The sequence below is a fragment of the Micromonospora sp. DT227 genome (assembly GCF_049841835.1).
Classification (GTDB): Bacteria; Actinomycetota; Actinomycetes; order Mycobacteriales; family Micromonosporaceae; genus Micromonospora.
Genome location: NZ_JBNCLA010000008.1, coordinates 186,913 through 244,583 on the forward strand (window position 1 = coordinate 186,913; position 57,671 = coordinate 244,583).

Annotated in this window: 47 protein-coding genes, 2 pseudogenes and 2 riboswitches (1 of these 51 running past the window's edge); of the genes and pseudogenes, 23 read left to right on the forward strand and 26 right to left on the reverse strand. The window is 70.2% G+C overall.

Annotation, left to right across the window (positions count from 1 at the left end):
- Positions 1–427 precede the first annotated feature (427 nt).
- Positions 428–2,185 (forward strand): hypothetical protein, encoded by a 1,758-nt coding sequence (locus ACLQ2W_RS25450; protein ID WP_425789271.1) that lies wholly within the window; start codon positions 428–430, stop codon positions 2,183–2,185.
- A gap of 303 nt (positions 2,186–2,488) precedes the next feature.
- Here ACLQ2W_RS25450 and ACLQ2W_RS25455 read toward each other — a convergent pair whose 3' ends face one another.
- The gene (locus ACLQ2W_RS25455; RefSeq protein ID WP_425789273.1) at positions 2,489–3,370 is read right to left on the reverse strand and encodes a LysR family transcriptional regulator; all 882 of its coding nucleotides are present in this window, start codon (positions 3,368–3,370) and stop codon (positions 2,489–2,491) included.
- 189 nt (positions 3,371–3,559) lie between these two features.
- On the opposite strand from ACLQ2W_RS25455, the gene ACLQ2W_RS25460 reads away from it, so the two are divergent.
- The 3 genes from ACLQ2W_RS25460 (at position 3,560) to ACLQ2W_RS25470 (ending at position 6,293) form a co-directional block, all read left to right on the forward strand.
- Positions 3,560–4,354, forward strand: a complete 795-nt coding sequence (locus ACLQ2W_RS25460; RefSeq protein ID WP_425789275.1) for a GNAT family N-acetyltransferase — start codon at positions 3,560–3,562, stop codon at positions 4,352–4,354.
- Positions 4,355–4,605: 251 nt separating this feature from the next.
- Positions 4,606–5,547: an ATP-binding cassette domain-containing protein gene (locus ACLQ2W_RS25465; RefSeq protein WP_425789277.1), complete on the forward strand. Its 942-nt coding sequence runs from the start codon at positions 4,606–4,608 to the stop codon at positions 5,545–5,547.
- 23 nt (positions 5,548–5,570) lie between these two features.
- Positions 5,571–6,293 carry an ABC transporter permease gene (locus tag ACLQ2W_RS25470; protein ID WP_425789517.1) on the forward strand — a complete coding sequence of 241 codons (723 nt, stop codon included), beginning with the start codon at positions 5,571–5,573 and terminating at the stop codon, positions 6,291–6,293.
- A 57-nt stretch (positions 6,294–6,350) separates the two neighbouring features.
- Here the strand turns inward: ACLQ2W_RS25470 and ACLQ2W_RS25475 are convergent, their stop codons facing one another.
- From ACLQ2W_RS25475 to ACLQ2W_RS25510, 8 genes are all read right to left on the reverse strand, one after another.
- On the reverse strand, positions 6,351–8,183 hold the full coding sequence (locus ACLQ2W_RS25475) for a VWD domain-containing protein (RefSeq protein WP_425789279.1): 1,833 nt from the start codon (positions 8,181–8,183) through the stop codon (positions 6,351–6,353).
- A 490-nt stretch (positions 8,184–8,673) separates the two neighbouring features.
- Positions 8,674–9,246 carry a hypothetical protein gene (locus tag ACLQ2W_RS25480; protein ID WP_425789281.1) on the reverse strand — a complete coding sequence of 191 codons (573 nt, stop codon included), beginning with the start codon at positions 9,244–9,246 and terminating at the stop codon, positions 8,674–8,676.
- A gap of 193 nt (positions 9,247–9,439) precedes the next feature.
- Positions 9,440–9,802, reverse strand: coding sequence for a SpoIIE family protein phosphatase (locus ACLQ2W_RS25485; RefSeq protein WP_425789283.1), 363 nt, complete (start codon positions 9,800–9,802; stop codon positions 9,440–9,442).
- A gap of 58 nt (positions 9,803–9,860) precedes the next feature.
- Positions 9,861–10,886, reverse strand: a complete 1,026-nt coding sequence (locus tag ACLQ2W_RS25490; protein ID WP_425789285.1) for an SDR family oxidoreductase — start codon at positions 10,884–10,886, stop codon at positions 9,861–9,863.
- A gap of 8 nt (positions 10,887–10,894) precedes the next feature.
- Complete coding sequence (locus ACLQ2W_RS25495) at positions 10,895–12,115, reverse strand: beta-ketoacyl-[acyl-carrier-protein] synthase family protein (RefSeq protein ID WP_425789287.1); 1,221 nt, start codon at positions 12,113–12,115, stop codon at positions 10,895–10,897.
- A complete protein-coding gene (locus tag ACLQ2W_RS25500; protein WP_425789289.1) occupies positions 12,112–12,363 on the reverse strand; it encodes an acyl carrier protein in 252 nt (83 codons plus the stop codon). The genes ACLQ2W_RS25495 and ACLQ2W_RS25500 overlap by 4 nt, the downstream gene beginning before the upstream one ends.
- 13 nt (positions 12,364–12,376) lie before the next feature.
- Complete coding sequence (locus ACLQ2W_RS25505) at positions 12,377–13,621, reverse strand: aspartate aminotransferase family protein (protein WP_425789291.1); 1,245 nt, start codon at positions 13,619–13,621, stop codon at positions 12,377–12,379.
- Positions 13,611–14,837, reverse strand: a complete 1,227-nt coding sequence (locus ACLQ2W_RS25510) for an acyl-CoA dehydrogenase family protein (RefSeq protein ID WP_425789293.1) — start codon at positions 14,835–14,837, stop codon at positions 13,611–13,613. Before ACLQ2W_RS25510 ends, ACLQ2W_RS25505 begins: the two co-directional genes overlap by 11 nt.
- Before the next feature lie 173 nt (positions 14,838–15,010).
- On the opposite strand from ACLQ2W_RS25510, the gene ACLQ2W_RS25515 reads away from it, so the two are divergent.
- Genes ACLQ2W_RS25515 through ACLQ2W_RS25540 form a run of 6 tightly spaced genes read left to right on the forward strand, consistent with a single transcriptional unit; the run spans position 15,011 to position 21,173 of the window.
- Positions 15,011–16,006 carry a hypothetical protein gene (locus ACLQ2W_RS25515; protein WP_425789295.1) on the forward strand — a complete coding sequence of 332 codons (996 nt, stop codon included), beginning with the start codon at positions 15,011–15,013 and terminating at the stop codon, positions 16,004–16,006.
- Positions 16,003–16,515 (forward strand): hypothetical protein, encoded by a 513-nt coding sequence (locus tag ACLQ2W_RS25520; protein ID WP_425789297.1) that lies wholly within the window; start codon positions 16,003–16,005, stop codon positions 16,513–16,515. Before ACLQ2W_RS25515 ends, ACLQ2W_RS25520 begins: the two co-directional genes overlap by 4 nt.
- A 43-nt stretch (positions 16,516–16,558) precedes the next feature.
- Entirely contained in the window at positions 16,559–16,996 is a 438-nt protein-coding gene (locus ACLQ2W_RS25525; RefSeq protein ID WP_425789299.1) for a type II toxin-antitoxin system RatA family toxin, read from the forward strand.
- Positions 16,989–17,825 carry a hypothetical protein gene (locus tag ACLQ2W_RS25530; protein WP_425789301.1) on the forward strand — a complete coding sequence of 279 codons (837 nt, stop codon included), beginning with the start codon at positions 16,989–16,991 and terminating at the stop codon, positions 17,823–17,825. The genes ACLQ2W_RS25525 and ACLQ2W_RS25530 overlap by 8 nt, the downstream gene beginning before the upstream one ends.
- A 20-nt stretch (positions 17,826–17,845) precedes the next feature.
- On the forward strand, positions 17,846–20,479 hold the full coding sequence (locus tag ACLQ2W_RS25535; RefSeq protein WP_425789303.1) for a phosphoenolpyruvate synthase: 2,634 nt from the start codon (positions 17,846–17,848) through the stop codon (positions 20,477–20,479).
- The gene (locus ACLQ2W_RS25540) at positions 20,472–21,173 is read left to right on the forward strand and encodes a dTMP kinase (protein ID WP_425789305.1); all 702 of its coding nucleotides are present in this window, start codon (positions 20,472–20,474) and stop codon (positions 21,171–21,173) included. The genes ACLQ2W_RS25535 and ACLQ2W_RS25540 overlap by 8 nt, the downstream gene beginning before the upstream one ends.
- 17 nt (positions 21,174–21,190) lie before the next feature.
- On the opposite strand, the gene ACLQ2W_RS25545 is transcribed toward ACLQ2W_RS25540, so the two are convergent.
- The 14 genes from ACLQ2W_RS25545 to ACLQ2W_RS25610 all read right to left on the reverse strand — a co-directional run bounded on the left by ACLQ2W_RS25545 (position 21,191) and on the right by ACLQ2W_RS25610 (position 37,250).
- A complete protein-coding gene (locus ACLQ2W_RS25545; protein WP_425789307.1) occupies positions 21,191–21,457 on the reverse strand; it encodes a LysR family transcriptional regulator in 267 nt (88 codons plus the stop codon).
- 831 nt (positions 21,458–22,288) lie between these two features.
- Complete coding sequence (locus ACLQ2W_RS25550) at positions 22,289–22,444, reverse strand: hypothetical protein (protein WP_425789309.1); 156 nt, start codon at positions 22,442–22,444, stop codon at positions 22,289–22,291.
- 340 nt (positions 22,445–22,784) lie between these two features.
- On the reverse strand, positions 22,785–25,586 hold the full coding sequence (locus ACLQ2W_RS25555) for an AfsR/SARP family transcriptional regulator (RefSeq protein ID WP_425789311.1): 2,802 nt from the start codon (positions 25,584–25,586) through the stop codon (positions 22,785–22,787).
- 224 nt (positions 25,587–25,810) lie between these two features.
- Positions 25,811–26,764: a hypothetical protein gene (locus ACLQ2W_RS25560; protein ID WP_425789313.1), complete on the reverse strand. Its 954-nt coding sequence runs from the start codon at positions 26,762–26,764 to the stop codon at positions 25,811–25,813.
- Between the two features lie 32 nt (positions 26,765–26,796).
- On the reverse strand, positions 26,797–27,651 hold the full coding sequence (locus ACLQ2W_RS25565) for a peptidoglycan-binding domain-containing protein (RefSeq protein ID WP_425789315.1): 855 nt from the start codon (positions 27,649–27,651) through the stop codon (positions 26,797–26,799).
- A gap of 234 nt (positions 27,652–27,885) precedes the next feature.
- Positions 27,886–29,382, reverse strand: a complete 1,497-nt coding sequence (locus ACLQ2W_RS25570; protein ID WP_425789317.1) for a sulfatase family protein — start codon at positions 29,380–29,382, stop codon at positions 27,886–27,888.
- 530 nt (positions 29,383–29,912) lie between these two features.
- Positions 29,913–31,340, reverse strand: a complete 1,428-nt coding sequence (locus ACLQ2W_RS25575) for an FAD-dependent oxidoreductase (RefSeq protein WP_425789319.1) — start codon at positions 31,338–31,340, stop codon at positions 29,913–29,915.
- The gene (locus ACLQ2W_RS25580) at positions 31,321–31,599 is read right to left on the reverse strand and encodes a (2Fe-2S)-binding protein (RefSeq protein WP_425789321.1); all 279 of its coding nucleotides are present in this window, start codon (positions 31,597–31,599) and stop codon (positions 31,321–31,323) included. The genes ACLQ2W_RS25575 and ACLQ2W_RS25580 overlap by 20 nt, the downstream gene beginning before the upstream one ends.
- Positions 31,596–32,744, reverse strand: a complete 1,149-nt coding sequence (locus ACLQ2W_RS25585; protein ID WP_425789323.1) for an NAD(P)/FAD-dependent oxidoreductase — start codon at positions 32,742–32,744, stop codon at positions 31,596–31,598. The genes ACLQ2W_RS25580 and ACLQ2W_RS25585 overlap by 4 nt, the downstream gene beginning before the upstream one ends.
- A complete protein-coding gene (locus ACLQ2W_RS25590) occupies positions 32,737–33,672 on the reverse strand; it encodes an ornithine cyclodeaminase family protein (RefSeq protein WP_425789325.1) in 936 nt (311 codons plus the stop codon). Before ACLQ2W_RS25590 ends, ACLQ2W_RS25585 begins: the two co-directional genes overlap by 8 nt.
- Positions 33,669–33,911 (reverse strand): hypothetical protein, encoded by a 243-nt coding sequence (locus ACLQ2W_RS25595; RefSeq protein ID WP_425789327.1) that lies wholly within the window; start codon positions 33,909–33,911, stop codon positions 33,669–33,671. The genes ACLQ2W_RS25590 and ACLQ2W_RS25595 overlap by 4 nt, the downstream gene beginning before the upstream one ends.
- Entirely contained in the window at positions 33,911–35,284 is a 1,374-nt protein-coding gene (locus tag ACLQ2W_RS25600) for an aldehyde dehydrogenase family protein (RefSeq protein WP_425789329.1), read from the reverse strand. The genes ACLQ2W_RS25595 and ACLQ2W_RS25600 overlap by 1 nt, the downstream gene beginning before the upstream one ends.
- A 49-nt stretch (positions 35,285–35,333) precedes the next feature.
- The gene (locus ACLQ2W_RS25605) at positions 35,334–36,338 is read right to left on the reverse strand and encodes a proline racemase family protein (RefSeq protein WP_425789331.1); all 1,005 of its coding nucleotides are present in this window, start codon (positions 36,336–36,338) and stop codon (positions 35,334–35,336) included.
- A gap of 3 nt (positions 36,339–36,341) precedes the next feature.
- Positions 36,342–37,250, reverse strand: coding sequence for a dihydrodipicolinate synthase family protein (locus ACLQ2W_RS25610; protein ID WP_425789333.1), 909 nt, complete (start codon positions 37,248–37,250; stop codon positions 36,342–36,344).
- Between the two features lie 424 nt (positions 37,251–37,674).
- Here ACLQ2W_RS25610 and ACLQ2W_RS25615 point away from each other — a divergent pair.
- Both ACLQ2W_RS25615 and ACLQ2W_RS25620 read left to right on the forward strand, forming a co-directional pair.
- Positions 37,675–37,812, forward strand: a pseudogene (locus tag ACLQ2W_RS25615) (proline racemase family protein); the annotation flags it as partial.
- Positions 37,813–37,839: 27 nt separating this feature from the next.
- The gene (locus ACLQ2W_RS25620; protein ID WP_425789519.1) at positions 37,840–38,541 is read left to right on the forward strand and encodes a GntR family transcriptional regulator; all 702 of its coding nucleotides are present in this window, start codon (positions 37,840–37,842) and stop codon (positions 38,539–38,541) included.
- A gap of 158 nt (positions 38,542–38,699) precedes the next feature.
- Here the strand turns inward: ACLQ2W_RS25620 and ACLQ2W_RS25625 are convergent, their stop codons facing one another.
- Both ACLQ2W_RS25625 and ACLQ2W_RS25630 read right to left on the reverse strand, forming a co-directional pair.
- Positions 38,700–39,449 carry a M24B family metallopeptidase gene (locus ACLQ2W_RS25625; RefSeq protein WP_425789335.1) on the reverse strand — a complete coding sequence of 250 codons (750 nt, stop codon included), beginning with the start codon at positions 39,447–39,449 and terminating at the stop codon, positions 38,700–38,702.
- Between the two features lie 131 nt (positions 39,450–39,580).
- On the reverse strand, positions 39,581–40,297 hold the full coding sequence (locus ACLQ2W_RS25630) for a response regulator transcription factor (protein WP_425789337.1): 717 nt from the start codon (positions 40,295–40,297) through the stop codon (positions 39,581–39,583).
- A 513-nt stretch (positions 40,298–40,810) separates the two neighbouring features.
- Here ACLQ2W_RS25630 and ACLQ2W_RS25635 point away from each other — a divergent pair.
- The 7 genes from ACLQ2W_RS25635 to ACLQ2W_RS25665 all read left to right on the forward strand — a co-directional run bounded on the left by ACLQ2W_RS25635 (position 40,811) and on the right by ACLQ2W_RS25665 (position 48,182).
- Positions 40,811–43,159 (forward strand): collagenase, encoded by a 2,349-nt coding sequence (locus tag ACLQ2W_RS25635; protein WP_425789339.1) that lies wholly within the window; start codon positions 40,811–40,813, stop codon positions 43,157–43,159.
- Positions 43,160–43,284: 125 nt separating this feature from the next.
- Complete coding sequence (locus ACLQ2W_RS25640; protein ID WP_425789341.1) at positions 43,285–44,247, forward strand: LysR family transcriptional regulator; 963 nt, start codon at positions 43,285–43,287, stop codon at positions 44,245–44,247.
- Between the two features lie 85 nt (positions 44,248–44,332).
- Positions 44,333–44,423, forward strand: a riboswitch (glycine riboswitch).
- Positions 44,424–44,516, forward strand: a riboswitch (glycine riboswitch). It begins immediately after the preceding riboswitch.
- 45 nt (positions 44,517–44,561) lie between these two features.
- Positions 44,562–45,410: a glycine cleavage system protein T gene (locus ACLQ2W_RS25645; RefSeq protein ID WP_425789343.1), complete on the forward strand. Its 849-nt coding sequence runs from the start codon at positions 44,562–44,564 to the stop codon at positions 45,408–45,410.
- Positions 45,389–45,520 carry a hypothetical protein gene (locus ACLQ2W_RS25650; RefSeq protein ID WP_425789345.1) on the forward strand — a complete coding sequence of 44 codons (132 nt, stop codon included), beginning with the start codon at positions 45,389–45,391 and terminating at the stop codon, positions 45,518–45,520. Before ACLQ2W_RS25645 ends, ACLQ2W_RS25650 begins: the two co-directional genes overlap by 22 nt.
- Positions 45,521–45,530: 10 nt before the next feature.
- The gene (locus tag ACLQ2W_RS25655) at positions 45,531–45,995 is read left to right on the forward strand and encodes a hypothetical protein (protein WP_425789347.1); all 465 of its coding nucleotides are present in this window, start codon (positions 45,531–45,533) and stop codon (positions 45,993–45,995) included.
- The gene (locus ACLQ2W_RS25660) at positions 45,881–46,765 is read left to right on the forward strand and encodes a proline dehydrogenase family protein (protein ID WP_425789521.1); all 885 of its coding nucleotides are present in this window, start codon (positions 45,881–45,883) and stop codon (positions 46,763–46,765) included. The genes ACLQ2W_RS25655 and ACLQ2W_RS25660 overlap by 115 nt, the downstream gene beginning before the upstream one ends.
- 46 nt (positions 46,766–46,811) lie before the next feature.
- Positions 46,812–48,182 carry an L-serine ammonia-lyase gene (locus ACLQ2W_RS25665; protein WP_425789349.1) on the forward strand — a complete coding sequence of 457 codons (1,371 nt, stop codon included), beginning with the start codon at positions 46,812–46,814 and terminating at the stop codon, positions 48,180–48,182.
- A gap of 173 nt (positions 48,183–48,355) precedes the next feature.
- Here the strand turns inward: ACLQ2W_RS25665 and ACLQ2W_RS25670 are convergent, their stop codons facing one another.
- Positions 48,356–49,771, reverse strand: coding sequence for an aminopeptidase P family protein (locus tag ACLQ2W_RS25670; RefSeq protein WP_425789351.1), 1,416 nt, complete (start codon positions 49,769–49,771; stop codon positions 48,356–48,358).
- A 649-nt stretch (positions 49,772–50,420) separates the two neighbouring features.
- Between ACLQ2W_RS25670 and ACLQ2W_RS25675 the strand changes: the two genes are divergently transcribed.
- The 4 genes and pseudogenes from ACLQ2W_RS25675 to ACLQ2W_RS25690 all read left to right on the forward strand — a co-directional run.
- Complete coding sequence (locus tag ACLQ2W_RS25675) at positions 50,421–50,789, forward strand: LppU/SCO3897 family protein (protein ID WP_425789353.1); 369 nt, start codon at positions 50,421–50,423, stop codon at positions 50,787–50,789.
- Positions 50,790–52,036: 1,247 nt separating this feature from the next.
- Positions 52,037–54,847 carry a BTAD domain-containing putative transcriptional regulator gene (locus ACLQ2W_RS25680; protein ID WP_425789355.1) on the forward strand — a complete coding sequence of 937 codons (2,811 nt, stop codon included), beginning with the start codon at positions 52,037–52,039 and terminating at the stop codon, positions 54,845–54,847.
- Between the two features lie 524 nt (positions 54,848–55,371).
- Positions 55,372–56,049: pseudogene (locus tag ACLQ2W_RS25685) on the forward strand (hypothetical protein); the annotation flags it as partial.
- Positions 56,050–57,323: 1,274 nt separating this feature from the next.
- Positions 57,324–57,671, forward strand: the 5' portion of a protein-coding gene (locus tag ACLQ2W_RS25690; RefSeq protein WP_425789357.1) for an ATP-grasp domain-containing protein. 192 nt of this gene lie beyond the right edge of the window; 348 of the gene's 540 nt are visible here — the first part of the coding sequence; its start codon is at positions 57,324–57,326; the stop codon falls past the right edge of the window.

A 57,671-nucleotide genomic window follows, 5' to 3' on the forward strand; every position in this document is an offset into this window, starting at 1 on the left:
GGTTTTTATTTTTTTCCCCCCCCCCCCCCCCCCGCGCGCCCGCGGGGGGCGCCCCCCCCCCCCCCCCCCCCCCCCGCCGGTCGGCCGTCGCCGCCCCGGACGCCGATAGGAACGCCCGGCACCCCGGTGCCCGCCGGCCTCGTTCTACTCAGGACGCTCTGCCGCCCGGTGGCCGTGGGCGGGTCGACGACTTCGACGCCGCTGTCCGGAAGGAGACCATCGCGCTGGCGGAACACGGGCGGCCCGAAGCCCTCGACGAGCTGCAGCGCCAATGGCGTGCCAACGGCAGACTCCCAGCCGAACCGGCTGCCGTTCCTTTCTCGCTCGGGGGTCGCAATGGTGACAGGACGTGTTCGGCTGTTCACCTACGCTCTGGTCAATGCCCGCGGTGGAGGTCACAGCGGGGCCGGCAGGAGGAGTGTGGGCAGTGCAGGCAGAGCGTACGGCTGGGCAGTTGCGCTACGACCAGACGGTGACGATCAAGGCGCTGCCGCGGCCGAAGGTGGAGCCGATCCAGCCGACCGACAGCGAGAACCGGGTCTGCGGCGATGACCTGGTCTCGGCGATGGACCGGCAGGTGTACAAGACGCCACTGTTCATGATCGAGACCTGGGCGCGGGGGCAGCAGGAGGCTTTCGGTCAGCAAGGCCCGGCGATCGCGATCGAGAAGTCGTACCGAAAGTGGGAAGGCACCGCGCACCTGGAGATCGAGTCGCCGGCGCTGCTGTCGAACGAGGGCCTGAAGCTGCACTTCAGCGTGACGGGCAACCCGCGGTACATGGCTCAGCCTCACGACCTGGTCCCGATCTACCTGGAGACGCCGACCGCGGACACGAAGAAGCCGGGCGAGCGGCAGTTGTTGGTGGTGGTGATCGAGCCGACGTGGGACTACAACCACTGGGAGATCCGGGTCGAGTACACGCTGCAGCAGTTGGCCACGATTCTCAAGATCAATCCGGGTGGCCCGGTGACCGCTCACACGATCATTCAGCGGTACCGTGAGCTGGGCCTGCGTGCGCAGTGGCTCGGCGTGGCCGACCAGCAGAAGGTCCAGGTCAACGGGGTACGCCACGAGAGCGGCGGGCTGGATCAGAAGGGGGGCTCCGGCAAGCTGCGGCTGGTCCCGTACACCCTGCTGGAGCTGGCCGGCACCGAGAACCGGCGCAACACGTCCTGGAACATGAGCGAGAAGCTCAACACCAGCCGTCCGGTGTTCAACACCTTCCAGGAGATCCTGCAGGGCGGCAAGGAGATGATGACCACCCTGGAGTGCGAGGCGGAGTACAGGCTCGCCCGCGAGGGCGACCTCGACCAGGTCATCGTGGCCATGAACAAGCTGCACGACGACGGCGAGATGCAGAAGCGGCTGGGCATCCTCAAAATGACCGGTGAGCAGAAGGTGTACGAGGACACCTACTTCGACCTGCCCACCCCATACGATCTGCTGGCCAACCGGATCGTGCTGCGCCGACGGCACCGCAGCAGTGACGCCGGGGGCACGTACCTGTTCGCGCTCAAGGGCAAGACGCACCAGGACGGCGAGGGCCGACGGCTGCGCCTGGCGGCGCAGTGCCAGTTGAAGACCACCGCACTGACGACCACGACCGGTCAGGCGCTGCTGCGGCGGCTCCTCACGGACGACTCGGCCGACAACGCGGTGGGCCGTACGATGCTGCACGCGCTGGACCACGTCAAGCCCGTGATCAACCGCCTGAAGCAGGAGGACGTCGTCCCGGCGTTGACGGTCGTGTCGAACCGGGACACGTTCACGATGACGCTGGCCAACGGCACGCAGATCGACTTCAGCGCGGACAAGGCCACCGGCCAGCTCGGCGACGGGCGTTCGGCGACCGTGTACAGCTTCGAGTTCGGGGTGGGCCACCCGGCCCTGACCCAGGCCGCGACGACCGGAGGCCCGACCACCGGAGGGGACGGCGAGACGACCAAGAAGGTCTCGGTCAAAGACAAGATCGGCCAGTTCGAGGGCGCCGCGCCGCAGATCGTACGGCCGTACCACGTGCCCGCCGACCTGGTGAACCCGGCGGTGTTCACGCAGCCCGACTACCAGCAGTTCGTCAACCTGCTGCACGCCGTCGTCACCGACGTGTTCCAGCTCGACATCAGGCGTCTCGAACTGGGCGGCAACAAGGCCCACGACCTTGCGAAACTTCTCGGTCTCATCTGACTCCTGGATCGACACCTCCGTGGACGTGTGACCGGGCGTGCTACCTACAGCCCACCACGAGGCCGCCACGCAGGGTTGACGCTGCCGCGCCTGAGCGGCTGGTGTCGACCTCGTGGCGGCGAGGCGGGTCGGGGTCCTCTCCGGCACTGGACATGTGGGAATCCTGGTTGTGGTGATGGCATGCAGTTCCGGGTGCTGGGTCCGCTGGAATCCTTCGGGACGGGCGACCGCCGGTCCGCGCGTCGCTTCCGGAGTCGCGCGACAGGGCGTCCCGGCCGCGGGCGGAACCGGCGTGCGGACGTTCTACCGAGGTGCCTCGGCGGCGGCCTGGACGAAGGCGCGTACCAGCGGGGTGCTCCCGCTGGTACGCCACACCGGCGCGAAGCGCATCACCGGTGCGTCGGTGATGGGCAGGAAGACGATGTCGTCCCGCTGCCGGGTGGACGCCACATCCGATCCGATCGGTGACACGATGCTGCCGCCGGCGATCGCCCGGAAGGCTTCCTCCAGCGTGAGGATGCCCAGTCCGCGCCGGACGGGTCGGCCGGTAGGTGTGGTGGACGGGGTGTGCGCCTCCCAGATGTAGTCCGGGATGGGTCCTTCGGGGTAGACGACCGGATGGTCGCCGAGATCCTCCAGTTCGGCCCGGCCCCGTTCGGCCAACGGGTGGCCGGCGGCGACCGCCAGGACCAGTTCCTCGCGGTGTACGACCGGCCCGACCGTGAGGTCGGGCTCGCGGACGGGTAGCCAGAGGATCCCGATGTCGACCGCGCCGGACCGCAGTGGTCCCAGCGGGTCGATCGGCAGGATTTCGCGTAGGCGCAGCTCACTCTGCGGGTGCCGCTGTCGGAACAGGTCGAGGATCGCCTCGATCGACTGGTAGTGGGTGGCCATCGTGCCGACCGTCAGCGTGCCGGTCTGGCCGCGGGCGGTTGCGGTGGCCTCCTCGATACCCGCGAGGATCTCGCCGTAGCCGGCGCGGAGGCGGTCGCGTAGCCGCTCCCCGAGCGGCGTGAGTCGGACGGCGCGGCTCGTGCGCTCGAACAGTCCGCCACCGATCCGGCGTTCCTGCTGTTTGATCGATTGGCTGACCCGTGACTGGGACACGTGCAGGCGCTCAGCCGTGCGACCGAAGTGAAGCTCTTCGGTCAGCGTCAGGAAGATCTCGATGTCACGCAGTTCCACCAGCCGGCCCCACCTTCGATCATCGCGGCCCCGGTTCGGCAGTGTAGGTGCACGACCGTCTCCGGTTGCGCGAGCGTGACCTGCGGCACGGGCCGTCGCGGCACCCGCTTCCGATCGATTACCGGTGGCTAATGCGGCGGTGCGATCTTCGGCGTTGTTCGGCGGGGGCGGCCGGACGATGGTGGACGCATGAGCGAACGCCTGATCGACGTCGTGGCGGAGCCGGGCCGTCCCGGGATCTCCCGCTGGCGTGCGGTGACGCCCTCCGGCGTGGTGGCCGGGGTCGTCGACCTGCGTCCGGTCCTGCCGTTCGACGACGAGTCGCCGGTGGCGGTGCGGGCGGGCGGCCTCGGGCTGGACCTGCACGTGGAGCCGCGATGGCGCCGACGAGGCATCGGTTCGACGCTGCTGACCGCGGTCGTGGAGAATGCGGTGGGACTTCGGCTGGTCGGGGACGTCGCCGCGGGTTCGGCCGGGGAGTCGTTCTGTCTGCGTCATGGCTTCCGGCGCGTCGGATCCTGGGGCCGTGACCTGCTCCCGTGCTGCGATGTCCACCGCGCCTGGCTGGGAGAGCTGGTCGACGTCGAGCATCCCAGGTACCGGCTGCGCCACTGGACCGGCGACCTGCGCGGCGCGGCCGGGGTCGAGCACCTGCTGCGACGCCCGAGCCACCCCGGTGAGGCGGTGGTAAGCGCCGCGGAGACGGACGGCGGCGTGGTCGCGTACGCGCTGGCGACGACGGGCTCGCCGCTGCGGCGCCGTGCCCGCCAGTACGGGCCGGTCGTGCTGGTCGGGCATCGCGGGCGGCGGCTGGGCGTCTGGGTCAACGCCGCGCTGATCCAGCGACTGTGTGACATCCACCCGCATGTCGAGGAGATTGAGACCCGAACCGCCGACGGTGACCTCGGCACGCTCGCCCTGCGTCGGCACCTGGGCTTCCACCCGGTCGGGCGCAGCGTCCGCTACGAACTCGCCCTGCCGTAACCGCCTTATCCGACCCGTACCCGACGGTACGGACGGCTGCGGCGTGCCACCGAAGAGAGGTTTGTCATGAAAGGTCCGGTCGACCAGCGAAAGTACGTCGGCTCCGCCGGAGACCGGGGTCCTCCGGATGATCACCACCGCCGTCCGGTTCCACTCACCTCAATGTTCAAGGAGTTCCCTGCTGTGTTTGCCAAACCTCCTGCTGCCGTCGCGGTGCGCGACGGTGCTGCGGCCCCCTCAGAGGTGATCCCGTGACACTCCCGGCGATATCGGTCTCGGGCCTGCGCAAGGCGTACAAGGACAAGGTCGTCCTCGACGGCGTCGACTTCGAGGTCCGGGCGGGAACGGTGTTCTCCCTGCTCGGACCCAACGGCGCGGGTAAGACGACGACGGTGAACGTGCTGACCACCCTGGCCGGCGCCGACGCCGGCACGGTTCGGGTGGCCGGCCACGACCTGGCCACCGACGCCAAGGGGGTCCGCGCGGCCATCGGCGTCACCGGCCAGTTCGCGGCCGTCGACGACCTGCTGACGGGCCGGGAGAACCTCCGGCTGATGGTGGACCTCAACCGGAGCGCCGTCGGTGACGGCGAGCGGATCGTCACGGACCTGCTGGACCGTTTCGAGCTGACCGCGGCGGCGGACAAGCTGGCCTCCACCTATTCGGGGGGCATGCGCCGCAAGCTCGATCTGGCGATGACGCTGGTCGGCAACCCGAAGATCATTTTCCTCGACGAGCCGACGACCGGGCTGGACCCGCGCAGCCGTCGCACCATGTGGTCGATCGTGCGTGACCTGGTCGCCGCCGGCGTGACCGTCTTCCTCACCACGCAGTACCTGGAGGAGGCCGACCAGTTGGCCGACCACGTGGCGGTGCTCGACCGGGGCCGCCTGGTCGCTCAGGGCACCCCGGAGGAGCTCAAACGCCTCATCCCCGGCACCTACGTACGACTGCGGTTCGCCACCGTAGCCGAACTCGACGCCGCCACGTGGCTCTTTCCCGGGGCGACCCGCGACGACGACGCGCTGGCCCTGCGGGTACCCGCCGACGGCGGCACGAAATCGCTGCGGGCACTTCTGGACCGGCTCGACGAGCACTCCCTCAGCGCCGAGGAGTGCTCGGTGCACACCCCGGACCTCGACGAGGTCTTCCTCGCCCTCACGGGCCACACCACGGAGGTGGACGCGAGGTGAGTGCCACGTCGCATTCGCTGGTCATGCTGCGTCGCAACGTCAAACACCTGATCCGCAACCCGACGTCGGTGTTCAACGCCGTCCTGATGCCGATCATCATCATGCTGATGTTCGTCTACATGTTCGGCGGCGCCTTCGACGTCGGCGTCGACTACATCGACTACGCGACGCCTGGCCTGATCCTGCTGGCGGTCTGCTACGGGCTGGGCGGTACCGCGACGGCGGTGAACTCCGACATGACCAAGGGCATCATCAACCGGTTCAAGGCTATGGACGTGTCCCGCGGTGCGGTGCTGACCGGCCACGTCGTCGCCAGCGTGCTGACCAACATGATCGCCATCGCGGCGCTCGTCGCGGTGGCCCTTCTGCTGGGCTTCGACCCGACGGCGAACGTGACCGACTGGCTCGCGGTGGGTGGCGTCGCGCTGCTGCTGGCGATCGCGGCCGGCTGGTTCACCGTCGCGCTGGGCCTGTTCGCGAAGTCGCCGGAGACGGCGGGTATGGCCGCCGTCCCACTGGTCATGCTGCCGTTCTTCAGCAGCGCCATCGTGCCGGCCGACAAGATGGGCCCGGGCCTGCGGCAGTTCGCCGAGTACCAACCCTTCACACCGATCATCGAAACCATCCGCGGACTGCTCGACAGCTCGCCCGACATCACCGACGCGGCGATCGCCGTCTCCTGGTGCGTGGCGATCGCGATCGTCGGCTACCTGTGGGCGCGCTCCAGCTTCATGAAGCGCGCATAGGAACGACAGCCCCGCCGGGGGCGGCCCGCGACCAGCGGGCCGCCCCCGGCGTCGCCGCTACCGGTTGCCGTTGACGACCGGAGGGACCAGGCCGACGTACGTCAGCGCGGCCCGGCCGCCGACCACCGCGACGTCCAGCGTGCAGGCGTCGAGCCACTCCTGGCGGACCCGGTACTGCAGGCAGGTGGCCTCCGCCCGCTTGCGGAGGTCCTCGTTGAGGTCGCGGGCGAAGAACGGCGCGGACGGGTTGCCCGAAGCGACCGCGCCGCAGGATGCCAGCAGGGTCCGGGTCGGAGTGACCCGCCAACTGGCGCCGAAGCGCTGGTAGAGGTCGTCGAAGGTGAGCGGGACGGCGAACTGGGTGCCGTCCTTGGCGGCGAGGCGCTTCGGGTCGCCGTCAGGGTTGCCGAGCAGGCCGACCACCGGGGTCGGATAGGTACCGAGGCCGACGGACACGTCGATGTAGCCGCTGTTGACCGTCACCCGGATGCTGTTGCCGCCGGCGTCCGTCACCACGTAGACGTTGCCGATCCGGTGGATGTCCACGCCGGATGGCAGATGCAGGGCGCCGTCGGACGGAAGGTCCCTGGTCCGGCCGTCCACCACGAGGCTCTTGCCGTCGCACAGGGCCACCTTGGTGCTGCCCATCCGCGCGGCGACCGAGCGGTCGACCGAGGCGTTGGGCCAGGTCGGTGCGCCGGACGCCTTGCGGGTCTGCACCTCGAAGCCGCTGCCGGCCTGCGCCTCGACGAAGTCGCCGGAGGCCTGGAAGTCGTACAGCAGGCCGGCGAACGTGTGCTGGTGGGTGTCGCCGATGACGGAGGCCGCCGCGCAGTTGGTCGCCGCGCCGCCGGCGGTGTTCTCCACGAAGACGACCGCCGGGCCGGGCGCGGTGGCGGCCGGCGCGGGTGAGCCGAAGTTGAGGTTGTTGGTCTCGCCGGTGAAGCCCTGGGCCGCGCAGATGGGCGCCGCCGTGCCCCCGTAGGTGATTCTCGTGCGGACGTTGAGCGACGCGCCAGCGTTGAAGGTGGCCGCGCCTCCGCCGTCGCTGTTGCCGCCGTAGCCGAACACGTTGAACTCCGACGTGGTCCAGCCGGCCGCCGCGTTGACCGAGTTGGAGCCCGCCGCGGTGTATGCGGTCGAGCCGACGAACAGGGTGGCGCTGTCACTGGTCGCGCTGACCGTGCCGGTCAGCCGCAGCGCGCCCAGGTTGGTGATCGGCTGATTGGGTACGGCGGTCGCGCCAGGGCTGTTGCGGTAGCAGTAGATGTCCGGGTCGCCGGTGAACGAGAACTGGGTCCAGCCGCCGGCCGGGCAGGCCGCGTTGTACTGCAGCAGCCAGTACTGGATGAACACCTGGCCGCTGGAGCCGTTGTTGGCGTAGACGAACTGCTCCCAGCCCCGGCACCCGAGGTTGGGTGATCCGGCACAGGCCGTGCTGGTGAAGAAGTCGGTGTTGATCTGGAGGGTGTAGGCGTCGGCGACGGGCGGCCCGGCGTTGGCGATGGGCGAGCTCTCGCTCGTCACGTTCACGATGTTCTCGAACGTGCCGGACGACTCGGAGATGAATCCACTCGGCGCCTGGGCGGAGATGTCGTTGCCGTTGCCCACCACCAGCGGGCGGATGCTGCGCCTGGGGGTCATGGGGATCGCCGGCGCGGCGACGCAGTCGGACTTCTGCCAGGCCAGTCGGGGGTAGCCGGCGGTGAAGCAGCCCTTCGCCGACGGGTGCGGGACGTTCGTGATCTCCGCCTGCCACGCCCTGAGGTTCGTGGCGGAGGGCGCCGCGTACGCAGTGGCGGCGGAACCGCCCACCGCGACCAGCAACGCCAGCGTCGATACGCAGGTCAACCTGCGGGTCGCCCCGCGTGTTCGCGCGAAAAGCCCCATCGCCGATCCCTTCGCCAGCCGGCAGTGACATCACCGGACGCGAATAGGCAACCATTGATGGGCGCCTGGATACGCGTAATGACGATGTTGTGACAGGCGGGAAGTGTGCACTCTGGTGATCGCGCCGGACGCGGTCGCCTGACTGCCGGTCACCGGTACACGCGCACGTGGTCGACGAGCATCCGCGCCGGGAACGGCGTCGACGCGTCCGGCGGGCCGGGCCAGTCGCCGCGGGGGCGAGCGTCACCGCCGGGAAGCGCGCCGGCACGCGGGGCAGGACGAGTCGGCCCTCCGTCCGGGCCAGCGCATCGAGCGACGGCCGATGTCCAGCACTGCGTCTAACGTGCGGACCAGGCCGTCCGGATCCGCCTCGTCCACCCGGTAGCCGGCCCGTTCCAGGGCTGCGCCTGGTCGCCGGGCGCGGCGTCCTCCTCGTGGAGCATCGACGCGCGGTGACCGTGAACTCACCGCGACCGATGTGTCCACGGCCTCACGGCGCGGCGGTCACCGGCGGTGGCTCCTGGCCGCGGACGGCAAGGACCTGACCGCCGTACTCCTCCTTGGTCGCCTCGAACGCGTCGCGGAAGGCACGGAACCGCCGCGTCAACTCGGGGGCGGGAAGCGGCCCGTCCGACTCGCTGTGGAACACGCGCAGCGTCTTCTGCAGCCGGACCGCCTCCTGGTGCCCGAGCAGCGACTGCTCCCAGTCCCGCAGAAGCTGCTGCCCGAGCTGCCCGGCGGCGGCCACGAACCCGAGCACCGCCGGCACCCAGGTCGGTGCCGCGACCGCGAGCGCCAACGGGACCGCCAGCGCTGACAGCCCGGACGTGAACGCCAGGCACCGGTGCCGGATCGCCCGGACACGGGCCGTGCGCACGACCCACGCGATGTGACCCTGCGCCCAGTCCAGGTAGTCGCGTTCGGCGCGGCTCAGCTCTACCGGCGGCTCGTAGCGCCGGAACGCGCGCGGATCGGGGCGGCTTTCCTCGGTCAGCAGGGTGCGGACCACGGTCAGGACCGCCGCCAGGGTCAGCAGCGGCACGGCCCGCCTCGGTCGCGGCATGCGTACCTCCAGACATTCCACCCTGCAAGGTAGGACACGCGCGCCATCGACCCACCTCCCACCAGGACGAGTTCCTCTACCTGTGGTGCGCCGCGTCGGCTGGCGCGGCCACCGAGCTGGTCGCGGCGAACGCGCGCTTCGTGTTTAGCGGCGGCGGGGTGTCGAGGGGAACCGGTGCTTCCGGCGACAGTGGTCAGGAGGTTCCAACGGCTGACGAGCCCAGGCGGGCGAGCAGGAGCGCGGCGTCGTCGTACCCGTCGTGGCGCTGCACGCGACGCAGGAGGTGGTCGGCGAGGGCACCGGGGACGGTGGCTGTCGCGTCGGTGAGCGTAGCGAGGCCGACGTCGATGTCCCGGGTGCGGTCCTCCATCAGGCCGTCGGTCTGGAGGGCCAGCACGCTGCCGGTCTCGATGGGCAGGACGGTCTGTTGCTGCGCGATGCCCGCGCCGAGGCGCGCGCCTACGGGCCCGTCGAGAATGTGGGCCGTGGCCCAGGGGCCGCATGTGGCCGCCAGGTAGCAGGCGAGACCACGCCGGGTGGGCAGGTGGATGCCCACGAGGTCGGCCAGATCCGGGACGACCGCCGCCGGCCCGGTTCCGCTGGGGCCGGGCGGGTTACGGGGCCATGAGCCAGCCCTCGGTGGGATGGCCCGCGCGGCGGGGCACCTGGTCCGCCCACCAACGGGTGGACGCGCGCACCACCTGGGCGGGGTCCGCCACCGGGAAGGTGGGCTCGAACGGTCGGCGCATCGCGGTGTACGCCTCGAACTGTTCGAGCAGGTCGGTGGCGCGCATCTGCATGGGGGAGAGGTGCTCGCGTACCAGCGGGAGATGCAGGCGTTTCCAGCGGTCCGGCGCGACGATCGGGGGGAAAGGCACCGGGTCGCGTCCGCGCCGGCGCCGCCACTCGTTGATCTCGTCGAGGAAGGCCGACAGGAACGCGCCCATGGTCAGGCAGTCCCTCCCGGCGGCGATCACCTCGGTCCGCCCGCCGCCGGGCCGGAGGCAGCACGTCCCGAGCGCCGCGGCCACCTCGTCGACCGGAGCCACCTCGACATATCCGTCGCCGGTGCCGACGACGGCCGGTGCCAGGCCCGACACGAGGGCCTGGAAGAGCGTGTACGGGCCGGTGAACGCCGAGATCATCCCGGTGGACCGTCGACCCAGGATCAGCGGTGGTCGGACGATCACGCAGTCTCCGACGGTCGAGTCGGTGACGATCCGCTCCCCGACGGCCTTGGACCACTCGTAGCCGTTGCGGAAGCCGTCGTACTCGGGTCGCCCCGGCGCGTCGGTGGGTCCGGGTCCGTCGGCGTAGGCGGTCGACACGTGCACGAACCGGGTCCGGCCGGTGGCCAGGGCCAGGGCCGCGCGCAGGGTGTCGATGTTCGCGCGGGTGGCCTCGGCGCGGTCCATGGTCCAGCGGGTGGACGCCGCGGTGTGCACGATGACGTCCCACGGGCCGCGTAGTCGCGCGGGTGGGTCCTCCGCACCCATCACCCAGCCGACGGTCGGCGGTCCGCCGTCGGGTTCCGGGCGGCGGCGCACCGTGCGCACCACGTCGAACCGCGGGTCCCGGGCAAGTAGCCGGGCCGTCTCACTGCCGACGATGCCCGCCGCTCCCGTCACCAGGATGCGCATCGATGTTCCTATCGCTCGGGGGAGAGGACGAGGGAGCTGTTGTGCCCGCCGAAGCCGTAGGAGTGGCTGAGCACCGGCGTCGGGTCGATCCGGCGGGTCGTTCCGGCGACGACGTCGATGTCGACATCGGGCTGTCGCAGGTTGCCCACCGGAAAGACCGTGCCCAGCCGGGCACACTCGAAGGCGACGATCGCCTCCATCGCCCCGGCCGCGCCGAAGAGGTGCCCGGTGACGCCCTTGCAGGTGGTGACCGGCGGGCAGGCGTCACCGAAGACTGTGCGGTAGGAGCGGGCCTCCGCGGCGTCGCCGGCCCGGGTGCCCGTGCCGTGTCCGTTGATGTGCCCGATCTCGGCGGGGTTCAGCTTCGCGTCGAGCAGGGCCGACTCGATCGCCTGGGCACCGCCCGCGCCGCTCGCGTCGGGAGCCAGCGGATGGTGGGCGTCGGAGGTGGTGCCGTACCCCAGGATCCGGCCGAGGACGGTGGCGCCCCGCGCCCGGGCACGGGTCTCCTCCTCCAGGACGAGGAACGCGGCCCCCTCGGCGAGGACGAGGCCGCTGCGGTCGGCGTCGAAGGGCCGGCAGGCCCGGCCGGGGTCGTCGGAGGCGGTGGCCATGACACCCAGTCGCGCCATCCCGGTCATGATGTGGGGGGTGACCGGCGCGTCCGTTCCGCCGGCCACAGCCACGTCGAGCTCGCCGTACTGGACCTTGCGGAACGCCTCGCCGATGGCGGTCGTGCCGCTGGCGCAGGCGGCGGCGTACGTCGTGGCGGAGCCGTGCGCGCCCAGCGTGAGGGCAAGGGCGGCGGCCGGGGAGTTGGGCATGGCCAGTGGCACCAGGAGGGCGGTGGTGCCGGTCGGGTCGCCCGCGGCCTCCCGCACGGCGAACTCCATCGGCGGCGCGCCCCCGCTGCCCACTCCCACGGCGACGCCGGCGCCGCGCAGGAGCGGGTCACCGCTGAGGCCGCTGTGGCTGACGGCGGCCAGCGCCGCGGTCACCGCCATTTCGGCGGAACGGCTGTAGTACTTGCGCCGCCGGTCGGTCAGCCCCGGCGCCGCGGCGAAGTCCGCCACGGTGGCGGCGAAGGGCACGGCGACGTTGTCGGCGACCAACTCGGGCACGACCGCGGCGACACCCCGGGCCCGGTCGAGTGCGGACAGGACGTCGCCCACCGTGTTTCCGATCGGCGTGACCAGACCGAAGCCGGTCACCACCACCGACCGGGTCACGATCGACCTTCCCGCAGGTGTTCCGTCAGCACCCGGACGAAGTCGTCGACGGAGACGATGTCGCGCAGGGTCTGCACCGGCAGCCGCCGCCCGAGCGACCGTTCGAGCCGGACACCCATCTCGGTCAGTTCCAGGCTGTCGACCTTGTAGGTCCGCACGAACGGCTCGTCGCCGGCGAGTTCGGTCGGGTCGATGCCGAGTACGGCGGCCACCTCGTGACGGACGATGCTGTCGATGGACGGTGACATGATGCGCGGCCTCCTATGTCTCGACGTCCCGCACCGCGCGGTCGAGCGCGGCGGAGATGAGGTGGTGGGCGGTGTCGATGTCGTCGAGGCCGGCGACCAGCGGCGGCATGAGTCGCAGGCACTCCGGTCGGCCCAGGCACGGCGAGACCAACAGCCCTTCCTGGGCGAGGTTCACCAGCACCTCGCCACCCAGGTGCGGGGTGGCGAACTCGATCGCCCACAGCAGCCCCCGCCCGCGCACCTGGCGGACCGCGTCCGGATGTCGGCCGCGTAGGGCGGTCAGGTGCCCGGCCAGCCGCTCGGCCAGGTCGACGGCGTGGCCGGCCAGCCGCTCGACCTCGTCCAGGGCGGCCACCAGGGCGGCGCATCCCAGGGGGTAGGCGCTGAACGTGGCCGTGTGCTTGTACGGGTCGGCCAGCAGCGGCCGGTAGAGGGCGTCGGTGCAGACGACAGCGGAGACCGGTACCACCCCGCCGCCGAGTCCCTTGCCGAACAGCACCGCGTCGACGGGCAGCTCGTCCGCGACGGCGACTGACGGCGCGAGGCAGCGGCGCAGCCCGCACTGGATCTCGTCGGAGATGGCGAAGGCGCCGGCGTCGTGCGCGGCGCCGCACCACTCGGCCAGCACGTCGCGATGCAGGGGGACGACGCCGCCCTCGCCCTGGACCGGCTCGAAGATCACCGCCGCGACGTCCCCGGCGCGTAGCCTGACCCGCAACGCGGCGGTGTCGGCCACGTCGAGGTGCTCGACGTGGCCCAGCAGCGCGTGCAGCCCCGCCCGGAACAGCGGCGTCGAGGTGGCCGACAGGGCGCCCAGCGTCTTGCCGTGGTAGCCGCCGCGGACCGCCAGCACGGTGGGGCGCCCGGTGGCCAGGCGGGCGAGTTTGAGTGCGGCCTCGACCGCGTCGCTGCCGTTGGCGCCGAGGTAGACCCGGGTGAGGCCGGCGCCGAGATAGGTGCCCAACCGGGTGGCGGCCGTGGCCGTGGCCGGGTTGGCCAGGGTCCGGGTGCTGACCGGCTGCTGGCCGAGTTGGCGGGTCACGGCCGCCAGCACCGCCGGGTTGCGGTGCCCCAGCAGGGCCACGCCGTACGAGCCGAAGTCCAACAGGGATCGGCCGTCGGAGGTCCGGACGCGGCATCCCGCCGCGGACTCCTCGACCGCCCCCTGACCGATCACCTTGCCGGTGAGCGCGGCGGCCGGGGTGAGGTGCCGGCGGACGGCGCCGAAGGTGTCCGCCGCCACCGGGTCACGGCGCATCGCGCACCTGCCCGGCCGCGCGCACCGGGGTGTCCGAGAGGTCCAGGCCCCCGTCGATGCCCAGGTGTCGTCGTCCCAGGTACTGCCGGACGGCCGCCCGGGTCGGCGGGTGGTACCGGCTGGCCTGGGCGTCGCGCCACAGTCGGGACAGCCGAGCACGCCGGCCGTACGACTGCCCGCCGCACACCTCGCCGAACGTGGCGACCGCCTCGGTGACGACGTCCACGGCCTCGCTCTTGAGCGCGAGCGCGAAGGGCAGCAACGCGGTGGCGTCGCGGCCGGCGTCCATCTGGGTGGCCAGGGCGAGGCACGACGCCTCCAGGGTCAGCAGCCGGCTGAGCGCGCCGCCGGCAACTCCCTGGTAGGTGGGAAGTTGCGCGCGGGACCCGCCGGTGTGCACGACCCGGCCGCGGTGCAGCATCTCACCGGCGGTATCGGCCGCCGCCTTCGCCACCCCGAGGTAGACGGCGGTGGCGGTGAGGCAGAACCAGACGAGCCCGGCGTCGATCGTGACGTCCTCGACGCCCGCCCGTCCTTCGGTGAAGACCAGGTCCTTGGGCAGGTGTACGTCGTCGAAGACGACGGTGTGTGACCCCGACGCCCGCATGCCCATCGCGTCCCAGGTGCGGTCGACGGTGATGCCGGGGGCGTGCCCGGGGAGCAGGCCGATGACGAGGTCGCCGTCGGCGCTCTGCGCCTGGGTGCAGTACAGGTCGGCGACGCCCGCGAGTGAGCAGGGTGTCTTGCGCCCCTTCACCGTCCAGCCGTCGGCGTGTCGAACCGCCGTCATGCCGGCCCGCGACACGCTGCCGGCCAGCCCGGGTTCGGCGAACGCCGAGGCCACCAGTCTGCCCTGGGACGCGATCGCCTCCAGCAGGAACCAGGAGGTGTCGGTGTTCCGCCGCCACTCCTCGACCATGATCCCGACGGAGAACACGTGCATGTTCACCGCGATGGCCAGACCGGGGTCGGCGCTGCCGAGAAGGCGCTGGGTGGCGCAGCACTCGACCAGCCCGGCCCCACGGCCCTCCATCTCCACCGGCACGGCCAGCCCGGGCCACCCGCATTCCCGGAGCGCGGCGAGGCTGTCGAGATTCAGCTCCCCGTCGTCGTCGGCCCGCGCGGCGCGACTCGCGATGTCGTCGAGCGTGCCGGCCGGCAGGAGCGCACTCACGTCCGGCCACAGGTAGTCGTAGTTCATTAGGGTATCGCTCACCCGGAACCCCTCCGATGATCACGCCTGCTCCATCGGAATATAGGGCAGCGGGCCATCGGCATTGCTGAATGTTTTTCAGCAATGCGTGTCGGCGGCGGTGTTACCGTCCAACCGATCACGGCGACACGCCGTCGAATCGTGGCCGACATGTCACCGCGGCGTCGGGAGCGGGGATGCTGAAACAGGACACCGATATACGTAGCGCGTTGTCGAAGGTGGGCATCACGCTCGCGCAATTGCGGGACACGGGTGGGAGTGTGCTGGCCGATGGCCGTGCCTATCTGGTCGGCTCGCTGGCTCAGGGGTTCGGCAACGGGGGAAGCGACGTCGATATCCACGTGTTCGACGAATCCGCGCACCCGAACAGTGCCCCCTATCTGTTCTTCGTCGATCAGGTGCCGGTCGACATCGAATTCTTTCCCGCGGTCCGGGTCGCCACGATGGTCGCCGAACTCGGTCGTGCGGCGGTGCACACGGAGGTCGGGCGGATCGCGCTCCACCCGGCGCCGCGTGGCCATCGCAAGATGTGCCTGTCCCGCTGGATGACGGCGGTTCCCCTCGACCCCGCACACGGCGCGCTGTTGACCACCGCCGACGCCGCGGTGATCCGGGCGCATCTGCTGCGCCACAGCGTCGAGCTGACCGTGCTGTACGCGGCGCTGGCCGAGTTGGCCGAGCTGGGTGGCGCGAACCCGGCGGGGCTGTGGGGACACAGCGGGCGGGCGCTGCTCGATCTGTTGTGCACCGAACGTGGCCTTGCCCCGATGGGCGCCAAGTGGCTCCCGGCGCGACTGCGTGCGGCCGGGGTCGACGACGCCGTACGCCGATCGTTCGACCCGGCCACCCTCGACGACTGGGTCGCGGCCGTCGCTCGACTGGTGTGGCCGATCGACGACCCCCTCGCCCTGGTCGAGTTGCAGGAGTGCACGATCGGCGAACCGGTCCCCCTCGGACGGCGGGCGATGACCGTGACGCGCTACCACCGGCTGCACGGCGGCGAGCCGCCGGTCGGCGGGTGCCTCCGGCAGGTCGTCGCGCAGGCCGGGGCCCGGCGGGTCCTGGCGTGGATACGGGCGGGGCTGGTGCGTCCCGCCGTCGACCCGGCCGCGCTCGACCACTCCGCCCGCCGGTCGCCGACCGACGCCGGGCCCGAAGGAGAACCGCGATGACCCAGGCGCCGGAGCGGGACACCTGGTGGGTGGCCAACCGGGCGGCCCCCGCGACCTATGTCTACTTCACGTACGTGCAGAGCTCACTGGGTGACATGGATGCCGCGACCGTCGACCGGGACTGGGAGACCGTCGTGGCGGCGGCGGCCGAGGCGGTGACGTCGATCGGGTACTGCCTGCTGGTGCTGCGGGGCCTGGAGGGCAACACCTACGACGGCGAGGTGGCGATCCACCTGGCCGACGCCCGCCCGGGGGATCCGATGGCGGAGGTCGAGTCGACCCGCCGGTCGCTGCCGGAGGCGGTGGGCGCGTCGCGGGAGCAGGCCGAGACGGCCCACGCGGCGGTGCGGAGGCTGACCGATCTCGTCGTGGCCGAACTGCCGTCGGCGCTGCCGACCGTACGCGCCTCCGACGGGTTCTTCCCCGGCGTCCGCATCGCCAAGGACTACGAGAACCTGCGTAAACGGCTCGGACTACCGCCTCTGGACTGGATCAGGTGGCTGCACTGAGAGCGTGTCCCGCCACGAGCCGCCGTCGATTGCGAGGAGTGTCATGCCGCATGTGATCACCCGGACCGTCTGCGCCGCAGGTGTCGACGCGGTCTGGGCCAAACTCAAGGACATCGAGTCCTATCCGACCTACATGACAGTGGTCCGGTCGGTGGAGATCGAACGGGAGCTGTCCGACGGACGCCGGGTCAGCTCGTGGTCGGTGCTGCTCAAGGGCTCGGTCCTGGAATGGCGTGAGGAGGAGGTCGTCGACGAGGCGAGCCGAACGTTGTCCTTCGCGCAACTCGACGGAGACATGGACGTGTTCACCGGGCAGTGGCGGGTGACCGCCGAGTCGGGCGGGACGGTGATCACGATGGAGGCCACGTTCGACATCGGCATCCCGCTGCTGGCCGAGATGCTGAACCCGGTCGCCGAGAAGGCGCTGCGGGACAGTTGCGTCCAGATCGCCTCGGCCGTGGGCGCGCAGGCGCATGCCTAGCGGGGCGGTGGGCCCGTACCTGGCCGCCCGGTTCCCCGTACCGCTGATGGTGGTGGCCGCGCTTCCCGGGGTCGCCGCGGGTCTCGCCCACGACGGTGCCACGCCCGCCACCCTCGCCGCCTGCGCCGCCGGCACGATGCTGCTGTTCCTGGCGCAGCGGCTGGTGGACGACATCGACGACTTCGACCGCGATCGCGCCCAGGGCCGGCTCCCGCAGCGGGTCACCCGGGCGGGCATGGTCGCCGGCCTGGTGCTGACCGGCGCACTGGCGCTGCTGCTCGGCCTGCCCGGACCCGCGGCCGTGCTGACCGCCGCCGTGGCGTTGACCGGCATGTGGGTGGGCCCCCTGGTGGCGCGTCACCGGGCGCTGCGGCGGCCGGTGCTGCTGTTCGTGCTCTACGAGAGCGTGCCCCTCGCGATCATGGTCTTCCCGTCCGCACGGGTCGCCGCCGACGCCCCGGTGGCGTGGGGCGCCGCGCTGACCGTCGGCGTCGTGCTGTGGTGCGCCTACGAGTTCTGGAAGTTCTCCCGTAAACCCGGCGACGCCGGCTACACGCCCTTCGACCTGACGCCCGAGGGCCGGGTCCGGGCTGCCGCCGTCATCGCCGCCGTCGGCGCGGTGGTCGCCGCCGTGGCCGGCCGTATCGGCCTGCTGAACGGTCCGGTGTCGGTCGCCACCGCGACGGTCGCGGGGCTGTTCTGCCTGGCCGCCGCCCACCAGGCCGGAATCCGCGACCGCCGCGGTCTCCCGCCGCGGTGGTGGCCGGGCCTGCCGTTGCTGGTGATCCTGCCGTCGGTGGTGGCGGTGACCGCCGCCGCCACGGTCTGAACCCACGAGAGCGAGCCGCGATGCGAATTCTCCACCCGGGCATGCCGGTCGCCGAGGTCGCCGCACTGGGCGGGCGCAAGGCCGCCGGACTCCGTGACCTGCGTGAACTCGGCCTCGCCGTGCCCGACTGGCGGGCGCTGCCGGTCGACGCCTTCACCGAGCACCTACGACGCTGCCAGCCCGCCCGGGGCGAAGGCGAGCCGAGCCCGCCCGGAGACCCCGAGGAGGCCCGGCGACTCCGGGAGGCCATTCTGACGCACGCGCCGGCCCCGCAGGTGCGGGCGGCGATCCGGCGGATCGAGGACGATCTGGGTGACGGTCCCCTCGCGGTCCGGTCCTCGGGGCTGGAGGAGGACGGCGACGTCACCTCCTTCGCCGGTCAGCACGAGAGCTTCCTCAACGTTCGCGGGACCGACGCCCTGCTGGACGCGGTCCTCGGGTGCTGGGCGTCGGCCTTCTCCGACCGCAGCGTCAGCTACCGCGCCCAGCACGGCATCCAGGCGTCCCCCCGAGGGCTGGCGGTGGTTCTCCAGCGTCTGGTGCCCGCCGAGGTCAGTGGCGTTCTGTTCACCGCCAACCCGCTCACCGGATCGCGGACGGAGCGGGTGGTCAGCGGCACCTGGGGTCTCGGTGAGGGTCTCGTGTCGGGAGCCGTCGACGCCGACACGGTGGTGCTGGACCGGGCGGGCTCGGTGCGGTCCGTCGTGCTGGGGGACAAGTCCGAGCGTTACGTGCCCGCCGCCGGCGGCGGCGTCTCACCGCACCCGGTGGCGCCGGCCGACGCCGCGCAGGCGTGCGTCGACGAGGACCTGCTCAGGCAGCTCGGCGCGGTGGCCGACGTCATCGACGAACGGTTGGACACGCCGCAGGACATCGAGTGGGCCGTCGCGGACGGCCAGCTCTGGGTCGTGCAGTGCCGGCCGATCACGAGCGCGCTGGACGCTCCGCCAGGACAGATCCGCACCTGGGACAACTCCAACATCATCGAGAGCTTCCGGGGTGTCACCTCGCCGCTGACCTACAGTTTCGCCCGGCGCGTCTACGGCGAGGTCTACCGGCACTACGCCGCGTCGCTCGGACTCGACCGCACCGCGTTGGACCAGGTCGAGCAGTGGACCCCGTACCTGTTGGGCTACTTCGACGGCCACGTCTACTACAACCTGCACAACTGGTACCGCCTGGTGGGCCTGGCGCCCTTCTACGACAACGGCCGACGCAACCTGGAACTCACCCTGGGCGTCCGCGAGGCGCTGCCGAGGGAGGTGGCGGAGTCACTGGTGCCGTACGAGCCGGGCGCGGGGCCGGCCCGCCTGCTCCGGATGGCACGGACCCGGACGGTCTTCGCCTGGCGCCTGCTGCGCCGCGACCGGATCGTCGCGCGCTTCCTCACCGGCTTCGACGCGGCGTTCGCGGCGTACGACGCGGTCGACTACGGCCGCCTGCCGGGCGACGAGGTGCTGCGCCGCTATCTCGCGCTGGAGCGCGACTTCGTCACCCGCTGGGGTCCGGTGTCCATCACGGACCAGGCCATCGGGGTCTTCTTCGGTCTGCTCGCCCACCTCACGCGTCGTTGGCTGCCCGACGCGCCGCCCTGGCTGGCCTGGGCCGCCGCCGGGCCCGGCAAGGTCGTCTCCGTCGAGCCCGCGGAACGGCTGGCCGAGTTGGCCGAGCAGGTTCGGACCGACCCCGCGCTGGAGGCGTTGGTGCGCGACACGGAGGGGACCGCGACCCGGCAGGCCCTCGCGGACGCCGGACACCACGCGTTCCTGGCCCGGATCGACGCGTACATCGACCGCTTCGGGTATCGCAGCGTCGACGAGCTGAAGCTGGAGGTGCCCGAACTCTCGCACGATCCCGCCTCGTTCTTCGCGCTGCTCACGACCGCGCTCGGCGGCGGCGAGAAGCGGGCCGCCGCGGACATCGCGCCCCATCTGCGGGGCCTCGGCCCGTTCCGCCGCCTGGCCTACCGCTGGGCCCGCACCCGGGCTCAGCGCGCCTTCGCCGCCCGGGAGAAGACCAGGTTCTCGCGCACGATGGCCTTCGGAGTGGTCAAGCGGATGTTCCGCGCGCTGGGTGCGGACCTCGCCCGGTCGGGCCGGCTGGCCGCCCCGGCCGACGTCTACCTGCTCACCCTGGACGAGGTCATCGGCGCCTACGAGGGCACGCTCGTGGAGTCCGACCTGGCCGGGATCGTCGCCCGTCGGTCGGCCGACCACGCCCGCGGCGCCACCGCCCCCGAGCGCTTCACCACGACGGGCGCGGTGTACCCGTCGTCGGGCGGGCAGCAGTGGCCCGAGGACGTCGACGACGCCCCGGCCATGGGTCCGCGGGACGAGATGGTCGGTGTGGCGGCCGGGCCGGGAACGGCCACCGGCCCCGCGATCGTGGTGGACACCCCGCACGGCGTCGACGGTCATGTGGTCGTCACGTACCGCACCGACCCCGGCTGGGTGGCGGTGCTGCCGTCCGCCGCCGCGCTGCTCATCGAGCGCGGCAGCCCGCTCACCCACGTCGCGATCGTCGCGCGGGAACTCGGTGTCCCCACCGTCGTGCAGATCAGGGACCTGACCAGGCGGGTCGCGGACGGAACCCTGCTGGAGGTCAACGGCTCCACCGGCCGGGTACGAGTGGTGGAGCCGGCCGATCATGGATGAACGGGGCGCGGCCGGCCGGTTCATCGCGTTCGAGGGGATCGACGGCAGCGGCAAGACGACCACGGCGGCGCATCTGGTGGAGCTGCTGCGTCGTTCCGGGGTGCCCGCCACCCTGGTCGCGCACAACAGCACCGATGTGGGTCAGCCGGCCGTGTCGCAGTACGTCGCCGAGTTGCTGTCGTTGAAGCAGCGGACGCACTCGTTCGACTACGCGTCTCTCGGCGCGGTGCACTGGGCGCTGATCCGGGCCAGCTACTACGCCCTGGTCGACCGTTTCGTCGTCGGTCCGGCGTTGGAGCGGGGTGAGGTGACGGTGGCCGACGGGTGGTACCACAAGTTCATCGCCCGGGTCACCGCGGCCGGGCACGCCGACCCGGAGGCGGTCCGATCGATCTTCGCCCCCGTCCGCCGGCCGGACACGGTGTTGCTGCTGGACACCGCGCCGGAGGTGGCCGCCGACCGGAAGAAGGACATCAACGACGCCGAGTACGGCCCCGCCCGCCGGGGCACGGGCACCCGCTCGGTGTTCGCCAGGTACCAGCGCCGGGTCCGTGGCGAGCTTCTGCGCATGGCCGATCCTCGGGTCTGGCAGGTGATTCCCACGGCGGACCTCGGACCCGGGCGGGTCGCCGCCGCCTGCCTCGACGCGCTGCGCGGGCAGGGCCTGCTGGCGGAGGGGTCTAGCGTACGGTGACGACGACGGGGTCGTCGCTAGGTGTGCGTCATGTCGGCGACCTTCTGCCGGGCCTCGACGAGCGCGACCTCGATCTTCTCCACCGCCGCCAACAGCGCCTCTCCGCCACGGGTCGTGGACACCCGCCGCGTCGTTCGGGTGAGCAGCGGGACGCCCCAGTCCTTCTCCAGACGCCTGATCCGGTGCGAGAGTGTGCTGGGGCTGACGAACAGCAGGGCCGCCGCGCGCGTGAAGGAGCGCTCCCGGGCGACGGTGCGGAAAGAGTGTAGGGCCTGCCAATCCATTGTGACCCCCGGAAAGAACGAAGACGGGCGTGTTCGTCAACTTGTAGAGTCGGAGGAACCAGGCCGCAGTCGGACGGCGACAATTGTTTCCACCGGCGGTGAAATCGTCCGGGCGCGCACTTCCGGTAGGAAGGTGTTCCGTTTGGGGATTGGTGCGGCGGCCGGGTGTGAAGATCGTGAAGGCGCTACGGTCAGCGACCGTATTCCTGGTTGACAGCCATCCTGGCACCACTTCCTCACCGGTTGTTCGACCCGCAGCGGGCATTGGCCCGTCGGCTGCGGACGTATCGCGAACAAGTGCGAGCAATTGCTGAGGCTGACCTGCCGCCTCGGTGTTTCGGCTGATCCGAGTCTTGCATGAATGGAAGGCGTCCGGCTATTCCAATTGCGTATTCATGTCGTGACGCACTGCAACACCGCCGGATTGCCGGGGTTGGGCGGGCGCCGTCCGCCGGGCAGCCGAGCTGCGCTGCCGGACGCCGTGACCGGCGCGTTCGCGGCGTCCCGGCCCGTGGATGGGCATGGTCGCGGAGTGGTGTGCCGCCAACCGTGGGCGGGGCGCAACGGCCTGCCGGATGCCGTGCCGGCAGCACCACTTGCCGACCGGAAATCGGGCGGGTCCGGAAAGCCGGGCGGATCCGGCCGGCGGGCCGGAGGGAAATGTCGCTTAGCGAAGTCGCCCAGGTGGCTGTGTCGTGCGTCGCGACCGGGAGGGGACCTTTCGCGGCGGTCGGGCGACGGGAGCGTGCCGACCGCCGGAAAGTCGAACGCGAGATTATCGGAGTTCGCAGAGCGGCGACCGGAAATCGCCGGATCCCGCAGATCGGCGGTTCATTGACACGTGCCGGACGGCGCCATCGCGATCACCAGACGGTGGCGGGCGTCGGTCACCTCCTGCGGCGTCGCGCTGGTCGTCCAGGCCGCCAGTTGCTCGGCGGACCGTGCCGTCAGGAGCACGAACTCGCCTTCCTCGCCCGGCACGGTCACTGGAACGCCGGCACCTCGGCGGTCCGCGCCGCTCCCGCCCCCGCGCAGCGGCTCTGGGACGGCAACGCCACGCCGGTGGCGGAGGGGCACGTGGTCGACCTGGGAGCTCGGAGCGTTCGACGAGGTGCCGGACTGACCGCCGTTGCTGCCGTTCGAGCGGCCACTCTGCGTACCGCCGCCCGTCGACCCGCCGCCCGGATGTGCTCGCCGCGGTGGCACCAGCGCGGAGGCTCGTCCACCGCACCCGACTCCGCCAGCTCAGGACGCACCGACCGCATCGTCTCGACCGAGGCGACAGCGCCGCCGAACTCGGGCCCCCGGGGGCGGGGCGGGGGCCGGGTCAGCGCGGGCCGGCCGCTCGCCGGGGCGTGGCGGGAACGCGGAGCGCGGTCAGCGCCCGGCGTACCTCGTCGGCGCCGATGGAGTCGCCGGTCTGCTCGGAGATGGCGAGCGCGAGGTGCAGGTCGTCGCGGGCCGTGAGCTGCTGGCCCGTCTCGCGGTGCACCTTTGCCCGCACGGTGAGCACCCGCCACTCCGCCTCGCGGTTGCCGGTGTCCCGGGCGGCGGTGAGGGCCCGGTCGAGCCATCCGTACGCCTGCCGGTACCGGCCACTGCGGGCGTACGCCTGGCCGATGGTCAGGATGGTGATGCCGAGGCCCAGTTCGTCGCCGATCTCCCGGCGCAGCCGCAGGCTCTCCTGAAGGTGGACGAGCGCCGCGTCGGACTGGTCGAGTTGCAGCAGCACGTCGGCGAGGTTGTTGAGGGTCACGCCCATCCGCCGGCGGTCGGCGCGGCGGCGGTGCAGGTCGAGGGCTCGCAGGAAGGCAGCCCGGGCCTCGTCGAGGCGGCCGGCGGCAGCGAGTAGGACGCCGAGGTGGTCGAGGGTCACCGCCACCGCCTGAGTGTCGTCGTCGGCCTCGCGCAGCGCGAGCGCGATCCGGAGGTTGTCGACCCCCTGGTCGGTCTCGCCCAGCCGGGACTGGGCCACCGCGAAGTAGGTCAGCGCGGTCGCCTCGTCCGGGCGGCTGCCCAGTCGCCGGGCGCACCGCAGCGCCCCCTGGGCCACCTCGCGCAGCTCGCGGTAGTACCCCCGCATGGGGAGGAAGGGGTACATCTCCGCGCACAGTCGGACCGCGAACAGGTCGCCCTCGGTGGTGCCGTCCCGGGCCGCCACGCGTGCGGCGGCGACCAGATTCTCCCGCTCCCGGTCCAGCCATCGCAGGGCCTCCCGCTGGTCGGCGAAGGTCACGACGGGCCGCGCCTCGACGAACCCGTCGGCGGGTCGGTCGGGAACGCGCCGAAGGTGGTCGCCGGCCCGTCGCGTGGTGCCGAGCCAGTAGCAGCGGGCCGCGTGGATCGCCGCCGCCCGGGTCGTCGGGTCGCGCCGGCCGCGCTCCATCGCGTAGAGCCGGACGAGATCGTGCAGGCGGTAGCGGTCCGTGCCGCACGCCTCGACGAGGCCGGCGGCAGCCAGCCGGTCCAGCAGCGCGCGCACCTCACGGGCATCGGCTCCGGTGAGCACCTGGGCCAGTTCGAGACCGATCGCCGGGGGACAGACCATGCCCCAACGGTCGAACAGGGCCATCGCCTCGGGCCCGCCGGGGCGTTCGGCGAGGACGTCGGTGGTGACCGCGAGGCTGGCGCGGACGGCCAGGTCGTCGCAGCTCAGCTCGTCCAGTCGGAACTGCTCGTCGGCGAGCCGGGCGACCATGTCGGCGAGGGCCCACTCCGGACGACCGGCCAGCCGGGCCCCGACGATCCGCAGCGCGAGCGGAAGATGGTCGCACAGGTCGGCCAGCACCTCCGCCTGCTCCGGGGCCGCGAGAATCCGTTCTGGCCCCGCGTGCCGGGCGAGCAGCGCCACCGACTCGTCGGGAGCGAGCGCGCCGACGGCGAGGTGGGTCACGTCCAGCGTCGGCAACGCCGTGCGGCTGGTCACGATCACGGTGGCGGCGCCGAGCACCGACAGCAGCCGGCGCACCTGGCCGGCGTCGACCACGTTGTCCAGGAGCAGGAGCATCCGCCCGTCGCCGACCCGAGTCTGCAACTCGGCCGCCTCCGCGGCCGCGGTGCCGCCCGAGCGTTCGCCGTCGAGCGCGCGGAGCAGGCTGCCGGTGGCCTCCTCGACCGTCATCGGGGTCAGCCCGGGGCTGCCGCAGAAGTCGAGGTAGAGCTGGCCCCGCGGGTAGGACGGGGCGAGCCGGGCGGCGACGGCGCCGGCCAGCGCCGACTTGCCGACCCCGGCCGGACCGTGCAGCACGATCGCGCCGGCCCTGCCGAGGGTGGCCTCGATCTGGCTCAGCAGGCACTCCCGGCCGAGGAGGACGACCGGCGGCGGGAGGCTGGACGGCGCGGTGCGCGGCGACAAGTCGCCAGCGGCGGCATCGGGACGGCCGGGCGCCGTCGGTACCCCTTCGCGCAGGCCCCGCCCGATCTCCCGCAGCACCAACCCCGGGCCCCGGCCGGTGCCGGCGCGTAGCGCGGCGTCCGCCGCGGCCAGGGCGGTCAGGGCCTCGGCCCGCTCGCCCAGCCGGACCAGGGCCTGAGTCAGGGCCTCCCAGGCGGACTCGCGGGCCGGTCGGTCGGCGAGCAGCGACCGCAGCGCGGCGACCGCGGCGTGGTGCTGGCCGGCCTCGGCGCAGGCGGCGGCGTACCGCTCCACCGACACCCATCGACTCTCGTCGAGCGCGTCGAGGCTGTGGCCGAACGCCCCGAAGCGGGGCAGCCCCTCGGCCGCCTCGCCCCGCCAGTGCCGCAGCCCGGCCGCGAGGGCCTGCGCGGACTGTTCGGGGCGTCCGCGACGGACCGCGTCCAGGGCGTCCCGGATGTCGACCTCGAATCCGTCGAGGTCCAGCTCGCCCGACTCGACGGCCAGGGCGTAGCCGGCGTTCACCCAGACCAGCCGGTCCCGGTGGGGACCCAGCAGGCCGCGCAGCCGCGTCACGTACGTCCTGAGGTTGACCGGCGCCGACGGCGGCGGCTCGTCCCACAGGTCGCCCAGCAGTCGCTTGGTGGAGACCCGCCGCCCGCGGCTCAGCAGCAGCGCGGCCAGCAGGAGCTGGGTCCGGCCGGCCGGCAGCGCGACCGCGCTCCCGTCCAGGTGCAGGGTCACCGGCCCCAGCAGGCCGAATGCGACTGTCATAACCCGCGACCCCCCATGCCCTCGGAGATCCGATTGCCGGCCGTGAGAGCCTAGCTTGATCTTCGGCCGGTTCGGGATGGGCGGGATTCAAAGTCTTCGCTTCCTGGTGCCCGTCGGTGGAGGCGCGACGCACCGCCGGGTGCCGCGGCGATGCTCGTAGGGAGCATCGCCGGCGACACCCGGCGGGTGAAGGTCGACCGGTCCTCTCGGGTGGACCGGCCGCCTCAGTAGTTGACGTAGGCGGTGACGGCGATGTGCTCGGAGTACGCGCCGCCGGTCGCCGTCGGGCTGATGTGGGCGGCGTTGCTGAAGCCGCCGCCGCTCTTGGCCAACAGGAAGTCGATCCGCCGGGAGCCGTTGGTGTCGTACGCCGAGGAGCAGTCGCGGCTACCGCACTTCTCCGCGATCGGGTCCCGGTAGCCGAGCGCCTTGGCGTCGTCCCACCAACCCCTGGTCTTGGCCTCGGTGTTCATGTCACCTGCGACGATCTTGAGGTCGCCACCGAGGCGGCCCATCGCCTCCTCGGCCTCGGACATGTTCTCGTCGGCGCAGTCAGGGCCGTTCCAGGTGTTGGTGGGCCAGTGGATGGAGGCGACCGAGACGTCCTCGTTGCGGACGTTGTCGTGCAGCCGGACGCCGATGTTCTCCACCCGGTCCTGGCTGCTTGAGGTCGGCTCCAGGTTCTTGCACCCGCCGGTCTTGTTCTCGGGGGCGTCGGAGCGCCAGCGGGTCTCAGCCTCGGGGGTGAACCGGTCCGAGCGCCAGATCACCGCGTTGGTCTGCTGGTTCTTCAGCTTGCCGCAGGTGCTGGTGTAGCCCATGGAGCCCGGGCTCGCAATGGCGATCTTGCCGGCGTAGGTGCCCGGCAGGTCGGCGGAGAGCCGCTGGAGGAGGGTGTTGAGCTGCGTCTGGTTCGAGATCTGCTGGATGGTGAAGATGTCCGGGCTCAGCGGCCGGCCCTTGAGGTAGGTGAGCAGCCGGTCCCAGATGTAGCCGTCGGCGCACGACGCCGGCAGCCAGTTCTCGATGTTGTTGTTGTAGACCACCAGGTAGTTCGGCGACGTGTTGACGGCGGCCTGGGCGGGGGTGGCGCCGGTGAGGCCGGCCGCCGCGGTCATCAGGGCCGTGCTGAGCACGGCGATGGCGCCGCGTACGAGGCGGTGGTGACGAATGGGCATGGATCCTCCTGGTCGTGCCGGTGTGACAGCGGTCAGCGGGACCGCTGGTATTCCTCCCAGGTCCGCTTGCCGACCACCGGGCCGTCGTCGGGGCCCTGGTTGGCCAGGCCGTTGCGGCCGAGGTAGTAGTCGCCGGCCTGGTTCTGCGCGCCGGTCGACTGGTCGGTGTCGGCGAGCGCGACGGCGTGGATGTGGTAGCCCCAGTCCCCCTGGGCGGGGGTGCGCAGCCAGGCGGCGAAGCCCACCGTGCGCAGCCGGCGCAGCACGTCCGTCCGGGTGGCCGAGGAGAGGCCGCTGACCGACAGGTCGAGCGCGCCGCCGCCGTCGTGGGTGCCCGCGGACGCGTCGACGCCCGAGTTGTACGAGCCCTGGGTGATGCCGAGTTGGCGACCGAGCAGGCGCTCGGCCTCCAGCAGCATGGCCCTGGTCCGCGTGTTGACCTGCACGCCGCGCAGGGTCACGACGCTTCCTGGCGAGAGGGCCCGGACGACGGTGAAGCGCCCGTCGCCGAGCGCCCGCAGCGATGACGGACCGGGCAGGCCGGTCGCGTCGAGGCCGGTGTAGCCGAGAGAGCGCTGGTACGCCGCGTACGCGGCGACGGTGCTGGTGCCGAAGTGCCCGTCCACGTAGGAGGTCGACAGCAGCCCTCTGGCCTGGAGCGCGCGCTCCACCAGCAGCACGCTGTCCTTCGCGCCCTCGGTGAGGGCGGTGTCCGCGCGTCGCGGGTCGATCTGGGCCGCCTTGATGAGCGCCTCCATGTCGACCTCGGGCAGGGCGGCGGATGCCGGGCTGACGGCCGCCGGTCCGGTGGTCGCCACGGCGAGGCCGAGGGCGCCGGCGACGGCGAGGAGCCCCACCGCGAGCAGGCGTACGAGACGTCGGTTCATCCGACCCGGCCGGCGGGGCGAGCGCATATAGATAGATGTGGGCGCATGCCGCACGACTATTGGCGGGCGTCCGATCGGGGTCAAGGCGCCTGCCCCCGATGAGCGCGGAATGTGCCGGGAATGTGCGGGAGGGCGTCGGAAGGGCCAGCGACGACGAGCATCTCGATTTCGAGGGCCGACCGCGCCGTGACGGGTCCGCGGGTGGACGGACCGGTCACGGCGCGGCTGGGCAGGTCAGGCCGGCACGTCGCCGGCCGTCCAGCAGGACGAGTGGCCGTGGCAGCCGGTGTAACCGGCGAGCGCCTGGTGCAGCGCGGCCAGCCGCGTCGCCGGAAGGTCGCCGGCGATGTTGGTGAGCTGGTCGGGGTCGGTCGTGCGGTCGTAGTACTCGCGCTCACCGTTCGCGTACTCGACGTAGGTGTAAGCCGCGGTCCGCAGCGCGTTGTAGGTGGTCGGGCTGCCGTTGCGTTGGTCCTGGGCGTCCGGGTCGTCGGCGGCTTGGCCGGGTCCGTGGTGTTCGATGAGGGCTCCGCTGCGCCAGCCCGGGGCCGCACCGCCCTGGACGAGGCCGAGCAGGCTGCGGCCGTCGACGTCCGCGCCGACCTCCGCGCCGGCGATCCGCTGGAAGGTTGGCGCCAGGTCGATGTTCTGGACGACCTCCTGCCGGGTCAGGCCCCGGGCGACGGCCGGCCCGGCGACGACGAGCGGTACGCGCACGTCGGTGTCGAAAGCGGTCTGCTTGCCGCCCGTCAGTCGGTACTCGCCCATGTGGAAGCCGTTGTCGGAGCTGAACACCAGGTAGGTGTTGTCGGCGACGCCACTGGCCGTCAACTGCTCGCGGAGGTTGGCGATCAGCCGGTCCACCGCCTGCACCGCCTGCGCACGCTTGCGGAAGTTCCGGTCCAGGTTGTCCTTCTCCGCAGCGGTCAGGGGTCCGTTGCCGGCGAGCCAGGAGGGCGCCTGGCGGGGTAGGCGGTCGTAGGCCGGGCCGCGTGGGGCGGTGAGACCGGGGAACTTGTCGAGGTCCTGGTCGGCCGGGGTGAACGGACTGTGCGGTGCGAACGTCGAGACCTCCAGCAGGAACGGCGTCCCGGCCGCCGCGGCGCGCTGGATGAAGGACCTGCCCTTACGGGCCAGAACGTTGGTGAGGTAGTCGGCCGGCGCGTCGCCGTAGTGCTTGATCACCCGGTTCTCGTTGAGGTCGTAGTTGTACTCCGGGTATCCGTTTCCCGCCACGTACCATTCGGACCAGCCCGGCGGAACGTAGGGCTGCGTCCCGCCCTGGGTGTCGGCCGGCAGGTAGCCGTTGAGGTACTTGCCCATGAAGGCCGTCGTGTAGCCCCGGCCCTGCAGGGAGGTGGCGAAGGTACGGCTCTCGTTGCCCCGGCCCTTGAAGACCGCGAATCCGCCGTCGCTGCCGCCGTTGGTGAACACGCCCGTGTCGTGGGGGAACTTGCCGGTCAGGATGGATGAGCGCGACGGGCAGCAGAGCGAGTCCGTCACGGTGTAGTTGGTGAAGGTGACTCCTTCCGTCTGCAACTGCCGTACCTGCGACAGGTACGGCACCAGGTTCCAGGCCAGATCGTCGGTGAGCACGAAGACGATGTTGGGCGCGGCGGCGGCGGCGGACTCGGGCGCGGACTCCGCGCCCCGTGCCGGCGCCCAGGCGGCGACGGCGGCCAGTGTGACGACGGACATCGCGGCGAGGCGGATCCGGAGAGTGGTTGCCATGCGGCCGAGCCTTCCAGAAATCCACTCGCATCTATTTAACAAACGGTAATGATCCGGTCAACGGCCGGCTGACGGCACCGATGGCGTAGGTCGGAGGTGGGACGGTGGCCCGCGTCAGGGAGTCACGGCGATGTTGGTGTGTTGGCCCGCCACACGTTGCCGCAGCCGTTCGTGAACGCGGGCGTGGTGGTGGGATTGCGCGTCTCGTACCCGTTGGCGAACGTGCCCGGGGTGGCGAACGTACCGGTGTTGTCCTCGATGGTGTAACCGATGCCCCCCGGTACAAGCGCACCGCACGTTCACGCAGCTCATCGGGGTACTTCTTCGGTGTTGCCACGGATAACTCCGTTCAGCTCCATCAGAGCATGATCGAAAGCCTCCGAGCTACCGGGGGAACCTCACACACGTAGTCGACGGTGTTCTCTGTGGCGAGCAACCACGGATGCCTCTCACCCTTCGGTGAAGACCACCGAAGACCCCCAGCACATGGCCGACAACAAGGGCTTCGACGAAGGAACCCTGCCAGCCCCTTACTCAGTCGGCAGTGGGTGGTTCTCCGTGGCGAGGGACGTCGCCAACGCGCCGAGGGTGAGGGGAGACGAGACGGGGCGTTCGGCCAGACCGGAGGCGCGGGATGCCTCCTGACCGAGAATGCAGCCGACGGCGTACCCGCATGTGCGTGCCTGGCAATAACCCATGCCGGCTCGGGTGAGCATCTTCGCCGAGCGGCCGTCTTGCGCGTCGAGATCCTGCTGCATGGACCGCAGTGCCCCGAAGGGAACCTCCTCGCAGCGGCAGACGGTCGTGTCGTCGGACAGCCGGTCCACCCATCCTGGGGGCACCGGATGAGACCGGTGCATCGCCTGCGCGAAGCGGCGGAGCGCCGCCCGCGAGCGGCGCAGCCGAGGTGCGATCGACGAGGAGCCCGCCGCGACGGTACCGGCGATCTCGCCTTCCACGGCCGCGAGCGCGGCGCCACCCACGCCGCAGGCTTCGCCAGCGACAAAGACGCCCTCGACCGATGAGCGCTGCTCGTCGTCGACCTCGCACACCAGCGACCCGTCGACATCCACGCGCGTCGCGCAGCCGAGCGCCAGCGGCAGTTCCAGTTGCGGGGTGAAACCCCACCCCACGGCCAGCACATCGACCGCGACTGTACGTTCGCTCCCGGGTACCACCTGGCCCATATGGCCCAACCGCATGGTGGTGACCCGTTGCACGACGTCCGTGCCGTGGGCGGAGACCACGACGGACCGGGTGATGATCGGAATGCGGTGCCGCGCCAGCACCCGGGCGTAGCTGGCGCCCTCACCGAGTTTGCTCACATTACGGATCACGGCGCCGAGCTCACTCAGCCACGCCAGCGGGGAGGCGGCCTCGTGAACACCCACGACGCGTGCTCCCGACTCGGCCAGTCCGGCCGCGACCGGAAGCAGGAAGGGACCGGTTCCGGCTACCAGCACCCGCTGTCCGGCGATGACGCCGTGGCCCTTGAGCAGCGCCTGCACACCCCCCACCGTCATCACGCCCGGAAGGTCCCACCCGGGAAACGGGATCTGACGGTCGTACGCCCCCGGGGCCAGGATCAGTCGACGGCTGCGGAACTCGGCGACTCGTTCGGCCCCACCGGCCCGGTCGACCACGTGGACGACGAAGGTATTCCCCTCGCGGGTGACCGTCCACACGTGGTGCTGGGAGAACTGGGTGACGGCCGGGAGCCCGGCCACAAGACGGTGATAGGTCGCCAGGTCATGATGAAGGTGGGCCACCTCGGCGGCGGACACCCCACGCTCGCTCGGTGCCGGGTGGCGCCAGTACTGGCCACCGGGCGCCGTGCCGGCGTCCACGATGGCTGTGTACGCGCCGGCCCGGGCGGCGCTGGTCGCGGCGGCCAGCCCCGCCGGCCCGGCGCCGACCACCAGGACGTCGAAGACTCGCTCAGACTTCGAGGTCGCCATGACCGGTTCCTTCCTGCGTGCTGACCCTCATGTCCGGTTCGGCGAGCCGGAGGCAGGCGCGTTCGTTCGGGCGTCCGTTGATGACGACGAGACAGTCGAAGCACACGCCGATACCGCAGAACAAACCCCGCGGCCGGCCCTCGCGTCGGGTGCTGCGCCAGGACCGCACCCCGGCTGCGGTCAACGCGGCGCCCACGCTCTGCCCGGGTCGGAAGGGGATCTGGCCGCCGTCGAAGAAGAGGTGTGGCCGGCTCGTCATGCGGTCACCTGCGCGAACCTCGATGGGGCGAACGCCGAGGGATCGATGCCCGGCTGGCCGTTGGTCAACATCTGGCTGATCAACTTTCCGGTCGCCGGGGCGAGGCCGATGCCGGCGCCCTCGTGCCCGCAGGCGTGGAACACGCCGGGAATGCGTGGGTCTGAACCGATGACCGGCAGGTGGTCTGGGCAGTAGGGGCGGAACCCGCGATAGGTCCGCATCAGCCGCACGTCGGCGAGGAAGGGGAAGATGCGTACCGCCAGCGAGGCCAGCCGCCGCAGCACCTCCACAGACATGGTCTCGTCGAAGCCCACCCGCTCCCGACTCGCGCCGATGAGCACCGTTCCGCCCCGGGTGCCTTCGACGACGGTTGAGGTCTCCAGCCCGGCGCCGTCGGACGCGACGTTCTCGACGTAGTCAGCGGAGTACACCTTGTGCCGGACCACCCGGGGAAGCGGCTCGGTCACCAGGATGAACCCGCGGCGGGGGAGGATCGGGATCGGCGCACCGAGCCGCTCGCCGACCTGACCCCCCCAGGTTCCGGCGGCATTGACGACCGCGTTGGTGGGATAGCTGCCGGTGCGCGTCCGGACCGCCGTGACACGTCCGTCCCGACCCCGTTCGGCCGCCACGGCCTCCTCGCCACGGACCACCGTGGCCCCGAGGGACCGGGCCCTCGCAAGAAGAGACACCGCCGCCAGTACCGGTTGTACCTGCATGTCCTGGGGGTAGAAGACTCCTCCGAGCAGGTCCTGGGCCAGGTTCGGCTCGTGGTCGTGGAGCTGGTCCGCGCGCAACGCGAACGTCTCCACCCCGGTGGTCCGTTGCCCCTCAGCGAATCGGGTCAGGGCCCCGGCAGCCGCATCCGAGGTGGCCACCACCAGGCCACCCTTCTCTTCGAGTTCGAACGGGTCGGGGCCGTACTCGGCGGCCAGTTCCAGCCAATGCGTACGGGACGCCAGAGCCAGGTCCAGTTCGGGACCGGGTTCCTTGTCCGAGACGAGGATGTTCCCCTCACCACGACTGGTCGTACCGCCAGCCACCGTCCCCCGCTCGAGAACAGTCACCGACAGTCCCTCGCGCGCGGCATAGTAGGCACAGGCCGCCCCTACGATGCCCGCCCCGACGATGACCACATCAGGCATGCCCTTTCTCCGTCCAGCGCTCGTGGGCCAGTTCGGCCACCACGAGGTCCTGCCAGCCCATGCCGACGCTCTTGAAGAGTGATGAACCGCCGGTCGGTGTCAGGTGTACCGCATCGCGAAGTTCGACGAGGCTGTCCTCGCGGACGGCGCCGACGCGGACGGCCTGAATGATGTCACCCGCTTCGCGCAGGGCGACGTCGTGTGACTCGACCACCACCCGTCCGGCGGATCTGATGGTCGCATCGTCGACTTCACGGGCATTCGGCTCGTGGGAGCCCACCGCTACGACACAGGTTCCCGGGCGCAACCGGCGGCCGTCGAAGAGCGGCCGGCGGGCCGTGGTGGCGCACACCACCACGTCGGCATCCGCGACATCGCCGTGGCTGCCCACGCGCGCGTCCAGACCGCTGTGCCGAACTTTGGCGACCAGGGCCGCCGCGCGGTCGGGATCCCGGCCGACCACCGTGACGTTGCCGAGGGGGCGAATGATCCGCAGCGCCTCCACATGCCCCCACGCTTGCGGGCCAGCGCCGAACACGACCAGGTGCCGTGCGTCGGGCGGGGCCAGGTGGTCCACCGCGACCGCGGAAACAGCAGGGGTACGCAACGTCGTCAGGGCCGTGCCGTTCAGCAGCGCCACCGGGGTCAGCGTGACCCGGTCGTACAGCACGTACAGCGCCTGGACGCGTGGGAGACCACGCTCGGCGTTGCCCGGAGCAACCGTGCTCAGCTTCACACCCACGGCGGCCGCGGTCTCGGCGGGCATCAGCAGCAGCTGTCCGTGCTCCACGTCGCGAATGGAGCGCTGCAGGGACGCCTGCGGATCGAGCCCGCCGGACAGGGCCTTCGCCAGCGCGGTGACGGCATCGGCGAACGACACCAGCCCGAAGATGTCAGCCTCGTCGATGTACGGCAGTGTCGCGGTCATCGGCTCTTCACCATGACGGTCGTCGCAAGGGGTACGGAGTGCGCAAGGACGGCGGTTTGACCCGACCGGATCAGCTCCCCAAGCAGAGGGCTGGAGGAGTGGGCGCCGCGTCCGGCCCGTATCGCGAGGACCCGCGCGGCGGCCGTGGGGCCGCCCGTGTAGGTCGGGGTGGCCGGGTGCTGCTCACCGGCCAGCGCCGGCTGTTCCTCGGATGTGAGAACCAGGCCGTCGTCGGGCATCAGGCTCCTTCGCCGGGGGCCAGCGTCACAGTGTGCAGCGAGGTGAAGAAATCCTGCGCGGCCTTGCCCTGCTCGCGGCCGCCCGCACTGGATGCCTTCTCACCGCCGAACGGCAGGTAGAAGTCGACACCTGTGGTCGGGGCGTTGACCTTTACCAGGCCGGCCTCCAACGCGTCCGCCGTGGCGAGCGCCGCGGTGAGATCGCGCGTATACACGGCAGCGGCCAGTCCCTGTGGAACATTGTTGGCCACCGCCACCGCCTCCTGGAGCGTACGCGCCGCCTGCAGCGTGGCGATCGGCCCGAACACCTCCTCGCACGAGAGCGGGTGGCCGGCGGGAACATCCTCGAGCAGGGCCGGACGGACGAACCAGCCGGGGTCGTCGGTCGCTACGCCACCGGTCAGGAGACGGGCCCCGGCCGCGGTCGCGCTACCGGCGGCGGCCAACACCCTGTCCCGGGCGGCTTCGTTGATGACCGGCCCCACCACGGTCGTCGCCTGCGCCGGGTCGCCGAACCCCAGCGCCTCGATCGCTGCGGCGAGCGCGTCTCGCAACGGCGCGACGTCACCCACGACGATCACCCGCTTGGTAGCCGTGCACTTCTGGCCGGCGAATCCCATCGTGGCCGCGGCGATCTGCCTGGCGGCGGACTCCACGTCGGCGTCGGGCAGAACGATCGCCGGATTCTGGCCGCCCATCTCCGCCTGTACCCGCACCCCGCGGGCTGCGGCCGAACGCGTCACGTCGCCACCGACCGCCGTGGATCCGGTGAACGACACCACGTCGGCCTCGGCCACGATTGCCCGACCGGTGTCACCGTCACCGGGAAGGACCGTGAACAGCCCTTCAGGCAGGACCTCGGCGAGCAGGCTGGCCAGCCGCAGCGCCGTCGCGGTGGCGTCCGGCGAGGGCTTGAGCGCCACGGCGTTGCCGAACGCCAACGCCGGTGCGGCCTTCCACAGCGGGATGGCGATCGGGAAGTTCCACGGGGTGACGAGCCCGGCGACGCCGAGCGGCCGGCGCCGGGTGAAGAGCAGACCGAGTGCCGACGGCTCGTGGACCGCGCCCACCGGGTCGTATACCTGCTGCGCGTAGTAGCGAAGGATGGCCACCGCCCGAGCTACCTCACCGCGCGCTTCGCCGACTGGTTTGCCGACCTCGCGAACCACCAGTCGGGTCAGTTCGTCGGACGCCGCCGCCACCGTGTCGGCAGCGTCGGAGAGCGCCTGCGCCCGCGCGGCCGCAGGGCCGCGCCCCCATCGGGCCTGGGCTGCACGGGCGCGGGCGAACGCCTTCGCCACCTCGTCGGCGCCGGCCGCGGGCACCTCCGCAACGAGATCTTCGGGTGCGTGCGGCGAGTAGCTCTTGATCACGAAGGCTCCCTCAGCATCGGTATGCGGGCAGGGTGGGAATGAGGTCAGGTCAGAGCAGGAAGCCGGCCGGGAACGGGTCGTCCGGATCGAGGAAGTACTGTGCCGTGCCGGTCAGCCAGGCGCGCCCGGTGATGGTCGGCACCACTGCGGCGACGTCGCTGGCGAGCCGTGTCTCCGCCACGAGCCGGCCGATGAAGCGCGTCTCGATGAGGGACTCGTTGACGAAGTCGCTGTGCAACGGCAGTTCGCCACGCGCGTGGAGCTGCGCCATGCGAGCGCTGGTACCGGTGCCGCACGGGCTCCGGTCGAACCAGCCCGGATGGATGACCATCGCGTGGCGCGAGTGCCGGGCGTCCGAGCCGGGAGCGATGAGCTGCACGTGGTGACAGCCGTTGATGTCGGAGTCGGTGACGTGGACCGGGCGGCCCTGTTCGTTGATGGCGTCCATGATTGCCAGCCCGGCGTCCAGCAGTACCTGCTTGTGTCCCCGGTCGAACGGTAGGCCGAGGTCTCCGAGCCGGACCATCGCGTAGAAGTTGCCGCCGTACGCGAGGTCGTAGCGGACCGCCCCGAAGCCGGGCACCTCCACCGTCGCGTCCAACTGGTGCGAGTAGGACGGCACGTTCCGAATCGTGACCGCCGTGGCCGTGCCGTCGGCGACGGCGACCTCCGCGACCACCAGGCCGGCGGGCGTGTCGAGGCGGATCGTCGTGACCGGCTCGGTCACCTCCACCATGCCGGTCTCCACCAGCACGGTGGCGACCCCGATGGTGCCGTGTCCGCACATCGGCAGGCAGCCGGACACCTCGATGTAGAGCACGCCCCAGTCGGCGTCGGGCCGCGTCGATGGCTGCAGGATCGCTCCTGACATGGCGGAGTGCCCGCGCGGCTCGTACATCAGCAAGGTTCGGAGGCTGTCGCTGTTGTCGAGGAACCAGCGGCGGCGCTCCATCATCGTGGCACCGGGCAGCGGTGCGACGCCGCCCGTGATCACCCTGGTCGGCATGCCCTCGGTATGCGATTCGACGGCGTGCAGTAGTCGGCGCGCGCGCATGTCTCAAGCCATCCCGGCTTCGAGGGCTGCCTCGGTCGCGGTGCGGACCCGCTGCTCCTGCTCGTCGGTGAGCGGCTGCCGCGGCGGTCGGCAGACGCCGCCCTTACGGCCGACGATGTCCATGGAGAGTTTGATCGCCTGGACGAACTCGGTCTTCGAGTCCCAGCGCAGTAGGGGGTGCAGCAGGCGGTACATCGGCAGCGCGGTCTCCAGGTCTCCCGCCACGGATGCCTCGTACAGCGCGACGGTCGACCGGGGGAAGGCGTTCGTGTACCCGGCGACCCAACCCTTGGCGCCCGCGAGGCCCACCTCGAGGACGACGTCGTCGGTGCCGATCATCAGGTCCAGTCCGGGCGCGAGCTCCGAGATCTCGTAGGCCCGACGTACGTCGCCGCTGAACTCCTTGACACCCACGATGAGGCCCTCGTTGTGGAGCGTGGCGAGGATCTGCGGCGTCAGGTCGGTCTTGGTGTCGATCGGATTGTTGTACGCGGTCACCGGCAGACCGGCCTTGTTGATTTCGCGGTAGTGCTCCAGGGTGGCCCGCTCGTCCGTGCGGTACGCGCTCGGGGGGAGCGCCATGACGGCTTGCGCGCCGGCCTCGGCCGCCTGCTCGGCCCAGCGCCGCGCCTCCAGGGCGCCGTAAGCGCCCACGCCCGGCATGACGACGAAGCCCTCGGGTGCGGCTTGGACCGCCACCTCGACGGCCTTCGCGCGTTCCTCGTCGGTCAGCACCTGGTACTCGCCCAGGGATCCGTTCGGGGTTACGCCGTGGGCGCCGTTCTCGGCCAGCCACCGCACGTGGTCGGCGTAGCTGTCGAAGTCCACGGATAGGTCGTCGCGGTAGGGCAGGGCGGCCGCGACGAGCACACCGTGCCAGGGGCGGGTACGGGCAGCGGGGGAAGCAGTCATGGTGGAGAGCCTCTCGGTGACGGTCAGTAAAATATTACAGTGCGGTTCGCCATGCTCAAGTCAAGGTTAGATAACGCCGTGACGTGCACATCTAGAGCGTTGGGTGCCCTGCGTTGTAGGGCTGGTGCTACGTCACACAGCAATGTCACCGATCACGGCTAGGCCCGTGGGCATCGTGATCGGTGGGCGTCGTGCTGGGCGCCATCTTCATCAGCGTGCTGCCCGAGCTTCTTCGCGCTACTCGCGTGGTGCGCTGATCGCCGGACCTGAACTGCTGATGCTGGACGAGCCCTCGATGGGGCTTGCACCACTCGTGGTAGCCCAGACCATGGACCTGATCCCGCCGGATGCGGAACATTCGTGCCAGCGACCACCCTACGGCGGGAGAGCCCTTCCGCATGCGCCACCGTCACCGTCTGCGCCGATGGTGAGGGTCGACCGGTCGCCGTGCGGGTCGGGCATTTGCGCTCGGATCACGCTGCTAGCATCGGCGGCAGAACTAGCCCCTGATCAGGTGCTGACCTGCGACTCGGTGGTCGGAACACGGTTTCTGGGCACTGCGATGAAGGGGACAAGGAGTGACGCCGTGATGGACGCCAACGGGCACCTGGCCCCGGACGCGCTCTCCCTGCCGCAGTTCGGGGGCCGGCTGAACCTTCGGCAGGAGATCGCCCGTGTCCTGCGTGGCGCGGTCATCACGGGACAGATGCGACCCGGCGTGCTGTACTCCGCGCCGGCGCTCGCAGAGCAGTTCGGCGTCTCCGCCACGCCGGTGCGCGAAGCGATGCTCGACCTCGCCAACGAGGAACTGGTCACGATCGTTCGAAATAAGGGCTTCCGGGTCAGGGAGCTGAATGACCGGGACCTGGACGAGATCACCTCGCTGCGCGCGCTGATCGAGGTGCCCACCGTGGCCGAGATCGCGCGGGCCATCAACGAGCCGACCCGCACGGCTGTCGAGGAACTGCGTCCCTTGGCGAAGGAGGTGGAGCGGCTCGCCGAAACCGGCGACCTCATCCGCTATGTCGAGGTCGACCGACGTTTCCATCTCTCGCTGCTCGCCCTCGCCGGCAACCGGCATCTCATCGACGTGGTCGGAAACCTACGAGCCCGCAGCCGGCTGTACGGCCTGCAAGGGCTCGCCGAGCGTGGCGAGCTGGCGCGTTCGGCCGCCGAGCACGAGCAGATCGTCGATCTGGTGGTGGCTGGCGATGTGCAAGGGGTGGCGGAGCTGATGCGGCGCCACATCGGCCACGTCCGCGGCTCCTGGGCCGGCTACCAGGAACCGTGATCACCAGCACCATGGGAAGCCCGGTCTACCGAGCGGGTACGGAGCAGCGACTGCAGGTGACAGACCAGACGCCGGAACGTGCAGTCGAAGTCGTTGCTCCGTCTCTTCAGCCCCGCCTCAGGAGCTGCGACCAGTGGGACCGGATGCGCCGGTCGCTGTCAGTTCCGTAGCTGGGCCATCCAGGCCTCGATCTCGTCTGAGCTGCGGGGTAAGCCGGCCGAGAGGTTCTCGTTGCCGGCCTCGGTGACGAGGATGTCGTCCTCGACGCGCACACCAATGCCGCGCCGTTCCTCGGGAACGGTCAGGTCATCGGATTGGAAGTACAGACCCGGCTCGACGGTCAATACCATGCCCGCTTCCAGCGTCCCGTCCGCGTACATCTCGGACCGGGCCTTGGCGCAGTCGTGGACGTCGAGGGCAATCATGTGACCGGTGCCGGCCAGGGTCCAGCGTCGGTGCAGCCCGAGTTCGTAGGCCTCGTCCGCCGACCGGTCGCCGAACAGCCCCCATGAGGCCAGGTGCTCAGCCATGACCCGCTGGGCGGCTTCGTATAAGTCCCGGTATGCGGCGCCGGGCTTGACCGCGGCGATGCCAGCCTCCTGCGCTGCGTACACCGCGTCGTACACCTTGCGTTGAACGGGGCTGAAGCGGCCGTCGACGGGCAGCGTCCGGGTGACATCGGCGGTGTAGAGGTTGCGGGTCTCCACACCGGAATCGAGCAGCAGGAGGTCACCGGGACGCGCCCCGTCGTTGCGAACCCAGTGCAGGGTTGTGGCGTGGGGTCCCGCGGCACACACTGACGCGTAGCCGACGTCGTTGCCCTCGATCCGCGCACGCCAGTCCGCCTGCCCGGGCTTCGCGGTTGGCCGGCCGGCGGGGATCCACGGGGAAAGCGGGCTGATCCCCACCCCCGGTGAGCCGACCCGCCCACACCGGGGCTGAACCAGAGCGGCGCAGCCGACTGACTGCCGACGGCCGTGTCGACGGGCCCTCAAGGTCAAGCAGTTCGTCTCGTCCCCCGACGCACCGCAATGCGACATCACGATCCTCCGATGACACTGGCGGGAGCGGAAGCGTGAAGTGCGATTCCCCTGCCACGGACGGTGTGGAGGTATTGCCAGTCCGACCTCCGCTCACCGAGCTTGCGCCGTAGCCGGTGCACCAGGACGTCGATGGCGCTTGCCGAGGACATCACCCCGTGGCCGACCCTGGTGCGCAACTGCGAGCGGGGCACGACCCGCCCGGGATGTTCGGCGAGGCAGGCGAGCAGGTCGAACTCGGTGCGCGTCAGGGCAAGGGGTTGACCCCCGACAGTCACGCTGCGTCCGGCCACGTCGATGCACAGGTCACCCACCACGGTCGGCCGCGGGGGTGACGCGGCCGGAATACGGCGAAGCAGGGCCGAGAGGCACGCATCCACCACCGAAGCCAGGCAGGGCTTCGGTAGGTAGCTCTCAGCTCCGGCGCGCAACGCCTGCACGATCTCGTCGTCACCGCGGCCGGTCGAATGAACCACCACCGGGCGCCGCGAGCTGATGCACAAGAGCCGCATCAGCAGCAGACCGTCGACCGCCGGGGAGAAAGGATCCACCAGCACGACGTCCGGCCGCTGGTGCGTGTGGCAGGCCAGGTCGGACAGCGCTCGTCCGGTCTCGTGCAGGGCGAGGTCGGTGACGATGTGTCCGTACAGAGCCAGGTCGTCGCTGAGCGAACGCCGGTGAGAGGCATTTTCGTCGATCAGCAGGATATTGGCCATCTTTGCCGCCCGGTGTCGCGTTGGTTAACACCTCGCACGATGACATGAACACCCGGGCCGCTTTCATCGTGCGGCCCCATAGGCTTCAGTGATCGATCTGGTGGCAACCGCGGCGCCGCCTCGGTACCAAAGCCCCTTGTAAGCCGGCAGCCCGGCCAACCTGACCGATGGCTGTGGCGTCGTTGTGGCCCCCCGAGCGTCCTGGCTAGCGTCCGACCACCCAAGCATCCATCGAAACATCTGAGCGTCTTCGGTGGATCGCACGCCCGCTCGACCCCCTGAGGAGAGTGCGTGTCCAGAACACCTGTGCGCCGGACCATGGCCAGGATGTGCAGCGTGACTATCGCGCTGGCACTCGCCTGCGGCATGACGGCGGCACCAGCCACCGCGAGCCCCGCGTCCCCATCGTCCGCGCGACAGTCCGCCAAAGCCGACGCGGCCCCTCCGGCGGCCTCCCACGCAGCCATACGGAGCAACGGCCTCAACGACCATGTGAGCAGGCAGCCGCTTCCGGTGAACAAGCGGGCACCGCAGCCGGCGGCGAAGGACGCCACCCGCGTCGACTACGACCGGCCGGCGACCCCTCAGCGCCGGGCGCGACCGTCGGACAGCTCCCGCCTGGCCGCCGCCACGTGCAACTCCACCGACTTCACCAGCCGCACCGGATCCGCGCTGGTGACCCAGATCAAGGCTTCCACCGTCGACTGCGTCAACAGCCTGTTCAGCCTCACCGGAACTGACGCCTACAACGCCTTCCGCGAGGCGCAGATGGCCAGTGTCGCCTACGCGGTTCGCGACGGCGCCGCCAGCTACCCCGGGAACTCCTCCACGGGCATGACGCAACTCGTCCTCTACCTGCGCGCCGGCTACTACGTGCAGTGGTACGACAGCAGCGTCGGCGCCTACGGGTCGCAGCTGCAGACCGCGATCCGGTCGGGTCTCGACGCCTTCTTCGCCTCGTCGCACGCCTGGGACGTCACTGACGCCAACGGTGAGGTGCTGGCGGAGGCCGTGACTCTCATCGACAGCGCCCAGGAGAACGCGCGCTACCTCTACGTCATCAACCGACTGCTGACCGGCTTCAACTCGTCGTACCTCGCGTCGTGGTACATGCGCAACGCGGTGAACAACGTCTACACCGTGCTCTTCCGCGGCCACCAGGTGCCCGCATTCGTCTCGGCGGTGCAGGCCGACCCGACCGTGCTGAACAACCTGTACAACTTCGCCAATGGGCACCTGGACCTACTGGGCACCGACAACGGCTTCCTGACCTCGAACGCGGGTCGGGAACTCGCCCGGTTCCTGCAGGAGGCCGCGCTGCAGTCCACCGTGCGCCCGAAGGCATCGGCCCTGCTCTCGCGCAGCAGCATCACCGGCCCCACCGCGCCACTCTGGGTGGGCGTCGCGGAGATGACCCAGTACTACGACGTCGCCAACTGCTCCTACTACGGCACGTGCAACCTGTCGCAGCGGTTGACCAACTCTGTGCTGACGATCAACTACACCTGCAGCGCCTCGATCCGCATCCTGGCGCAGGACATGACCGCCGCCGAGCTGAGCCAGTCCTGCGACAGCCTCAAGGGCCAGGACGCCTACTTCCACAGCGTCGTGACGGACAGCGGCCCGGTGACGGGTGACGTCAACTCCGACATCGAGGTCGTCGTCTTCGACTCCACCACCGACTATCAGACCTACGCCGGCGCCATCTACGGCATCGACACCAACAACGGTGGCATGTACCTGGAGGGGAACCCCTCGGATGCCAACAACCAGGCCCGCTTCATCGCCTACGAGGCGGAGTGGGTCCGGCCGACCTTCCAGATCTGGAACCTCAACCACGAGTACACCCACTACCTCGATGGTCGGTTCGACATGTACGGCGACTTCAACGCGAACGTCACCACCCCCACCGTCTGGTGGATCGAAGGCTTCGCCGAATACATCTCGTACTCGTACCGCAACGTCACGTACACCGACGCGCAGACCCAGGCCGGCTACCACACCTACCCGCTGCGCACACTGTTCGACACCACGTACAGCAACGACCAGACCCGTATCTACAACTGGGGCTACCTGGCGGCCCGGTACATGCTCCAGTCGCATCGCTCGGACATGACGACCGTCCTCGGCTACTACCGATCAGGCGCCTACAGCGCCGCGCGCACCTACCTGACCAACACCATCGGTACGCGTTACGACGCGGACTTCTACGCCTGGCTGACCCGCTGCGCGACCGGTGACTGCGGAGGCAGCACCCCGCCCCCCACCAACCAGCCGCCGTCCGCCGCGTTCACCGTGACGAAGAGCGGGCTCACCGCGACCTTCACTGACCAGTCCACCGACAGCGACGGCAGCATCGCCTCCCGGAAGTGGAACTTCGGTGACGGCACCACCTCGACGGCGACGAACCCGAGCAAGACCTACGCCGCGGCCGGCAGCTACACCGTCTCGTTGACGGTCACCGACAACCAGGGGGCGACCGGAACGACCACGCAGACTGTCTCGGTCACTTCCGGCGGCGGAAGCACCCTGCCGGAGTGCACCGCGGCGGACACCCGCGTACTGGACCGCAACTGTCAGCGCAGCGTTCGCGCCGCGACGGCCGGCAACTACGATTACCTGTACATCTACTTGCCGTCGGGCGTGTCGAGCCTGACGATCAACGCGGCCGGTGGCAGCGGCAACTGCGACCTCTACTACAGCTCCTCCAGCTGGGCGACGACCAGCAACTACACCCGATCCTCGACCGGCGCCGGCAACGCCGGGTCCCTGACCATCACCAACCCGCCCGCCGGATACAACTTCATCAGCCTGTACGGCAAGACGTCCTGCTCGGGAGTGACCGTCAGCACCCGCTACTGACGGGTGCCGTATCGACCACGAGCGACGCGCCGCCCGGCTCCTGACGGGCGGCGCGTCCGTGCTCCGCCAGCTCCGAGCTCGCCGCGAGGGGTCGATCGGCGCGGCGGGCGGCATAATCCGTGCTCATGGGCATCGACGTGCGGCACCTGCGGGCGATCAGTGTTGTGGCCGAGGTAGGGAGCGTGACCGGGGCTGCCGCCCGGCTGGGCCTGTCCCAGCCGGCACTGACCGCCCAGCTGCACCGGATCGAAGAGATGGTGGGTGGCCCGCTCTTCGTCCGCAGCCGCACCGGCATGCAACCCACCGAACTCGGCAAGCAGGTGCTCAGCCGGGCACGCGTGGTGCTCGCCGAGGTGGACGCGCTCGTTGACGACTTCGGGGACAAGCGTCGCGCCTCGGACCTGTTCCGACTCGGCACCGTCCACCTCGCCTGCGCGAGCAGTCTGGTCCGACGGGTCACGGAGACGTTCCCCGACGCAGAGATCGGACTGCAGATCGAACCGTCGTCACGACTGCTGGTGGAGGCGGTCACACACGGTCAGTTGGACGCTGCCCTGGTCGGCATCCTGGAAGGCTTCGACCTGCCGATTGGCCCGACCGTTGCCAGTCGCACGCTGGTACCGCGGCACCCCATCTTCGTCGCGCTGGCAGCGACGCACCGCCACGCGCAGCGCGACACGGTCCGGTTGGCCGACCTCAGCGACGAGTCGTGGGTCTGCCCGCCCGGTCCCGACGATGGCTCGCTGGCCTCCCTGCGCCGCGCGTGCCGGGCCGCCGGCTTCGAACCGAGGATCCGCTACGAGGCACCCAGTGGCGCAGCCCACCCTCTCGTGGCAGCCGGCGACGGTGTCCGGCTGGTCGACCCGACCTGGGCGCCGGGGCCCGGGACGCGGGTGCTACCGCTGGACGGCGAGCCGCAGGTGGCCAGGCTGGCCGTTATCTGGCGGCGTGACGCGTTCACCAACGAGCAGAGCAGGCACCTGTTCCGGGCGTTCGCCCGCGCCTTTTTGGACCATGTCGACGACAATCCCGGATACGCCCGCTGGTGGCGGGAAAATCCGCACGTCCATCCCCTGGCCGAAGATTGACCGTTCTTTTCCAGCGGCTGTTGACGCGGTCTCCGCCGATCGCCTACTGTCTGTCCGGAATACCGATAACTGAATAGACACCGTTCGAACCTGCGCGGGAGAGACCCGACCATGTGTCGGGCGCCGAAGGAGCAAACTCCCAAGAAACTCTCAGGCCCCATTACCGCGCGGGCTAGGTGGACTCTGGAAAGCAGACGACCTTCGTCTCACCCACGGTGCAAACCGCTGATCAGCGGTGAAGCTCTCAGGTCAATGACAGAGCGGGAGGCAACCGACCGTACGACGCCACGAGCGTCGCGACGAGGAGCGCCTCCATGCATCAGGGTCCGACGACTCTGCTTCACTCACCCCTGCACGCCGTGCACCTGGAGTTCGGGGCCCGGTTCACCGGCTTCGCCGGCTGGTCCATGCCGCTGCGCTACACCAGACAGACCGCCGAGCACCGGGCCGTACGCGAACGCGCCGGCATCTTCGACCTCAGCCACATGGGACAGCTCGAGGTGGTCGGGCCAGAGGCCCCGACGGCGCTGGATTACGCGCTGGTCGGGCACCTGTCCACGGTGCCGCTTGGCGGCGCCCGCTACACCATGCTCTGCGACGACATCGGCGGCGTATTGGACGACCTCGTCGCCTACCGGCTCGCCGCCGACCGGTACCTGCTGATCACCAACGCCGCCAACACCGCAGCCGCGCTGCTCGCGCTCAAGTCCCGCTGCGACAGGTACGAGGCCACCGTCACCGACCACAGCGCCGAACGCGCGATCATCGCCGTGCAGGGCCCCCGTGCCGCCGACAGCCTCGAAGCCCTGATCGGAGCGGAGCCGACCCGGCTCGCCTACCACAGCGCCACCCCCGTCGAGGTCGTCGGCCGCCCGGCGATCATCGCCCGTACCGGATACACCGGCGAGGACGGATTCGAGCTGTTCGCCGGCGCGAGCGACGCGGTCGAACTCTGGCGGGCACTGCTCGCCGTCGGTGCCGGACATGGCATGGTGCCGGCCGGACTCGCCTGTCGCGACACCCTCCGCCTGGAGGCCGGGATGCCGCTGTACGGCTGCGCATTCCACCCCGGCGTCACCCCGTTCGACATCGGCCTGGGCCGGCTGGTGTCCTTCGACAAGACGGGCGACTCAACGAGGAGGTGCTCGCCGACCCGGGTTTGATCGGCGCCGACCCCTATGGCAAGGGCTGGCTGCTGCGGGTGCAGATAAGCGAACTGCCGTCCTTGATGTCGGCCGACGAGTATCGCGTCTTCGCCGACGACGCGCGATAGAGGAACCCCCATGCTGGACTCGGCGGTCTTCCCCGGGCAGCAGGGCGGTCCGCTCGAGCACACGGTCGCCGCCAAGGCGGTGGCATTCCGGATCGCCGCGGGGCGGGAGTTCCGCGAACGGCAACAGAGCGCCCTGATCGGGGCGAGGGTGCTCGCCGACCGGCTCAACGCCGCCGACGTGCACGGCGCCGCGCCCGCCGATGGTCACCTCAGGGCTGCGGATCGGAACCTCTGGGCTTTCGACAGTGCGCCACCCGCGACGCGTCATCGCCGGTCGGACCCACACCCGTATTCAGGAAAGGACGCACCGTGCCGAACAAGCTGCTGCTCAGAGCGACAGGAAGTGACCGCCTACGCCGGATCGTGGAGCATTCCCCGCTCACGCGACCAGTGGTGCGGCGGTTCGTCGCCGGTGAGGAGGAAGACGAGGCCGTCAGCGTGGCCTCGCGGATCGTCGGGGCGGGAATGCAGGTGACGATCGATCATCTGGGGGAAGGCACGACGACGCCGGAGCAGGCGCTCGGCATCCGCGACAACTACCGCCTGCTGCTTGCGTCGCTGGGCCGGGCGAACCTGGCCGCGTCCGCGGAGGTCTCGGTCAAGCTGTCCGCACTCGGCGGCTCGTTGGCCGACGACGGCCAGCATCAGGCGTACCGGCTCACCCGCGACATCTGCGCCGCGGCCGCGGCGGTGGGCTCGAGCGTGACGATCGACATGGAGGACCACACCACCGTCGACATGACGCTCGCCGTCCTCCGCGAACTGCGCACCGAATTTCCGTGGGTGGGGGTGGCCCTGCAGGCGTGCCTGCGTCGCACGGTTGTCGACTGCGTCAAGCTCGCCCACTCCGGCAGCCGGGTCCGCCTGGTGAAGGGCGCCTACGCCGAGCCGGACTCGATGGCGTTCGGCACCAGACGCCAGGTGGACGCGGCGTTCGACCGGTGCCTGCGCATCCTCATGGAAGGAGCCGGGTACCCCATGATCGCCACCCACGACCCGCGCCTGATCGACAGCGCGCTGCACCTCGCTCGCAACGCCGGCCGGGATGCCGCGGACTTCGAGTACCAGATGTTGTACGGCGTTCGGGCCAACGAACAGGCCCGGCTGGCGGGGGAGGGGCACCGTATGCGGGTCTACCTGCCCTACGGGCGCGACTGGTACGGCTACTTCACCCGCCGGTTGGCCGAGAAGCCCGCGAACATGCTCCTGCTGGCCCGCTCCTTCAAGCCCGGTGCCGCGAACTGACGCAGCCGCCGCCGACCACCGTCCTCACATTAGGGAGCAGGCTGCCGTGATCAGTGTTTTCGACCTTTTCAGTGTCGGTATCGGGCCGTCGAGTTCGCACACCGTCGGGCCGATGCGGGCGGCCCGGACGTTCGTGTCGGGGCTCAAGGCCGACGGTCTGCTCGCCGATACCGCCCGGGTGCAGGGGGAGCTCTTCGGTTCGTTGGGCGCGACCGGGCACGGTCACGGCAGTGACCGGGCGGTGCTGCTCGGGCTGGAGGGCGAGGCCCCGGAGACGGTCGACACGGACCGGGTGGGTTCCCGGGTGGCGGAGATCCGTGCCGGGCGGCGGCTGCGTCTGCTGGGTGTGCAGGAGATCGACTTCGACCCGGACCGGGATCTGGTGCTGCACCGCCGGCGGTCGTTGCCGTACCACCCGAACGGGATGACCTTCGCGGCGTACGACGCGGCGGACGGGCAGCTGCGGGCCCGGACGTACTACTCCGTCGGTGGTGGGTTCGTGGTGGACGAGGCGGCGGCCGGGGCGGACCGGATCGTGCCGGACACCACCCGGGTGCCGTACCCGTTCCTGACCGGCGCGGAACTGCTGGCGGTGACCACCGGCACCGGGCTGTCGATCAGCGAGGTGATGCTCGCCAACGAGCTGTCGTGGCGTACCGAGGGGGAGGTGCGGGCGGGGCTGTTGGAGATCTGGCGGGTGATGCGGGAGTGCGTGGAGAGCGGCTGCCGGCGGGACGGCACCCTGCCGGGCGGGTTGAAGGTGCGTCGTCGGGCGGCGGAGCTGCGGCGTGGCCTGGAGGCGGACGTCTACTCGATGGATCCGTTGCGGGTGATGGACTGGGTGACGCTCTTCGCGTTGGCGGTGAACGAGGAGAACGCGGCGGGTGGTCGGGTGGTGACCGCGCCGACGAACGGGGCGGCCGGGATCATTCCGGCGGTGCTGCACTACTACACCCGGTTCGTGCCGGGCGCGTCCGACGACGGGGTGGTGCGGTTCCTGCTGGCGGCCGGTGCGATCGGCGTGTTGTTCAAGGAGAACGCCTCGATCTCCGGTGCGGAGGTGGGTTGCCAGGGTGAGGTCGGGTCGGCGTGCTCGATGGCGGCGGCCGGGCTGGCCGAGGCGCTGGGCGGCACGCCGGAGCAGGTGGAGAACGCCGCCGAGATCGGCATGGAGCACAACCTGGGGTTGACCTGCGACCCGGTGGGCGGGTTGGTGCAGATCCCGTGCATCGAGCGCAACGCGGTGGCCAGCATCAAGGCGATCACCGCGGCCCGGCTGGCGCTGCGCGGTGACGGCGTGCACCACGTCTCGTTGGACAAGGTCATCAAGACCATGCGGGAGACCGGCGCCGACATGAAGGTCAAGTACAAGGAGACCGCCCGCGGCGGGCTCGCCGTCAACGTCATCGAGTGCTGATGCCCTTGGCGGGGTCGGAGACCAGAATGTTGCCCTCGCCGGCCCTGGTGGGGGCAGCGAGGGCTCCGCCGCGGTCCACCCCGGTCACCGTCAGGCCGGCGCGGACGGCATGGTGTGCGCGGCGACGCCCGTCACCCCGGCGTCGACCACCACGACGTCCGCGCCGGCAGCGGTCACGACGTCACCCGGTGCATCCACGCCTCGACGTCGTCAGCCTGCCGGGGCAGCCCGCTGGAGAGCAACCGGTACCCGCCGTCGGTGATCAGGATGTCCTCCTCGATACGCATGCCCAGCCCGCGCAGCTCGGCCGGGATCAGCTCGTCGTCGGGCTGGAAGTACAGACCGGGTTCGACGGTGAGCACCTGACCGGCCTCGATGCGCCCGTCGAGATAGGTGCCGGACCGGGCGGCGGCGCAATCGTGCACGTCCAGCCCCAGCATGTGGCCGGAGCCGCACAGAGTCCATCGCCGGTACAGGCCGGAATCCTCCGCCAAGGCCCGTTCCGGTGAGCAGCGCAGCACCCCGAGATCCGCCAGCCCGTGGGCGAGCACCGTCATCGCCGCCCGGTGGAACGCCCGGAACTCCGCACCCGGCTTCAGGCACTCGAGGGCGGCGTCGTTGGCGCGCCGGCACAGCTCGTACAGGTCGCGCTGCAAGGGGCTGAACCGGCCCGAAATCGGGAAGACCCGGGTGATGTCCGCGGTGTACAACGACCGGGTTTCCGCGCCGGCGTCGAGCAGCAGCAGGTCGCCGTCGCGGACCGGGCCGTCGTTGTCGATCCAGTGCAGGGTCGCCGCGTGGGCCCCGGCCGCCACGATCGAGTGGTAGCCGACGTCGTTGCCCTCCAAGCGGGCCCGCTGCCAGAACACGCCCTCCAGGTAGCGCTCCGAGGTGCGCTTCGCCATCGGCAGCGCCCGCACCACATCCTCGAACCCGCGGGTGGTGATCGCCACCGCCTGCTCCAGTTGGTCGATCTCCCAGGCGTCCTTGATCAGCCGCAGCTCCGACAGCACCGCGTCGAACTCCGCGTCGCCCGGTCCGGCCGCGTCGGCCAGCAGCGCATCGACGCGCGGATCGACCCCGCGCAGCACCCGGGTGGGGACGCCTGCCCCGGACAGTGCCGACTCCAGGTCGGCGACGTGCCGGGTCGGCATCGACAGCCGTGCGCGGCTCTCGGCGAGGGTGGGGCGCCGCCCGGCCCACAACTCGCCGTACACCCGGTCGCGGAAGAACTCACCGCTGCGGCGGTCGGAGCGGGGACGCAGGAACAGGGTGGCTCCGCCGTCCGGCTCGATCACGAGCACCCCGTCAGAGGACTGGTCGCCGGTCAGCCAGGTGTAGGCCGAGTGCGGCCGGAAGCGGTAGTGCTGGTCGTTGGACCGCTGCTTGTACCCGCCGGAGGGCACGACGAGCCGTTCCCCGGTGAATCGGGCGTGCAGGCGGGCCCGGCGGGCGGCGGCCCAAGACGCCACGTCGTCGACGGGCAGGTCACGGTGTTCGCTGTCGGCCCAACCAGAGAGCATGAATTCCTCAAGGGCAGGGCTGACCGGCAGGTCGTGGCTACCGGTGTGCAAGTCGGTGCGGGTCACGCGGCCTCCTTAACGGGGGTGAGGGTGAGGGAGCGTCGAAGGTCGCCGCTGAACTCCCATACCGCGACTGTGAAGCCCTCGTCCCGGTGGGCGGTGGGCGGTGGGCGGTGGGCGGGAGGGGCATGACGCGGGGCAGCATGCTCGCCGGCCTGTTCCATCCGGTGGCGCGGCCTGCACCGCCGGGGCGCACAACGCCTGCCCGTTCGAGAACACCTTGCCGAGCAAATCCTTCAGCGCCCCCTGTAATATATTACATGGCACACTAGCAATGTCCGTGGCGACGTCAAGAGTCGTGATCGTGTACTCGACGAGGACCTGCTGACGAACAGTCGTGCCGGCCGGGCCCTGGGGTCGTGCATCTGATCATGCTTGGTCGAGAGTTGTTGATCTGCAAGGGCGGGCGCGTTCGGCAGGTCGAGGAGGCCGCTGGCGGGGCTCAATCTTCATCGGCGGCTCCAGGCGCCGTCCGGGTTTCGGTCGGCCTGCTCGCCTGATTGTGGTTTGGCGACCGCCGCGGCCGGATGTGCATCGACCGCCCCAGAATGTGTCCCGGTCGGCACCCGGATTGACAGGCGTCGTGTGTTGGCGGTTGACGGCGAGCTCTACCTTGGGTGCCATCGACTCTGCCAATACTTCCGCTGGAGTGCTGATGTCCTTGCCCGCTGGACAGGGACCTCGGGCGTTGGGCCTATGGGCGTTCGTGGCCGCGATTCTTGCCGTCGTTGGCGCGATCAGTTGCATCCTCGGCTTCGTCCGCAGCGTGCGGGATGTAGAGCGGTTCTCCGCCGAGATTGGGGACTGCGTAGCCGGGGCGGCGGTAGAGGACACGCGCATCGTCGCCTGTGACGATCCGACTGCGCGCAGGCGAGTGGTGTACCGCGAGATAAGGCCGAGCCCGGTGACAGAGAAGGTCCTCAATGAGACGTGCTCCGGCTCTCCGACAGCCGACGACGTCCTCTGGAAGACTTTCGAGGACGGCCAAGTGCTGATCCTGTGCCTCGAAACCTTGAGACCATAACCCGCCCAAGTGATCACCTCGCTCGCCTCTGGAGCCACCAGGGCGGGCCAACGCCTGCCCTGTCTGGCTGCCGACTCAGTCTGATCACCGGCGTCGATAATCGATCAATAGTGCAAGCGCGAGAACGGGCCGCCGCTTTCGTGGAAGGCCGCCGAAGCCCGTTCGCCGAGGACTGATCGATGACGGCTTGCCGCTGACTGGCGGTCCCGGTGCTGCCGCAGCAGACAGTCGCGATCGCCGCAGGGCGCCGTAGGCGGTCCGCCTGGCCGGCGTCCGCACATGCCGCGAGGCGCGGGTCTTGAGGCTCGGCTACGTGTAAGCGGAGTCCCGGACGCGCTCGAACGCGTCGCGTGTGACGACGAACGGGCTCCAGTCTTCTTCAGGATCATTCAGGCTCGCCTGCCCGAGGTCGCCGTAACCGCAGGATCGGGGTACGTCGGCACGATTCAGGATTGTGCCTCACGCCACCGCAGTGCCGCGACAGCCGCGACACGGCTGGAATCGGGTCGCCTCGAAGCATCCGCTCTTGCGGCCGAGTGGGCGCGCTGGCTGGTGGCTGCCAGCTCCGTGGCTGGGCTTCCGTCCGGCCGACTTCCCGAACTGGCCCATGAGCGGATTGCCCCACCCGCATGCCGTAGCCTGGATGATTTGGTGATCACAAGCCTTGGACTCGACCGGGCGGGTGAATCTGCGGAGGCTGAGGCCACTCGCGGAGGATCGACGCGGGCGCTCCAGACGGGGATCGGGAATGACCACTGAGCGAAAATTCGCGATGCTGAAACCCCGACCCCGGTGATGTGGGAGGTCTTCGGTACTGACCGCTGCATCAGCGCAGTCGACCGCCTGCTCCGCCCGTTCGCGCCGGCACGGTCGACCTTGGAGGCGAAAGTCGGGTAGGGATCGAGTGCCTTGCGGAGCTTGCCGGCGTTCTTCTCGGACTTGGCCACCCTGCGCAACACCGCGGTCAGCCTCCTCCGCCTGGACGGCGTCCCCTCGATCGCACCAGCCTTACGCCGAAACGGCCAAGATCCGTAACGATCCCTACGACTCCTTGGACTCACCCTAAAACGGTCAAATCTCGACCCTGCGAAGGCCCTGGGATCGCGCCCTGGATATTGCCATAACTCATTGATACTTTCCTGTCGCTGCCGTTGTCCCAGCGCCGGGCGGGCAGTGTTGCGAAGATGGGGGCGACCAGCAACGAGTAGGCGCATCGGGGGATCATGCAATTTCGTCTGCTGGGGCCGGTGGAACTGTGGGAGGCAGACCAGCGGGTTGACATCGGCCCGATGAAGCAACGTGCGGTTCTCGCCGCGCTCCTCGTCGATGCCGGGCGACCGATCAGCCCAGATGTCCTGACCGACCGTGTCTGGGGCGACAAACGTCCGGCCCAGGTCCGCAACGTCCTGCACACCTATGTCACCCGGCTCCGTAGCGTATTCGCCCGGCTGCCCACCGGCTCGCCTGGCCGGCGGCCGCAACTGCTCAAACAGCCGGCCGGCTACGTGCTGGACCTGGACGCTCGAGATGTCGACCTACTGCTGTTCCGCTCGCGGGTCGGCGAGGCGGCCGCGGCGCGCACCAGTCAAGCCGACCGGGCGCGGCTGTTGCGGGAAGCTATCGACCTGTGGCGCGGAGAGCCGCTTGCGGGAGTGGCCGGCGAATGGGCGGCACAGACACGCGACGCCTGGCAGATGGAACGGTGCGAGGCGGTGGCGGGCTGGGCACGGACCTCGATCGACCTGGGCCAGGGGGCCGAGGCAGTGGGACCGTTGGAGGATCTGTGCCGGCAGCATCCCTTCAACGAGTCGACTCTCGCACTGCTGATGCGGGCGATGCACGCCGCCGGACGCGATTCGGCAGCACTGGACCGCTATACGGCCATCCGGCGCGTCTTCGCCGAGGAACTCGGCATGGAGCCCGGTCCGGAGCTCCAGCAAGTACATCAAGCGATCCTCCGCGGTGAACTGCCGTCGACCGGCCCCAAGCCGGAGGCGGTGGCCCAGATCCCGACTGGTCTTTCGCACTTCGTGGGACGGGAGTCACACCTGTCCCGTCTAGCGGCTCTGCTCGCGGAGGCGGAGAACCAGCCCACCACCACGATGATCGCCACGATCCACGGCACCGCCGGCGTCGGCAAAACAACCTTGGCCGTGCACTGGGCCCGTCAGAACGCCGACCGCTTCCCGGACGGCCAGCTCTACGTCGACCTGCACGGGTTCAGCGCGGACAGCACGATCGCCGACCCCGCGACGGTCCTACGTGGCTTTCTGGAAGCTCTCGGCACGCCGGCGGGACGCATCCCCGCCGGGCTGGACGACCGCGCCGCAATGTACCGAAGCTTGATGAGCGGCCGGCGAACTCTGGTCGTACTGGATAATGCCCGCGACGCCGAGCAGGTCCGGCCGTTGCTGCCGGGCGCGCCGTCCTGCGTCACCGTGATCACCAGCCGTAACCAGTTGGCGGGGCTGGTGGTGACATACGGTGCCCAGTTGGTATGCCTGGATCTGCTCGACGATGGCGAGGCACGAAGCCTGGTCGTGGACCGGATCGGGGCCGCCCTGGGCGCCCAGGAACCGCAACTGCTGACCGAGATGATCGCGCGCTGTGCCGGACTGTCCTTGGCCTTGGCGGTACTGGGCAGCCGGATGGCGATGCGACCGGACGTGCCGTTGGCCGTCATGGCCGCCGAGCTGCGTGAGACCGGCAACGCCCTCGACGCCTTCGCCAGCGACGACCCGGCCACCGACGCGCGTAGCGTGCTGTCCTGGTCCTATCGGATCTTGAGCGCCCCAGCCGCGCGGTTGTTCCGGCTCCTGGGCGTTCATCCCGGCGAAGACATCACCGCCAAGGCCATGGCAAGCTTGCTGGCAGTCCCCGTGCCGGCGGTCCGAGTTTTCATTCGCGAACTGACTACCGCCCAGTTGCTCTCGGAACATCGGCCCGGGCGCTACAAGCTGCACGACCTGCTCCAGGCCTACGCGGTCGAACTGGCCGGCACCGAGGAGAGCGCGGCCGAGCAGCACCTGGCCGAGCGGCGACTGTTCGACCACTACCTGCACACGAGCTGCGCGGCACGAATAGCGATGAGCCCTTACCAGCTGCCACGAGCATTGGGCGAACCTTCGCCCGGCACCCAAGTCGCGGAAATTCTCGATCATGCCGGCGCGATGGCCTGGTTCGCGGCCGAACATCGCGTGCTGATGAGCACGCTACGACGCGCGGCGGAGTCCGGCGCGTTCCGGCATGTCTGGTTGCTGGGCTGGTCGCTCTCCACGTTCCTGATCCGTGGGGGCTATTGGCAGGACCATCAGGATGCGATGAAGGCCGCCCTCGATGCGGCAGTACGACACGGCGATCGCGCTGGTGAAGCGTTGGTCTTACTGTGTACCGCGATGGGGTTGAGCCGTATCGGAAAGTCGGCCGAGGCGCGGATCAACCTCGAGCGGGCCGTCCGCCTCCAGGCTGAGCTGGAGGACCGGAGCGCTGAGGCGAACATCCACGGCACGCTTGCCAGTGTGCTGACACGCGAGGGAGCCTATCCCGCGGCCCTGCGCGAGGGCCGTCTCGCCGCCGATCTGTACCGCGCGGCCGGCAACACGTCGGGTGAGGCGGCAGCTTGGGGCAGCATGGCATGGACGTTGACCCTCATGGGCCGCCCGGATTCCGCTATCGAACACGGCTTGCGGGCGTTGTCCTTGTCCTCCGCCGTCGAAGATCCGAACAGCCAGGCGGCCACCTGGCACACCATCGGGTACGCCCAGCACCAGCTCGGACGCTTTGACGACGCACGCCGCTCGTACGAGGAATCCTTGGCGCTGCTTCAACGCGGCGTCGACCGGTACAACAACGCGCGGGTGCTCGTCGATCTGGGCGACGTCCGGCATGCGACCAACGACCTTGAGGCTGCCTCTGTGGCATGGTTGCAGGCTCTGAAGATCCTGGTGGACCTCGGCTACGCCGAGGCCGCCGATGTCAGGCGCAAGCTCATGGACCTGCGCCTCGCGATGCTCCGTACCGGGAGTGGTCCGACGAGCCAGGAGCACCAGGTCCACTGAGTTGGCGGCGATTTCGCCCCGGGCGCCCCAGCGGCCAACGCCTCGATTACCCCGCCCGGCGCGCCGACCGGCCCGGCGGCCGGTCAGGGCCGAATCAAGAAACGTTCATGTACGGCCCGCGATTCTTCTCCCAGTCACCGGCGTTGCCGGTCTGAGATCAGGGGGAATCGATGGATCTCACCAGTCCTCATCGCCGGCTCCGGGCCAGTCCTCTCGTCCTGGGTGGAGTCGAGACGTCGCTGATCTTCGCCGCCCCGGCGACCGCTGCGAACTCGGCGCGTGCCCCAACGATCCCGATCCCGCCAGCCTGGTCGCCACGGCCTCCCGGGGGGCAACAGAACGCACATTTATCAGAATTTGATCGACGCAGGGCAATATTCGCTTCGTGGGCTGACCCGCCCTCGGGCATGGCGGTCGCGGCCCGGTTCAGGGCGGCAGAGCTAGAATTCGAAGGAGAGGCAGTGAGACGGTCCAACGTGCTCAGATTTCTTTTTAGAGCGCCAAGCGCAACGTTCAAATCGGTCCTGACGTCCAGCAAAGCCAAGAGCTCTTTCTGTGCTGCCACCGTTGTCTCGGCGGCACTTCTCGCAGGTGTTGTCGTTGCATCCCCTGCAAGTGCAGCTGCAAACCCGAACCCGGCGCGAATCACCTCGGCCTCTTGGTGGTTGATGGAGGAGCTGCTCAAGCTTCAGCCCGGCTCGCAGAACGGCGGCATCTACGCCGACAAGCCCGGGTACCACAACACCCGAGCGGCAAACAGCTCAGACAACTACTCCGTCCGGGACGCCGAGGACAAAGGCGGCCCGTCGGACAAGGCCGCTGCCTATGACTGGACGTTTCCGGAGGCTCAAAGCCTGGCCTTGAGTTCCCTGCAGGTCGATCCGAACGCGGACAAGAAGCTTCCGGCAGGAATTACGGCAGCAGCATCGAACTACAGCAACATTGCCCGATTCTCCAACCGCCTGCTGGCTTCCGGGCAGAACGCCAATGATCCGCGCCTGAACGGGTGGAAAGAGTTCTTCGGCCAAACCGACAATGACACGACCGTCGAGGGCTGGGATTTCCGCTACCATCGCGCAGCGTCATCCGACTCATCCCATCTATGGCATATTCACCTAAGTGAGGATCGAGACAAGGTCGAAAGCTACGACAACAAGCAGGCTCTACTCAGCGTCCTACGCGGCGAGACGGTCGACCAGTGGCTGAACCGCGGCTCAAGTGGTGGTGTGCCGGCGGGTCAGGCGGTGGTTCATGAGGGTTATACGAGTGTGTTCACGGTGAACGCGGTGGACGGGCATTTGCAGGAGTCGTTCCTGGCGCGGCTTGGTGGTGCGTGGATGACGCAGGATCTGTCGGTGGCGGCGGGTACGCCGTCGGTAGCGGGTCAGCCGATGGCGGTGGTGCATGACGGGTACACGAGTGTGTTCACGGTCAATGCCTCGAACGGGCATTTGCAGGAGACGTTCCTGGCTCGTGTCGGTGGTGCGTGGGTGACGCAGGATTTGGGTGCGGTCGCGGTGGGGCAGACGCCGTCGGTCAGTGTCCACGATGGCTTCGTCAGCGTGTTCACGGTCACCTCGGCCGGGCAGATTCAGGAGACGTACCTGTCCCGTCTGGGTGCGGCGTGGGTGACCCAGCCGTTGCCGGGTGGGGTGGTGGCGCCGTACACGTCGGTGGTGACGCACGACGGTTATGTCAGTGTGTTCGCGGTGACGACCGGCGGCCGGGTCCAGGAGACCTTCCTGGCTGGTATCGGCGTTGCCTGGGTGTCGCAGGACCTCGGTGCGGCGGCGGTCGCGCAGGCACCGTCGGTGGTGACGCATGAGGGCTATGTCAGCGTGTTCACTGTCACCGGGGCTGGGCAGTTGCAGGAGACCTACCTTGCTCGGATTGGCGCGGCGTGGGTGACCCAGTCGCTGCCGGGCAGCGCGGTGAAGCCGGCGACGTCAGCGGTCGTGCATGACGGTTACGTCAGTGTGTTCGCCGCCACGACCGGTGGCCGGCTGCAGGAGACCTTCCTGTCTGGTCTCGGCGCGGCGTGGGTGGCACAGGATCTGACCGCCAACCCGGGCACTCCGCTGATGGCGGGTCGGCCGGTCGCGGTGACACATGATGGCTACACCAGCGTCTTCACCATCAAAGCCACGGGTGGTCATGTCCAGGAGACCTACCTGTCTCGTATCGGCGCGGCCTGGACCACCCAGGACCTGACCACCACTGCCGGGACCCCGGCAGCCAAACCGTAACGACTGATCGAAGAGCGTCCGGGCTGCTGCGTTCCACCGGCAGCCCGGACGACGTCCTGCCCCGCCCGGCGGTGTCCACCGAACCGGCAGCCCGGATGGCCGGACGCCTCTCAGCCTGCTTCGGCAACTTCCGCTCGGAGGAGGGCACGATGGTTCCGGCTTACGGCGTGGCATGGCGATCGCGGCGTGTTTCCGCAGTGGATCATCCCGTAAGTAAGCACACCACTCCAATGGATCTGCCGCCGGACGACCAGCGCCGAAGAGCTCGACGAGCCGATCCGCGTCTCGTTCGCGCGCGGATCGAACTGGTAGCGGGACCAGCCGTGTTGCGTGACTACAGCAAGTCGATGAAGCACTACTGGAGTGAGGCGACGTTCATCCCCGACCTGGAGGACGGCGCGGCTGCGTGGCACGTGGCCAGGCGGTTTCTGGAACTGCGCGACGACGACTTCGTGGGCGGTTTCGTACTGCGGCGCTTCGAACGGTTCACCTCCGCCGAAGTACGCACGTGGTGGGTCAACGGTGTGTGCGTCCTGATCGGACCGCATCCCGACAGCCCGCACGGTCCCGCGCCGGCC

Coding starts and splice junctions, on each gene's coding strand:
- ACLQ2W_RS25460 (WP_425789275.1), top strand. CDS start 3,560: ATGAGCGAACGCCTGATCGACGTCGTGGCGGAGCCGGGCCGTCCCGGG.
- ACLQ2W_RS25470 (WP_425789517.1), top strand. CDS start 5,571: ATGCTGCGTCGCAACGTCAAACACCTGATCCGCAACCCGACGTCGGTG.
- ACLQ2W_RS25475 (WP_425789279.1), bottom strand. CDS start 8,183: ATGGGGCTTTTCGCGCGAACACGCGGGGCGACCCGCAGGTTGACCTGC.
- ACLQ2W_RS25480 (WP_425789281.1), bottom strand. CDS start 9,246: ATGCCGCGACCGAGGCGGGCCGTGCCGCTGCTGACCCTGGCGGCGGTC.
- ACLQ2W_RS25490 (WP_425789285.1), bottom strand. CDS start 10,886: ATGCGCATCCTGGTGACGGGAGCGGCGGGCATCGTCGGCAGTGAGACG.
- ACLQ2W_RS25500 (WP_425789289.1), bottom strand. CDS start 12,363: ATGTCACCGTCCATCGACAGCATCGTCCGTCACGAGGTGGCCGCCGTA.
- ACLQ2W_RS25505 (WP_425789291.1), bottom strand. CDS start 13,621: ATGCGCCGTGACCCGGTGGCGGCGGACACCTTCGGCGCCGTCCGCCGG.
- ACLQ2W_RS25515 (WP_425789295.1), top strand. CDS start 15,011: ATGCTGAAACAGGACACCGATATACGTAGCGCGTTGTCGAAGGTGGGC.
- ACLQ2W_RS25520 (WP_425789297.1), top strand. CDS start 16,003: ATGACCCAGGCGCCGGAGCGGGACACCTGGTGGGTGGCCAACCGGGCG.
- ACLQ2W_RS25525 (WP_425789299.1), top strand. CDS start 16,559: ATGCCGCATGTGATCACCCGGACCGTCTGCGCCGCAGGTGTCGACGCG.
- ACLQ2W_RS25530 (WP_425789301.1), top strand. CDS start 16,989: ATGCCTAGCGGGGCGGTGGGCCCGTACCTGGCCGCCCGGTTCCCCGTA.
- ACLQ2W_RS25535 (WP_425789303.1), top strand. CDS start 17,846: ATGCGAATTCTCCACCCGGGCATGCCGGTCGCCGAGGTCGCCGCACTG.
- ACLQ2W_RS25540 (WP_425789305.1), top strand. CDS start 20,472: ATGGATGAACGGGGCGCGGCCGGCCGGTTCATCGCGTTCGAGGGGATC.
- ACLQ2W_RS25545 (WP_425789307.1), bottom strand. CDS start 21,457: ATGGATTGGCAGGCCCTACACTCTTTCCGCACCGTCGCCCGGGAGCGC.
- ACLQ2W_RS25555 (WP_425789311.1), bottom strand. CDS start 25,586: ATGACAGTCGCATTCGGCCTGCTGGGGCCGGTGACCCTGCACCTGGAC.
- ACLQ2W_RS25560 (WP_425789313.1), bottom strand. CDS start 26,764: ATGCCCATTCGTCACCACCGCCTCGTACGCGGCGCCATCGCCGTGCTC.
- ACLQ2W_RS25565 (WP_425789315.1), bottom strand. CDS start 27,651: ATGAACCGACGTCTCGTACGCCTGCTCGCGGTGGGGCTCCTCGCCGTC.
- ACLQ2W_RS25570 (WP_425789317.1), bottom strand. CDS start 29,382: ATGGCAACCACTCTCCGGATCCGCCTCGCCGCGATGTCCGTCGTCACA.
- ACLQ2W_RS25575 (WP_425789319.1), bottom strand. CDS start 31,340: ATGGCGACCTCGAAGTCTGAGCGAGTCTTCGACGTCCTGGTGGTCGGC.
- ACLQ2W_RS25580 (WP_425789321.1), bottom strand. CDS start 31,599: ATGACGAGCCGGCCACACCTCTTCTTCGACGGCGGCCAGATCCCCTTC.
- ACLQ2W_RS25585 (WP_425789323.1), bottom strand. CDS start 32,744: ATGCCTGATGTGGTCATCGTCGGGGCGGGCATCGTAGGGGCGGCCTGT.
- ACLQ2W_RS25590 (WP_425789325.1), bottom strand. CDS start 33,672: ATGACCGCGACACTGCCGTACATCGACGAGGCTGACATCTTCGGGCTG.
- ACLQ2W_RS25595 (WP_425789327.1), bottom strand. CDS start 33,911: ATGCCCGACGACGGCCTGGTTCTCACATCCGAGGAACAGCCGGCGCTG.
- ACLQ2W_RS25605 (WP_425789331.1), bottom strand. CDS start 36,338: ATGCGCGCGCGCCGACTACTGCACGCCGTCGAATCGCATACCGAGGGC.
- ACLQ2W_RS25610 (WP_425789333.1), bottom strand. CDS start 37,250: ATGACTGCTTCCCCCGCTGCCCGTACCCGCCCCTGGCACGGTGTGCTC.
- ACLQ2W_RS25620 (WP_425789519.1), top strand. CDS start 37,840: ATGGACGCCAACGGGCACCTGGCCCCGGACGCGCTCTCCCTGCCGCAG.
- ACLQ2W_RS25630 (WP_425789337.1), bottom strand. CDS start 40,297: ATGGCCAATATCCTGCTGATCGACGAAAATGCCTCTCACCGGCGTTCG.
- ACLQ2W_RS25640 (WP_425789341.1), top strand. CDS start 43,285: ATGGGCATCGACGTGCGGCACCTGCGGGCGATCAGTGTTGTGGCCGAG.
- ACLQ2W_RS25645 (WP_425789343.1), top strand. CDS start 44,562: ATGCATCAGGGTCCGACGACTCTGCTTCACTCACCCCTGCACGCCGTG.
- ACLQ2W_RS25655 (WP_425789347.1), top strand. CDS start 45,531: ATGCTGGACTCGGCGGTCTTCCCCGGGCAGCAGGGCGGTCCGCTCGAG.
- ACLQ2W_RS25675 (WP_425789353.1), top strand. CDS start 50,421: ATGTCCTTGCCCGCTGGACAGGGACCTCGGGCGTTGGGCCTATGGGCG.